The 57,671-nt window shown below is 52.1% G+C and carries 46 protein-coding genes, 1 tRNA gene and 7 pseudogenes (2 of these 54 only partly in view); 22 read left to right on the forward strand and 32 right to left on the reverse strand.

The annotated features are described in order from the left end of the window. From JG725_RS15105 to JG725_RS15130, 6 genes are all read right to left on the reverse strand, one after another. Positions 1-696 carry the 5' portion of a PFL_4669 family integrating conjugative element protein gene (locus JG725_RS15105; RefSeq protein ID WP_150437325.1) on the reverse strand. Its footprint begins 126 nt before the window's first position, so the window shows 696 of its 822 coding nt (coding positions 1-696); it begins with the start codon at positions 694-696; its stop codon lies beyond the left edge, outside the window. Positions 697-984: 288 nt separating this feature from the next. Then, entirely contained in the window at positions 985-1,194 is a 210-nt protein-coding gene (locus JG725_RS15110; RefSeq protein WP_150437326.1) for a TraR/DksA family transcriptional regulator, read from the reverse strand. Further along, on the reverse strand, positions 1,184-1,768 hold the full coding sequence (locus tag JG725_RS15115) for a DUF2857 domain-containing protein (RefSeq protein WP_150437327.1): 585 nt from the start codon (positions 1,766-1,768) through the stop codon (positions 1,184-1,186). Before JG725_RS15115 ends, JG725_RS15110 begins: the two co-directional genes overlap by 11 nt. Then, on the reverse strand, positions 1,765-3,210 hold the full coding sequence (locus tag JG725_RS15120; RefSeq protein ID WP_172290881.1) for a ParB family protein: 1,446 nt from the start codon (positions 3,208-3,210) through the stop codon (positions 1,765-1,767). Before JG725_RS15120 ends, JG725_RS15115 begins: the two co-directional genes overlap by 4 nt. Before the next feature lie 24 nt (positions 3,211-3,234). After that, positions 3,235-3,420, reverse strand: coding sequence for an AlpA family transcriptional regulator (locus JG725_RS15125; protein WP_150437329.1), 186 nt, complete (start codon positions 3,418-3,420; stop codon positions 3,235-3,237). Between the two features lie 131 nt (positions 3,421-3,551). Further along, the gene (locus JG725_RS15130) at positions 3,552-4,487 is read right to left on the reverse strand and encodes a hypothetical protein (RefSeq protein WP_150437330.1); all 936 of its coding nucleotides are present in this window, start codon (positions 4,485-4,487) and stop codon (positions 3,552-3,554) included. 688 nt (positions 4,488-5,175) lie between these two features. Here JG725_RS15130 and JG725_RS15135 point away from each other — a divergent pair. After that, positions 5,176-5,976, forward strand: a complete 801-nt coding sequence (locus JG725_RS15135) for a MipA/OmpV family protein (RefSeq protein WP_150437331.1) — start codon at positions 5,176-5,178, stop codon at positions 5,974-5,976. A 129-nt stretch (positions 5,977-6,105) separates the two neighbouring features. On the opposite strand, the gene lepA is transcribed toward JG725_RS15135, so the two are convergent. The 3 genes from lepA to JG725_RS15150 form a co-directional block, all read right to left on the reverse strand. Next, positions 6,106-7,905 (reverse strand): translation elongation factor 4, encoded by a 1,800-nt coding sequence (gene lepA, locus JG725_RS15140; protein WP_150437332.1) that lies wholly within the window; start codon positions 7,903-7,905, stop codon positions 6,106-6,108. 188 nt (positions 7,906-8,093) lie between these two features. Then, a complete protein-coding gene (locus JG725_RS15145; protein ID WP_150437333.1) occupies positions 8,094-9,191 on the reverse strand; it encodes a metal-dependent hydrolase in 1,098 nt (365 codons plus the stop codon). A 130-nt stretch (positions 9,192-9,321) separates the two neighbouring features. Continuing rightward, positions 9,322-10,272 (reverse strand): Gfo/Idh/MocA family protein, encoded by a 951-nt coding sequence (locus tag JG725_RS15150; protein ID WP_223881674.1) that lies wholly within the window; start codon positions 10,270-10,272, stop codon positions 9,322-9,324. Positions 10,273-10,612: 340 nt separating this feature from the next. On the opposite strand from JG725_RS15150, the gene JG725_RS15155 reads away from it, so the two are divergent. The 5 genes from JG725_RS15155 (at position 10,613) to JG725_RS15175 (ending at position 16,533) form a co-directional block, all read left to right on the forward strand. Beyond that, positions 10,613-11,614 carry an alpha/beta fold hydrolase gene (locus tag JG725_RS15155; protein WP_150437335.1) on the forward strand — a complete coding sequence of 334 codons (1,002 nt, stop codon included), beginning with the start codon at positions 10,613-10,615 and terminating at the stop codon, positions 11,612-11,614. Positions 11,615-11,968: 354 nt separating this feature from the next. Beyond that, positions 11,969-13,210, forward strand: coding sequence for an MFS transporter (locus tag JG725_RS15160; protein WP_150437336.1), 1,242 nt, complete (start codon positions 11,969-11,971; stop codon positions 13,208-13,210). A 15-nt stretch (positions 13,211-13,225) separates the two neighbouring features. After that, positions 13,226-14,302, forward strand: coding sequence for a sugar phosphate isomerase/epimerase (locus JG725_RS15165; RefSeq protein ID WP_150437337.1), 1,077 nt, complete (start codon positions 13,226-13,228; stop codon positions 14,300-14,302). After that, on the forward strand, positions 14,295-15,446 hold the full coding sequence (locus JG725_RS15170) for a Gfo/Idh/MocA family protein (RefSeq protein ID WP_172290885.1): 1,152 nt from the start codon (positions 14,295-14,297) through the stop codon (positions 15,444-15,446). The genes JG725_RS15165 and JG725_RS15170 overlap by 8 nt, the downstream gene beginning before the upstream one ends. A 106-nt stretch (positions 15,447-15,552) precedes the next feature. Further along, entirely contained in the window at positions 15,553-16,533 is a 981-nt protein-coding gene (locus tag JG725_RS15175; protein ID WP_150437339.1) for a LacI family DNA-binding transcriptional regulator, read from the forward strand. A 526-nt stretch (positions 16,534-17,059) separates the two neighbouring features. On the opposite strand, the pseudogene JG725_RS15180 reads toward JG725_RS15175, so the two are convergent. Both JG725_RS15180 and JG725_RS15185 read right to left on the reverse strand, forming a co-directional pair. After that, positions 17,060-18,074 (reverse strand): annotated as a pseudogene (locus JG725_RS15180) (IS110 family transposase). A 571-nt stretch (positions 18,075-18,645) separates the two neighbouring features. Further along, positions 18,646-18,948: pseudogene (locus JG725_RS15185) on the reverse strand (winged helix-turn-helix transcriptional regulator); the annotation flags it as partial. Between the two features lie 102 nt (positions 18,949-19,050). Between JG725_RS15185 and JG725_RS15190 the strand changes: the two are divergent. The 6 genes and pseudogenes from JG725_RS15190 (at position 19,051) to JG725_RS15215 (ending at position 26,075) form a co-directional block, all read left to right on the forward strand. Further along, entirely contained in the window at positions 19,051-20,172 is a 1,122-nt protein-coding gene (locus JG725_RS15190; RefSeq protein ID WP_150437341.1) for an NADH:flavin oxidoreductase, read from the forward strand. Positions 20,173-20,198: 26 nt separating this feature from the next. Continuing rightward, positions 20,199-22,088 (forward strand): annotated as a pseudogene (locus tag JG725_RS15195) (primase-like DNA-binding domain-containing protein); the annotation flags it as partial. Positions 22,089-22,299: 211 nt separating this feature from the next. Beyond that, entirely contained in the window at positions 22,300-22,617 is a 318-nt protein-coding gene (locus JG725_RS15200; RefSeq protein WP_150437342.1) for a helix-turn-helix transcriptional regulator, read from the forward strand. Next, positions 22,614-23,138: a rhodanese family protein gene (locus tag JG725_RS15205; protein WP_150437343.1), complete on the forward strand. Its 525-nt coding sequence runs from the start codon at positions 22,614-22,616 to the stop codon at positions 23,136-23,138. Before JG725_RS15200 ends, JG725_RS15205 begins: the two co-directional genes overlap by 4 nt. 765 nt (positions 23,139-23,903) lie before the next feature. Next, a complete protein-coding gene (locus tag JG725_RS15210; protein WP_150437344.1) occupies positions 23,904-25,073 on the forward strand; it encodes a reverse transcriptase domain-containing protein in 1,170 nt (389 codons plus the stop codon). A gap of 68 nt (positions 25,074-25,141) precedes the next feature. Next, positions 25,142-26,075, forward strand: a pseudogene (locus JG725_RS15215) (IS3 family transposase). A 282-nt stretch (positions 26,076-26,357) separates the two neighbouring features. On the opposite strand, the gene JG725_RS15220 reads toward JG725_RS15215, so the two are convergent. Further along, on the reverse strand, positions 26,358-27,137 hold the full coding sequence (locus JG725_RS15220) for a DeoR/GlpR family DNA-binding transcription regulator (protein WP_150437345.1): 780 nt from the start codon (positions 27,135-27,137) through the stop codon (positions 26,358-26,360). 456 nt (positions 27,138-27,593) lie between these two features. Here JG725_RS15220 and JG725_RS15225 point away from each other — a divergent pair, with 456 nt between their 5' ends. The 8 genes and pseudogenes from JG725_RS15225 to JG725_RS15260 form a co-directional block, all read left to right on the forward strand. Further along, positions 27,594-27,923, forward strand: coding sequence for a PTS sugar transporter subunit IIB (locus JG725_RS15225; protein WP_150437346.1), 330 nt, complete (start codon positions 27,594-27,596; stop codon positions 27,921-27,923). Positions 27,924-27,940: 17 nt separating this feature from the next. Then, entirely contained in the window at positions 27,941-29,233 is a 1,293-nt protein-coding gene (locus JG725_RS15230) for a PTS sugar transporter subunit IIC (RefSeq protein WP_150437347.1), read from the forward strand. 40 nt (positions 29,234-29,273) lie between these two features. Next, positions 29,274-29,582 (forward strand): PTS lactose/cellobiose transporter subunit IIA, encoded by a 309-nt coding sequence (locus tag JG725_RS15235; RefSeq protein WP_150437348.1) that lies wholly within the window; start codon positions 29,274-29,276, stop codon positions 29,580-29,582. Positions 29,583-29,607: 25 nt separating this feature from the next. Next, positions 29,608-31,008 (forward strand): glycoside hydrolase family 1 protein, encoded by a 1,401-nt coding sequence (locus tag JG725_RS15240; protein ID WP_150437349.1) that lies wholly within the window; start codon positions 29,608-29,610, stop codon positions 31,006-31,008. A 62-nt stretch (positions 31,009-31,070) separates the two neighbouring features. After that, positions 31,071-32,036: a Gfo/Idh/MocA family protein gene (locus JG725_RS15245; protein ID WP_150437350.1), complete on the forward strand. Its 966-nt coding sequence runs from the start codon at positions 31,071-31,073 to the stop codon at positions 32,034-32,036. 4 nt (positions 32,037-32,040) lie between these two features. Next, complete coding sequence (locus JG725_RS15250; protein ID WP_150437351.1) at positions 32,041-33,069, forward strand: Gfo/Idh/MocA family oxidoreductase; 1,029 nt, start codon at positions 32,041-32,043, stop codon at positions 33,067-33,069. Positions 33,070-33,216: 147 nt separating this feature from the next. Continuing rightward, the gene (locus tag JG725_RS15255) at positions 33,217-34,752 is read left to right on the forward strand and encodes a carbohydrate porin (protein WP_199378705.1); all 1,536 of its coding nucleotides are present in this window, start codon (positions 33,217-33,219) and stop codon (positions 34,750-34,752) included. Between the two features lie 341 nt (positions 34,753-35,093). Then, positions 35,094-35,351, forward strand: a pseudogene (locus tag JG725_RS15260) (integrase core domain-containing protein); the annotation flags it as partial. 40 nt (positions 35,352-35,391) lie between these two features. Here the strand turns inward: JG725_RS15260 and JG725_RS20710 are convergent. The 7 genes and pseudogenes from JG725_RS20710 to JG725_RS15290 form a co-directional block, all read right to left on the reverse strand. Further along, a pseudogene (locus JG725_RS20710) lies at positions 35,392-35,616 on the reverse strand (group II intron reverse transcriptase/maturase); the annotation flags it as partial. Positions 35,617-35,668: 52 nt separating this feature from the next. After that, the gene (locus JG725_RS15265; RefSeq protein ID WP_150437353.1) at positions 35,669-36,352 is read right to left on the reverse strand and encodes a TetR/AcrR family transcriptional regulator; all 684 of its coding nucleotides are present in this window, start codon (positions 36,350-36,352) and stop codon (positions 35,669-35,671) included. Between the two features lie 198 nt (positions 36,353-36,550). Beyond that, the gene (locus JG725_RS15270; protein WP_199378707.1) at positions 36,551-37,249 is read right to left on the reverse strand and encodes a hypothetical protein; all 699 of its coding nucleotides are present in this window, start codon (positions 37,247-37,249) and stop codon (positions 36,551-36,553) included. A gap of 218 nt (positions 37,250-37,467) precedes the next feature. Then, on the reverse strand, positions 37,468-38,364 hold the full coding sequence (locus tag JG725_RS15275) for an NAD-dependent epimerase/dehydratase family protein (protein ID WP_150437354.1): 897 nt from the start codon (positions 38,362-38,364) through the stop codon (positions 37,468-37,470). A gap of 113 nt (positions 38,365-38,477) precedes the next feature. Then, entirely contained in the window at positions 38,478-38,675 is a 198-nt protein-coding gene (locus tag JG725_RS15280) for a 4-oxalocrotonate tautomerase family protein (RefSeq protein WP_150437355.1), read from the reverse strand. Positions 38,676-38,807: 132 nt separating this feature from the next. After that, positions 38,808-39,728: a LysR family transcriptional regulator gene (locus tag JG725_RS15285; RefSeq protein ID WP_150437356.1), complete on the reverse strand. Its 921-nt coding sequence runs from the start codon at positions 39,726-39,728 to the stop codon at positions 38,808-38,810. A 147-nt stretch (positions 39,729-39,875) separates the two neighbouring features. Continuing rightward, positions 39,876-40,775, reverse strand: coding sequence for a LysR family transcriptional regulator (locus JG725_RS15290; protein ID WP_150437357.1), 900 nt, complete (start codon positions 40,773-40,775; stop codon positions 39,876-39,878). Positions 40,776-41,496: 721 nt separating this feature from the next. Here JG725_RS15290 and JG725_RS15295 point away from each other — a divergent pair. Then, positions 41,497-42,966 carry a DHA2 family efflux MFS transporter permease subunit gene (locus JG725_RS15295; RefSeq protein ID WP_150437358.1) on the forward strand — a complete coding sequence of 490 codons (1,470 nt, stop codon included), beginning with the start codon at positions 41,497-41,499 and terminating at the stop codon, positions 42,964-42,966. Positions 42,967-44,059: 1,093 nt separating this feature from the next. Here the strand turns inward: JG725_RS15295 and JG725_RS15300 are convergent. Then, complete coding sequence (locus JG725_RS15300) at positions 44,060-44,374, reverse strand: DUF1493 family protein (protein WP_172290888.1); 315 nt, start codon at positions 44,372-44,374, stop codon at positions 44,060-44,062. 480 nt (positions 44,375-44,854) lie between these two features. On the opposite strand from JG725_RS15300, the gene JG725_RS15305 reads away from it, so the two are divergent. Continuing rightward, positions 44,855-44,935 (forward strand) — tRNA-His (locus tag JG725_RS15305). Positions 44,936-45,938: 1,003 nt separating this feature from the next. On the opposite strand, the gene JG725_RS15310 is transcribed toward JG725_RS15305, so the two are convergent. The 12 genes and pseudogenes from JG725_RS15310 to JG725_RS20715 form a co-directional block, all read right to left on the reverse strand. Then, positions 45,939-46,328, reverse strand: a complete 390-nt coding sequence (locus tag JG725_RS15310) for a nitrile hydratase accessory protein (RefSeq protein ID WP_150437360.1) — start codon at positions 46,326-46,328, stop codon at positions 45,939-45,941. 18 nt (positions 46,329-46,346) lie between these two features. Continuing rightward, the gene (gene nthA / locus JG725_RS15315) at positions 46,347-46,958 is read right to left on the reverse strand and encodes a nitrile hydratase subunit alpha (protein WP_150437361.1); all 612 of its coding nucleotides are present in this window, start codon (positions 46,956-46,958) and stop codon (positions 46,347-46,349) included. Between the two features lie 12 nt (positions 46,959-46,970). After that, entirely contained in the window at positions 46,971-47,654 is a 684-nt protein-coding gene (nthB, locus tag JG725_RS15320) for a nitrile hydratase subunit beta (RefSeq protein ID WP_085689560.1), read from the reverse strand. A gap of 291 nt (positions 47,655-47,945) precedes the next feature. Next, a complete protein-coding gene (locus JG725_RS15325; protein WP_150437362.1) occupies positions 47,946-48,743 on the reverse strand; it encodes an ABC transporter ATP-binding protein in 798 nt (265 codons plus the stop codon). Then, on the reverse strand, positions 48,740-49,756 hold the full coding sequence (locus JG725_RS15330; protein ID WP_172290889.1) for an iron ABC transporter permease: 1,017 nt from the start codon (positions 49,754-49,756) through the stop codon (positions 48,740-48,742). The genes JG725_RS15325 and JG725_RS15330 overlap by 4 nt, the downstream gene beginning before the upstream one ends. Further along, positions 49,753-50,847 carry an ABC transporter substrate-binding protein gene (locus tag JG725_RS15335; RefSeq protein WP_199378709.1) on the reverse strand — a complete coding sequence of 365 codons (1,095 nt, stop codon included), beginning with the start codon at positions 50,845-50,847 and terminating at the stop codon, positions 49,753-49,755. The genes JG725_RS15330 and JG725_RS15335 overlap by 4 nt, the downstream gene beginning before the upstream one ends. A gap of 167 nt (positions 50,848-51,014) precedes the next feature. Then, positions 51,015-52,529 carry an amidase gene (locus JG725_RS15340; RefSeq protein WP_172290890.1) on the reverse strand — a complete coding sequence of 505 codons (1,515 nt, stop codon included), beginning with the start codon at positions 52,527-52,529 and terminating at the stop codon, positions 51,015-51,017. A gap of 77 nt (positions 52,530-52,606) precedes the next feature. Continuing rightward, positions 52,607-53,659 carry a phenylacetaldoxime dehydratase family protein gene (locus JG725_RS15345; RefSeq protein ID WP_150437365.1) on the reverse strand — a complete coding sequence of 351 codons (1,053 nt, stop codon included), beginning with the start codon at positions 53,657-53,659 and terminating at the stop codon, positions 52,607-52,609. Positions 53,660-53,926: 267 nt separating this feature from the next. Then, positions 53,927-54,826 carry a transporter gene (locus tag JG725_RS15350; RefSeq protein ID WP_150437377.1) on the reverse strand — a complete coding sequence of 300 codons (900 nt, stop codon included), beginning with the start codon at positions 54,824-54,826 and terminating at the stop codon, positions 53,927-53,929. A 424-nt stretch (positions 54,827-55,250) separates the two neighbouring features. Further along, the gene (locus JG725_RS15355; RefSeq protein ID WP_150437366.1) at positions 55,251-56,195 is read right to left on the reverse strand and encodes a helix-turn-helix domain-containing protein; all 945 of its coding nucleotides are present in this window, start codon (positions 56,193-56,195) and stop codon (positions 55,251-55,253) included. A gap of 741 nt (positions 56,196-56,936) precedes the next feature. Further along, a complete protein-coding gene (locus JG725_RS15360; RefSeq protein WP_199378710.1) occupies positions 56,937-57,131 on the reverse strand; it encodes a hypothetical protein in 195 nt (64 codons plus the stop codon). A 76-nt stretch (positions 57,132-57,207) separates the two neighbouring features. Further along, positions 57,208-57,671, reverse strand: a pseudogene (locus tag JG725_RS20715) (tannase/feruloyl esterase family alpha/beta hydrolase); it runs 622 nt beyond the window's last position.

Below are 57,671 nucleotides of genomic sequence, written 5' to 3' on the forward strand. Positions count from 1 at the left end.
GGCAAACCGGAGCGGTGGCGCATAGGCCGAGCGTCGGGAGCCCTTAAAGATATCGTCCGGCACGGGACCGGCTAATTCTTCCGCCGCCTGTGCGCGGGCATTGCCGTCACGGATATCCTGCCGGGTAACGGGAATACGCCGGTATTTCTGGGCCAGCACAAAAATACTGCGGATCAGGTTGCCGCCGCGCTGACGAATGTCGTTGAGCTCCACGCGGTTAATCAGCGCCATGTGATTCGCCAGCATCAGGTTGCGCATCAGCTTGTCGAAATCGGTCAGCAGATAGACGGCAATAAACCCTAACTGGGAAGCGGCAAACACCGGGAACCGCGCAGGCTGGATACTGAGGCAGCTTTCAACGGTCATCATTTCCGGGATCTGGGCGAATACGGCGTCCATACTGCCGATTAATGCGTTCATTTCCTCCCGAGCGGACAGTAACCGTTCTTCCAGCCTCAGCATCCAGATATCGGCATAGGGGTTGTCGGTGATGGCATCCAGGCGGAGGATATTCATGATATTAAGGAAACGCGGCATCCCGATGATGCCGTGGACATCTTCTTCCGGGTTTGCCTGGCGCCCCTGCCACAGCTGGGTCGCCAAATGGGTGTGCAGTTCAATGGTGATGGCGCTGCGTAACGGGCCGCTGGTGAGACGGTAATTATCCCGGCTGCTTTGCTGTTCGTTTTCGTTCATGAGAGGCTCCTGCAAATGAAGGAGCGGACAGGGTGTTACAGTTTATTCTAGGGTGATATTGCAAAACCAATTATAAAAATGAAGGAAATGGGCTGGCTGGTTTGATAGGCTATAATTTTGACTTTCTTATTATTGATAGGAAACGGTCTAAAAATATTCTGCCAGAATATTTTTAGACCGTTTCCGTTTGAAAGTGAGATATTAATCGGTAAAAACTATGTCTATCGATTGCACTGATAAGAAAAACACGCAGAGAAAGAAACTCCCCGCCTTTGGGTCGTCTTATTCTTAGCGCAGCTGGCGCTCAAGCTTTGCCTGGCAATCAATACACGTTGTTACGCCGGGCAATGTCCCACGCCGTTTGTCTGGAATGCGTTCACCGCATAGCCGGCAGTAAGACAATGATGGCGTTGCAGCAGGTCTGAAACGGTTTTTTTCGATAAGCTTTTCCAACTGCTGCTCATTGAGTTCCTGATCGCGATCGATTTCATCTGGCATGTGATTTCCTCCTGTCCGATGCTTCTTTTTCGCAAAGCGTGATGCGGTTCCAGACCACGGTGAGCGACGGGCCCTCATCTTGTGATGAGAGTTCTTCGGTAACTTGCATCATGATGTCCAGCGCGTTGAGCGAGTCGATGTTTTCCGGGCGTCGTTTTTGCCAACGAACCCAGATTTCAGCATCGGTATCTTCATCCGGGATTTGCGTCCGGCCCTGAGAAATAGATATACCTAGCAACCGGCGTCGGGCGCTGATTTCATTAGACGACAGGCCAAAATACTGGTTCAGAAGCTCAATTGAACCGCCCAGACAGATGGCCCGGTTAATCTGTTGTTGCAGGAGTACCTCCTGACGGGACTGAGCCAGGATCTGGCGTAGAACTTCGTGTTGGATCGTGACATTCATAAACTGCGCGGACGCCCGGCTGACAATGAACAGCTCGTCTAGGGATAACTGATTGATGGCGTTCATTTCGTCGTAAGTGAAACCCAGCGCTTCGCAGTAGCGAATGTTGCCTTCTTTCAGCGCATGCAGTACGTCAGTCAATACCGCGTAGTTCAGTGACGGGATCATGATGATGCCTCCTCCCGTTGTTTCTCATGCAGGCGGCGCAGCAGACGGATCAACTGGAAAATATTTATGACCACATCGTCGCCAAATCCGGCTGACGTCATCGCGGAGCCCAGTAATAAATGCTGCCACAGTGACGCGGCTCCCCCCATTTTTTGCGCCAGAAAAGACAGAAGTTGCCAGTAGGTACGAGCCTCATTCGACAACGGGCTGTCTGGCTCTGCCAAATCAAAGCCGTTTTCCTGCGAGGGTTGTATCAGATGTTCCAGACCGGCTTTTGCCGCCAGCCCCCATGCCGTTTGTTCGGCAAGCGATGGCAGATTTTCGGTAGTGTCAAAGACAGGCTCGATATCCCATCCAGCCTCCGGGCGTTCCAGGGGCGATATCTCCGCCGGATCAGTATCGGTGATATTCCCGCTTTCGCTTTCCTGTTCCTCTTTCCCTGCAGCATGGGGCTTGACAGAAGGGGCGGATCCGGGTTTTGCGTGAGAATCATAAAAAGGTTCGTCATTTTGTTCCGGTACTTCGTCCGCCGTATTTCGGGGTGTTGAGAGGACCGTTCTGACCTCTGGTTGATAACGGCGTTGCTCGTTGATCTCAGGGAGTGTTGGGGTTGGTGATCCCAATAGCGCTTGGCGTTTCTGAGCCCCGGCATCGGTGATCAATGCCACGGCATTGTAATCGATCTCCAGCGCCTGGCTGATAAGTCCCGTTAGTTCGTCCCGAATACCGTCATACGAGAAACCCGCCAGCGGGCCATTAAAGGGGATAAGAGCCATAGCGAAGACATCATTAAAGTCAGGTTTGCCAGCGACAGATTGATACTGGGTATCCCAGAATTTTGATGTGCAGGCGCGCAGCATTAACAACCTTTCAATGGTGGTTTTAGGCAGGCCGCTGTACAGCAAATCCGGAATATGAGGCAGGAGATAGTTAATCGTCGCTGTCATTCTGCTGTATACCGACTGGTGGATTGCATAGCCGGCCTGATCAAGTTTCTGGAGTAATTCTGTTTGGGACATCGCGCCATAGAGCGACAGGCAAATATCAGCCGCTTTTTGTACGGCCAGGGATTTTTCAATAAATGTCAGCGAACCGCGCAGATCATTCTCGACCAGATGACCGAGCAGACAGTGTAAATTACCGCGCTCTACAGGACCGGACAGCCATTTGTGGAACAGGCAGGTGATATCCCAGAATACTTTATCCTGCGTCTCCAGCCAGAGTTCATTCAGAATAGACAGTCGGGTATTCCCGCCATTGAATACAATATAATGGCTTTCGCCTGGTCGTTGGGTGATTTTCGGAGGATGGTCGAGCCCGCGGTTTTTAATTGATGTCTTGATTTCCTCATAATAGGGATTCCGGATAATTCTGGGATCGAGTTCAAAGGCCCTGAGTTGGTCCAGTTTCACGGATAAAAGGGTACCTTGATTATCTTTCATCATCCTTTTCCTCTGAAAAAATGATTAACGGTTGGCTAATTTAATATTGATCCATTCATCAATTTCAGATTCGAGCCAGGCTACGCTGGCCGGACCTATTTTGACCGAATGAGGAAAGTTGCCGCTTTTCATATACAGATATATTTGCGAGCGTTTTAAACCGGTTTTTTCTTCAACCTGCTTTAGTCGTAATAGCTGATGTGATGTCATAGTATCCTCCTGTGGCAGAAATGGGTTATGTCCGGAAATGACACGACAACACAAACAGGAGCAGGGATAAAGTTAATGAACCCGTATTAAGGATTGGAAAACCCTTAATACGGGGTTCAGTCAAATAATGCTTATCTTGATGATGTTGATACCCCAAGGAAAGATGGTGAGCCACGCTCAAGAGCAGTTTTTAGTGTCTCGCCGCTTAGACGATCCGTTATACCGTCGGCTAATGCCCATTGTTCAAAGATGGACAGCAGCTTGTAAGGCTGGTTAACCAATGGACTGATGGCCTCATTATGCTTGCAGGAGAGCCAGAACAAGCGCGATAGCGGGGTGGATATCCGTGTTGTAGAAGTTGATATAGTTTTATTTTTCGCCAGTATCTGGATTAATTTTTCAAGCTCAGTATGGCGGAGAACGAAACAGGCATCTAGAGGTAGGGCGTGGAGCGGAAAGTGTTCTTTTCGACAATATTTATTTATGTTGTGAAAGATAATGCGATCGTGAATTTGGGGGGCGATGTTTTTAGGTAGTAGTTTTATTTGTTTTTTCATCCTTTCTTGCCATGTGGTTTCTTCAAATACCTGAAATATTTCTCCTGAAATGATAGTGGAAAAACCGTAGTTTATTGTGTTTTTCTCTGTCATCGGCGATGGAATACTCAACGATTGAGCTAGTAAATGTTGTATTAAAATATATTCGTATCCTATTAATGGTGTGTCAAGGATTTTGTTTTTAGAAAGAAAGTACTCTCCCTCAGTGTCGATAATTAAATCTCTTTTATTAATGAAGCAATCTTTTTCAAGCAAGCAAAGTCTATGGGTAAGTTTGTTTTCTGCTTTTTTTAATTTTACTTTGTTATTTAAGGTTTTTACTTTTCTTAACCTAACAGGAGACTGAAAATAAATGGAGAGGTGTATTTTCCCACATAAGGCATCTCGATAAATATCTCTTTTTTTTATTTTTATATTCGTCGATAGAGTAGCTATTTTGACTGCTTCTCTTATTGTAACCCAGTCAGGTATTCTACTGATTGAATAAAATGGTTTGTCGTGTTTTTTCATAATGCTTCTCCTTCTATATTACGAGGCTAACTGTTTTGATAGTCATCAATTCCCTGTTGTTTAATGATGTTAGAATGTATTTTTTTCTAGAAAAATAATTAAACTGAGTGAAAAATTGTCTTGTTGACGGTAGTTTTCTTTAATTGGATAACAGCTGATTCGTTGGAATATCAACATGGTAATGTATTATACGTTCACGTTATCAGTGAGTATTTTCTAACGAGGATTTAGGAGTTTAATTTCATATATAATAATTGGTTATGTTGATTTTTTGCATTTTTTCCTGTTAGAGCTTCCCTCTCGATTGCTGCGTATTGACAACAATGAAACGAAACAGTATCGTTTCGTTATTGTTGATCTATCTCATACTGTATGTAAATAACAATGTGACGATCTGTACGAAGGTGCGTTACCGGTGAATTGATTTCATCCTGTCTGAGGCGCTTTGGCTAGGCGGAATATGCCCTCCCGTAACGGAGCGATTTGATGTATTTTTTGTGCTAAATATCATGATGTTAGGTTGATCTTAAGTGCGTGGTGCAGCCTGTTGAGTGTTCGCTCGAACGGGTTCACAAAGAGGGGGCGGGTCACTACAGCACGAATGATGGATGTGTTTTTCTGGCTCTAGGGACGATTCAAGATTGACGGCCCTTGAGCTTCCTCACTTACGTTAAAAAAGGACTATGCAATGAAGCACCCCACCGATTCTTTCAGATTGACCAGCTGTTCCGTATCGGCGGCATTGGCGATGTTTACCGTTTCGCTGTCCTGGGCGCCGATGGCGGCTGCGCAAACTGCCAAGCCCGACGGAGATGGATCTTCAACATGGGCATTAGGCGCGGGCGTTGCCGTTGTTCAGAAGCCTTATCGCGATATTGATACTGATGTTGTTCCCTTACCGCTATTTTCGTACGAAAACAGATGGATTAGCGCTTCTGTTCCAAAGCTGGACTTAAAACTCCTTTCCAATGAATCCGTTACCCTGAGCCTGAGGGCCAGATACGCCGGGGACGGCTATGATGCGGACGACTCCCCGTTCCTTGCCGGCATGGATGATCGCAAGGGCAGTATATGGGCAGGGGGGGCAATGATGTGGAAGACGGGCATCGTCGATCTTTCGGCGGAAGTTCTCGGCGACGTTTCCGGCAATAGCAAGGGCTCTCGTGCAAAATTGCAGGCGGAGCGGCGTTTTTCCTCCGGCGCTTTTGGCATAACGCCGAGGTTGGGCGTTGCGTGGGTGGATAGCAAATTCGTTGATTACTATTATGGCGTGAGGCGTTCAGAAGCGCGTCCAAACCGCGGTTTTTATGAGGGGGAGTCTGCCACCAATGTTGAGGCGGGGGTGCGCATGGATTACACTCTGGCGCGGCGTCACACCTTGTTTCTTGATGCGAGCGCCACCCGGTTCGGCAGCGCCATCAAAGATAGCCCGTTAGTCGACAGTTCAAGCCAAACGATGGTGAGCGTCGGTTATCTCTATCGTTTTTAATCAAACTTGATTTATCGCTCATGGCGGGCCGTCGCCGTGAGTCTCTTCCTGAGAGCGGTTGACAAATACGCCCTGTCTATACAGGGCGATCTGTGTGCTTCGGCCGCCGTATCCGGCGGCGATGGATAATCAGCCGTCAATCGCCAAAATCGCCATAAACGCCTCGCGTGGGATTTCCCGTTTTGAAAACCCGATGTTGTGTTTCTTATTTTCGCGTTGCTTGCGAATGAGCCGTTTTTTCTGCGAGAGGCTGCCCTGAAATCCTTGTGCCAGCGCGCTTTTGCGCAACGGTGGGATATCTTCCCGCGCGATGAAGCGGTTTTCCACTTTTGCTTGCACCGGCACCGGATACAGCTTGCGCGGGATGACGTACTTCAGCGTTTTCACGATTTCGGACGCCCGCGCCCAGGCTTTTTGTCGGGCGATGATAAAAGAAAAGGCGTCCACCAGTTGGTTATCGAGATAAATATCGCAACGCACCAGATCGGCGCGGCGATAGCCTGAGAGTTCGTAATCCAGCGTGGCGTAGCCCTGGGTGAGGGATTTGAGCGTATCAAAAAAGCCGAAAACCATCTCATTAAGCGGGATCGCCCAGGTCAGACGCACGGCGCCGCCGTCCAGATAGCGCATATCCACAAACTCGCCGCGCCGGGAGGCGCAGAATTCCATCATGGCGCCCACATAGGTATCCGGGGTATGAATGGTGCTGACGACATAAGGCTCTTCGACGTAATTCAGCACGTCTTCGCCCGGAAAATGAGCCGGATTATCGACGCTCAGGCATTGGCCGTTATGTAACCAGACGCGATATTCAACGCTTGGCGCGGTGGCAATCACCGAGATGCCGTATTCCCGCTTCAGGCGCTCGCGGACGATATCCATGTGCAGCATCCCCAGAAAACCACAGCGGAAGCCCGCGCCCAGCGAGGCGGAGACTTCCGGTTCAATGTGCAGCGCCGCATCATTAAGAGACAGTTTATCCATGGCGTTGCGCAATCCTTTCAGATCGTCATCCGCATCGGGATAAAGCCCGGAAAACACCATCGGTTTCATCTCCTGATAGCGGGAAACCGCTTCGGTTGCGGGATTCGCCGCCAGCGTCAGGGTATCGCCGACGCGGATCGCGCCCGCATCTTTAATTCCGGCGGCGATATAGCCCACTTCTCCGGTATCCAGTTTTTCACACGGCTGGCGTGCGGGTAGGAAAGCCCCGGTTTCAGTGACCTCAAAGCGAAAACCGGATGACATGAAACAGAGAGCATCGCCGGTGTTGATGCTGCCGTCCACGATACGCACATGCATGATGGCGCCGTGATAAGGATCGTAATGGGAGTCAAACACCAACGCCCGGAGCGAGGTGTGCGATTCGCCGAGCGGGGAGGGGAAATGCCGAGCGACGAACGCAAGCACGGCGGCCACACCTTCCCCGGTTTTTGCCGATACCGGCAACACCGTGCTGATATCCAGGCCGGGAATGTCGGCCAGTTGCTGCATCACGCCGGCGATATCGGCTTGCGGACTATCAATTTTGTTCAGGACCGGCAGTAGGGTCAGGCCATGTCGTCGAGCCAGATTGAGATTGGCGATGGTCTGAGCCTGAACGCCTTGCGCGGCGTCAATCAGCAGTATCGCGCCTTCGCAGGCGGCCAGGCTGCGCGAAACTTCCGCGGAAAAATCGACGTGTCCCGGCGTATCCACTAGATTGAATTGATACTGGCGGCCCTCATCGCTCTGATAGCGCATACGCACCGTTTGCAGTTTGATGGTGATGCCGCGTTCACGCTCAATATCCATGGAGTCGAGCAGCAGTTCCCGCATGTCCCGCCGGGCCACGGTAGAGGTGAGTTCAATAAAACGATCGGCCAGCGTGGATTTACCGTGGTCGATATGGGCGATAATGCAAAAATTGCGAATGGAGGAAAATGACATGGGAATGGCCTTTTACATCACTGTTCCGCTTATCAACCAGCACGGTTAATCAAGCGAACAAAAAAATCCCACTGAAGATTGACTCAGTGAACGCATAATCAAAACGATGTAAAAGTAGATAGCCGGGGCGGATGATAACGCATTTCACTTTTGCCGCGCAAGCGCGCGGCAAAAGTGAACGCCGACGGTTATGACGATGCCGGCTTGCCGACCGGCATGGCGAGATCGCAGGTGTGCGCCGCGGATGTCTCTGCATAGGGCGCCGACCAGGCGGACAGCGGCAAAGGCGGTTGCTGATGAAAAATACGTTTCATCATCAGCTTCAATTCCGTCAGGCTGGGCATGCCGCTTGACCAGGCGGAGGGAACCACGGTGACCCATTTCCCATCGGCGGCGCATTCGGCCATTTTGAAACGAAAGGTGTACTGCCCGGCAATCCCCATTCGTAAGTCGCTGACGACCAACGCGTTACCGATGATGTCGTAACGCAGCCAGTCATTGGTAAACCAGCGCAGCCTGTCGTGCAGCGGTACGCCGTTTACGATGTGCGCGATATCGGGATGAAGCGGAAGACGAATCCATTCTGGTGGTCTATCGTCAAACCAACTGCTTACGGATTCGTAGTAGTGGCCGTCCGGGGTTTTGGCGATGACGCGCCATATCAGAGCATTGAACGGCATGGACACGGCGCGTAATTCCGTCACCGCGATCCCCTGATTGCGCATGGCATGGGAAACCCGCTGTTCAGCCAGCATGCGTCCGCCCATCCCAAAAGCAAGGTAGGCGGTACTGAGCGCCAGCGCGACGGATAATATACGGATACTGCGGGTATTAAGTCCTTTTCGCGCGGCGAAAACCACGGCAGCCAGCAACGGTAGGGTGTAGGCGGGGTCAATGATGAAAACCGCCGACCAGCTTTCAGGCACGGCGGGAAACGGCCAGAAGAGCCGGGTGCCGTAGACGGTAAACGCATCCAGCAGCGGGTGGGTGATAAGGACCAGCCATAAGGTGAAAAACAGACGTCCACGGCGATAGGGCGCATCGGGCCAACGCCGCCGAATCAGCCAGGTCAGCAATCCCGCCAGTCCGGTCAGCACAAAAAGGGAATGCGTAAAACCGCGGTGATAGGTCATCGCCGACACCGGATCGGCATAAGGGATGAGTACATCCAGATCCGGCAGGGTTGCAAGCGCGGCTCCGTAGAACAGGGCGCGCCGTCCCTGCGTCCGCCCCAGCAGACTGCCTTGTATTGCGCCTCCCAACAGAGCCTGTGTGACGGAATCCATGGTGATGATCCTTGCTTTTATCCAGTGGTTATTGTCCGGCGATACGCGCCGAATGAACATGGGCGGCATAGCCTATTGCCCGTCGTTTCGCCGTCGGGCTGACGGCGCCCGCCGCGCGTTCATTCTTTCATCATGGCGTCATTCTGGATGACTCAAGGATACGCACAGCTTGCATACTGATATCAAGCATAGTGTTTGCCGCCGCCGTGTCGTTGTCATCGATGATTTCATTGAATTTTTTAAATTCATAAAAGTGCCGGTGTTTTCCCTGATTAAAGTCCAGCTCTTCTGATGCGCCGTCATTCCGGTTTATTGTGAATTTTGTCATGCTATTGAGCGGCGTTCTAATAACGATATTTCCGGTTGTGCCCTGAATGGTATTGATTATCGGGGCTTTGCAATCCTTTGCGCCAATGCTTGATACTTTGAAACCCGGATAATCAAGAGAAAGTATCCCGCTGGTATCCACGCCCTTCTCTATATTCGCCGAGTAGCTGAATGTCTTCGGCGAACCGAAAAGTCCAATGATGGCGTGGATATTATAGATGTTGAGATCCATCAAGGCGCCGCCATATTTTTCCTTGTCGAACGCAGGGTGGATAATTCCTTTTTTGAAGTCGTCATAACGGGACGAATACTGGCTATAATTAAGTTGAACGATTTTTATATCGCCAATGTCGTTGATTTTATTTTTGAGGTCGGCATAGGCCGGGAGATAGTGAATATTCATGGCCTCAAGAATGATTAAGTTATTGTTCTTCGCCAGTTCATACAAGGAGTAAAGCTCGGCAAGGTGCGGAACAATGGGTTTTTCGATAATAATGTGCTTGCCTTTTTCGAGGGCTTTTTTGGCGAATGTATAATGTAAATGATTGGGCAATGCTATATACACGGCATCGCAGTCGCTTGCCAGCAATAAATCGTAATCGGTAAATACGTTGCGAATACCGTATGTTTGGCTCAATGCCTCGCCCTTGCTCTGGGAGTGTTCTGTGGCAAGAATGGCATCCAGAGTCAGGTCGAGTTCTTTGAGGACGGGTAAAAGCTCCTTGACAATCATACCAGTACCAACAATTGACATTTTCATATGTTCTTCGTGTTACCTCTCGATATGGCCGTTTTGCCGTTGTCTTCTTTTTACCCGAAGTTCGGCGTGGAGTAAATTTCAATGACGCCCGGCTTGCGACCGGACACTTTCGCCTATAGCCAAAAATAACCGGCCCAGCGCCGTCAATGTTCTCGCTTGCGGGCACCGAAGAACCATCGATGGATATGGCCGACATGATTTAAAATATATTGTTTCCAATGTTGATGCTTTTTAGTTGTTTATCAATCCAGCGGATTTAACTAAGCTTTTCTGTCGATCTTCAAACTACTGTCCCCGTGCATCCGGCCGGATAACACCTGCAAGGTAAAACGTTATGCGTCATATCATCAAAATAGTCAGCGTTATGTTATTAATGGCTTCCGCCTGTTCTGTCCATGCCGCCGATGTGGTAACGGCGCTTGGCCGGGATTTTACTTTTCCGAACAAAATTGAAGGATTACCGCAAAAATTGTCGGATTTCAAGGGATTACAGATAAACACATTTACCACCAGTGACGGCGTCAAGCTGAGCTACTGGGAAGCGGGAGCAGGCGATCCCCTGATTTTTATTCCCGGCTGGTCGGGGAACGGGGCGGAGTATGTCAATATTATGTCTCTGCTCAGTAAGCAATATCACGTTTATGTGCTTGACCCACGGAATCAGGGGTTGTCGCAAAATGTGGAGTACGGCAACCGATTGTCGCGTTACGGCGCCGATCTTAAAGAGTTTACCGACCATATCGGCGCAAAATCCGTGAACCTTTGCGGCTGGTCGATGGGGGCGTCGGTCATCTGGTCGTATATCGATCTTTTCGGAACAAAAAATATCAACAAGCTGATTTTTATTGACGAACCGATTTCTATCTACACCCATTCGGACTGGTCGGAAAAAGAGCGTCTGGAAGCCGGCGGAATGACGACCTCGCCGGAACGCATGATTGCGGCATTTACCCAGGGCGCGGCGACCAATAATCAGATTGTGGATATGGCCGCAATGGAACGTTACGCGGCGATGGACTCGAAATATTTTCAAAATTCAGAGGCGCTTGCGCGTGAATTCATAAAAAACGATCCCAAATTTCTCTCGCTGGTGCTTTTTGACCATGCAACAAACGACTGGCGTGACGTGATCCGCCATAAAATTAATGTGCCGACCGCTATTTTCACTGGCGATTACAGCCATAACGTTCCCAGTCAGCAATGGATGCATTCCGTTATTCCGGGATCGGAATTGTTTGTCTACACGAAAGAACAACAAGGGGATCACTTCCTGGCGTTCAAAAATCCGCTGCGTTTTACCCAGGATGTCGTGACTTTCCTTAATAAATCGAAGTGAAACGCGCTTACGATGCCGGCGCAACGGAATTGCGCCGGCCGTAAGCGCCCCGGCGGCCGGTTCCAGGCGCTGGACAGCAGCCGGAGCGCGTTCTATTGGGACCGCCGCCGGCGTTTATCCAAAATCCTGATTTCTCCGGCCGACGCGTTCCTTCCAACCAGACGACGCCTTTATCCCTTATAACCCTTTTCCGTGATGCCCATAGAGGCGACGCGTTGTCGCCTTGCCTACCGCCAGGTTTTATCGTGACTGCTATCCCAAATTTGAACAGGGATGGTGTAACCTTAAAAGTAATCGATTACATTTTAGTTGTGTTTTTTTGTAATCGATTACTTTTACCTGGTGAGGCTGAAAATGATGTCAACAACGGGAAGTAGTGAAAGGGCGGGCGCGCAGCATCGGTTTATTGTGCCGCGGTTATCGCTGATGATGTTTCTGCAATTTTTTATATGGGGAAGCTGGTCGGTAACGTTGGGGCTGGTGATGACGCAGCACAATATGTCATTGCTGATTGGCGACGCGTTTTCCGCCGGACCGATAGCCTCTATCCTGTCGCCGTTTGTGCTGGGAATGCTGGTTGACCGCTTCTTCCCGTCGCAAAAAGTGATGGCGGTCATGCATGTGGCCGGCGCGGCCATTCTGTGGTTCGTGCCGCAGGCGCTGATCAGCGAAAACGGCACGCTGCTGATCGCGTTGTTGTTCGGCTATACGCTTTGTTATATGCCGACGCTGGCATTAACCAACAACATCGCCTTTCACAGCCTGAAGGATATTGATAAAACCTTTCCTGTGGTGCGGGTATTCGGCACTATCGGCTGGATCGTCGCCGGCATTTTTATCGGCGTGACCGGTATTTCCTCAACGGTGCATATTTTCTCATTGGCGGCGATATGTTCTATGGTGCTGGCGGTTTATAGCCTGACGTTGCCGCATACGCCGGCGCCGGCCAAAGGCTTGCCCGTGGCGTTGCGCGATCTGCTCTGTGCCGATGCGTTTGCCTTACTGAAAAACCGGCATTTCTTTATCTTCGCGCTGTGCGCCACGCTGATTTCCATTCCTCTCGGTACATACTACGCCTATACAGCCTCTTATCTTGCCGATGCGGGGGTGCAAGACGTCAGTACCGCCATGTCTTTCGGCCAGATGTCTGAAATTTTCTTCATGCTGGTGATCCCGCTGTTGTTCAGACGGCTGGGGGTGAAATACATGCTGTTTATCGGGATGTTCGCCTGGTTTGTTCGCTACGCGTTCTTTGCGCTGGGAGTGAGTGAAGAAGGCCGCTGGCTGCTGTATATCGGTATTCTGTTGCATGGCGTCTGTTATGACTTCTTCTTCGTCGTCGGTTTTATCTACACCGAGCGTGTGGCCGGGGACAAAGTCAAGGGGCAGGCGCAGAGCATGATCGTCATGTTTACCTACGGGATTGGGATGTTGCTGGGGTCGCAGATTTCCGGCGCGTTGTACAACGCATTGGTGGCCGGTCAGACGGTGCCGCAGGCATGGGTGACGTTCTGGTGGATCCCGGCGGTTGCCGCAGCGGTTATCGCGCTTATTTTCCTCTTTTCGTTCAAATATGACGAGAAAGAGAGGGTTTGAGTATTCGGAGGTGAAATGAAAACCATTAAGGGGCCGGGGATTTTCCTGGCGCAGTTCATCGGGGAGCAATCCCCGTTTAATACCCTCGAGGGGCTGGCGGCATGGGTCTCTTCTCTGGGATATAAGGCGCTCCAGATCCCTTGTAATCATAAAACGATTTTCGATCTGGAACTGGCCGCCGCCAGCCAGACCTACTGCGATGAGGTTAACGGCAAACTGGCGCAGCATGGCCTGGTCATCAGCGAGCTGTCCACGCATCTGGAAGGGCAACTGATGGCGGTGCATCCGGCCTATAACGATGCGTTTGACGGTTTTGCGCCCGACGCGGTGCGGGGGGATAGCGCCGCCCGCCAGGCCTGGGCGGCCGGCATGCTGAAACGGGCCGCCCAGGCCTCGGAACATTTGGGGCTGCGGGCGCATGCCACCTTTTCCGGCTCTCTCGCCTGGCCGTATATTTATCCCTGGCCGCCGCATAATCAGACGTTGCTGAGCGAAGCGTTCCATGAACTGGCGCGCCGCTGGCGGCCGGTACTGGATTGTTTTGACGCGCATGGGATCGACGTTTGTTATGAAATTCATCCTTGCGAGGATTTACATGATGGCGCGACCTTCGAACGTTTTCTGGCACTGGTGGATCATCACCCGCGCTGCAATATTCTGTTCGATCCCAGCCATCTCTATCTGCAACACATGGACTATCTGGCGTTTATCGATCTCTATCACTCGCGCATCAAAGCGTTTCATGTGAAAGATGCCGAATTCACCGTCAATGGGCGAAGCGGCGCCTACGGCGGTTTTCAACGCTGGTCGGACCGCGCCGGACGCTTTCGCTCGCCCGGCGATGGCGCTATCGACTTCAAAGGCATTTTCAGCCGGCTGACGCAACATGACTACGACGGCTGGGCGGTGCTGGAATGGGAGTGCTGCCTGAAAGACGGCGAAACCGGCGCGCGCGAAGGCGGCGAATTTATTCGCCGGCACATTATACCTGTCGCCGATCGCGCGTTTGACGATTTCGCCGCGGCAGTGGAGCGTCGCGCCGACGTGCGCAGAATATTGGGTATCGCGCCGGGGGAAACGTCTCATGATTAATGTCGGCATTATCGGCACCGGTTTTATCGGGCCGGCGCATATCGAAGCGATCCGCCGTCTGGGGTTCGTCCGGGTGGTGGCGCTCTGCGACACACCGTTAGAGGTGGCGCGCGCCAAAGCGGCGCAGCTCAATGTCCCGCATGCGTATGGCGATGTGGACGCGTTACTGGCGCATCCCGGTCTGGATGCGGTGCATAACTGTACGCCGAACCACCTGCACGCGGACATTAACCGTAAGATCCTCCGGGCCGGCAAGCACGTTTTTTCCGAAAAACCGCTTTGTATGACCGCGGATGAAGCGCGAGAATTGGTTCAAATGGCGCAGGAGGCCGGCGTGGTGCACGGCGTCAGTTTCGTTTATCGCCAGTTCGCCATGGTCCGTCAGGCGGCCAGCATGTTGCGTCATGGGCAGGCAGGCCGTCTTTTCTCGGCGCACGGCAGCTACTTGCAGGACTGGATGCTGCTGGAAAGTGATTACAACTGGCGCGTCGAGGCGAATATCGGCGGCGTTTCGCGCGCGGTGGCGGATATCGGCTCTCACTGGTGCGATACGGTACAGTTCGTCACCGGACGGCGCATTACCGACGTCATGGCGGATTTATCCATCGTCTGGCCGACCCGGAAAGCCGGCGTGCGGGGCGGCTCGACTTTTACCGCGCGTCAGGAGGCCGGCGGCGATGAAGACCGCCCGGTCACCACGGAGGATATGGGGTTCGTGCTATTTCGTTTTGATGACGGCAGTAAGGGGGGTTTTCATGTTTCGCAGGTCTGCGCGGGCAGAAAAAATAGCCTGAGCTTCGAGGTGAACGGCAGCGAGGCGTCGGTGGCCTGGGATCAGGAAACGCCGCAGAAACTCTGGGTGGGGCATCGCAGTCAGCCTAACCAATGGCTGTCGGACGATCCCGGTCTGATGGAGCCGGATGCGGCGGGGTGGGCGCACTTTCCCGGCGGTCATATCGAAGGATGGCCTGATGCGTTTAAGAACATGATGTTGCAGTACTATTCCGCTATTCGTAACGGTAAAACGCCGGCGCCGGATAGCCGTGGGTTCGCCACTTTCCATGACGGCGCCAACGTGATGTTCATCATTGAGGCGATCATCAAAAGCCATCGGCAGCAGCGTTGGGTCAGCGTCGCTTCCTGAACGGATTTCCCGATGCGCAAGGATGGCGTCGGGCTTTGATTCAGTCCCCCGTTAAACTGTGATAGCCTTCCCCAATAAGTGGTTAATTCCAGGATATGTCATTGTTATGTCAATTCAGAAAATCGCCAGGCTTGCCGGGGTTTCAGTGGCGACGGTTTCCCGTGTGCTGAACAATATCGATACGGTAAAACCGAAAAACCGCGAACGCGTACTTCAGGCTATCAGCGAGAGTAATTACCAACCCAACTTACTGGCGCGCCAGCTCCGAACCGCCCGGAGCTCCATGATTCTGGTGATGGTGTCGAATATCTCCAATCCCTTCTGCGCCGATGTGGTGAAAGGCATTGAAGAGGAAGCGGAAAAAAACGGCTATCGCATTTTATTGTGTAATTCCGGCACGGATATTCAGCGTTCCATATCCAGCCTGAAGCTACTCTCCGGCAAGATCGTCGACGGGATTATCACCATGGATGCGTTCTCGAAACTACCGGAATTAACCACCATGATCGATCGCATGCCCTGGGTTCAGTGCGCCGAATATGCCGACGACGGCGGCGTCTCCTGTGTCGGGATCGATGATATCGATGCCGCCGGATTTGTCATCCAGCATTTGATCACGCGCGGACGCGGCCGTATCGCATTGATTAACCACGATCTGAGTTATAAATATGCACGATTGAGGGAGCGGGGTTATAAAATGGCGCTGGAACGGCAAGGGCTAACCTACCGCGCCGTCGAATACGCCAGCGATCTCACCTTCTGCGCCGGCAAAACGGCGATGGAGAATCTATTGCGGGGCGAACGTCGTCCCGATGCCGTGTTTGCGGTTTCGGATACGCTGGCGGCGGGCGCGATGCGCGCGATTGAAGAGGCGGGACTGTCCATCCCCGATGATATGGCGATAGTGGGGTTTGACGGCACGGAACTCTCGGAGATGGTATCGCCGCAGTTAAGCACCATCGCCCAGCCATCCGCCGACATCGGCCGCAAAGCCGTGGGGCTGCTGCTGAATAAAATCAATAATCCCGATTCGCCGGCGGAGCGGGTCGTTCTGGACTGGCACTTTATTTCACGGGCCAGCGTCTGACGGCGCACCGCTTATCAGGTTACACGCGTGGCGCAGAGCATTCATATCAACGTTGCAGCAAGGGCCGCTCTGAGGTTTTTATATAATATTGTAATTATGCTCTAGGGATACCGGTGCGCATCGTGTGTAATAATTAACCATGTCACCCCGCTAGTTTTTGCTGCGGCAAGAATGCTGGTCTAGCCGAGCGAACTCCGTAGTATATTGATTACGGGATGCCCTTTTCACAGATTTTGCTTGCGTCATGGTTCACTATATGAACGCATCCCGTTTGCAAGGCTTCAATTGTGTTGACGTTGATGGTCGGTTGTAGCTCTATATCCGACCTTGGCGCAGCCGGTGCTGCGGGCCTCGATGAGATCCGCTGACTCACGCCTTATTCCCTGAATGAGCTTAAAGTTCAAAGGACCATCCAAGTTTAGTTAGTCATGGTCTTACCTGTCGTTGCTATCTCTACGGCTGCCCTCGCAACCTTTCAGTATTCATCCTTATTTTGAAAGAGTTAATGTTTATCAGCCCATACCCTTCAGAACGGCCTGATGCTGATGTGTTTTTTGTCGCAGGTCCAGTTATGTGCCGATAGGGTACATACTGTACGCGCTATCTTGTTAGCCATCCCCAGCACGGTTACGCTGGCTGGCCGTCTTTTCATCAGCTCTGTTACCCATGGATTTGGCTCTTTCGTCAGCAGCGTCGCTGCCCTTGTACCATGGATAAACAGCGTCTTCAGACAGGCATCACCGCGTTTACTGATGCCCGGGAGCCGCACCTTGCCGCCTGTACCAGTTTGATCAGGCACCAGACCGATGCAGGTCGCGTGAACGGAAGGTTCCCGCATCTATCATCATGGCGACAGCGGCGGTAGTGACCAGCGGGCCAATGCCCGGGATATCCATGAGCCGCTGACAGGCTTCATTCTGTTTCGCCCAGGCGGCAGGCAGTTTTTCAATGCTATCTATCTACATATCAAGGTCGCTGAGCCGTCGGTACTGGTCTTCAATCTGGTAAATAAGGAACGGCGGCAGATTTTCCTTCAGATGTTCATGTACCTCAGGCTTCGTCTTGTCCAGTGATAACCGGCTCTTACGCACCGTTTCGCCGAACACCGGCAGTAATCCATGCAGCACGTTGAGCTGTGCGGTGCGGAACTTCACCAACTGACGACGCATTTTCTGCAGCGACAGTGCGGCCTGCGGCTCTTCAGTTTTGACGGCGACAGCTTTAGACGGTTGCTGGATCGCCATCTAGATAGCGCGGCATCCATCACGTCATTTTTGTTGCCCATTATGAAGGGATTGACGAATTTGCCCTGTAACCTGAAGCAATCTGACCTTATGCCCTAGCTTTTCCAGCTCACGGGCCCAGTACTGATAGCCACCGGGGACCTCCATAGCAATCAGATAAGATTCACGATTGCTGACATATTCTAGCAGTGCTTCGCGCTTAATCTGTTTATCGATAACTTCACCGGTATGCTCATCAATGAAGTGGATCTGCATCAGATGTTTTGCAATATCGATGCCAACAGGGGAATATTTCATCTTGCTGCTCCTCCAGTTATCGGGGAGCTTTATGCGTACCGTATTGGGCATCATGATGCCGTAAAGCTGCGAGGATCCATTCCTCATCTGCTGAACCCTTCGCCGCTCTCAAATAGTTGGGATCAGTTCATCTCACTCATTGCTACGATTTTACTGGATTAATAACGTGTCCACTATTCGTTGGCAGGATTACTGGAACGATGTCGACCGGGAGGAAAAACGGCGGATATACCACTAGGGAAATGGCAATTTCAGCATCGATGGAGAACAGATCAAGCTGGGTGAAAGGATGTTTAAATAGCGCTATCTCATGAATTAAGTCACTAGCCAATGGCTGGCGCAGGCTCTTACAGTCAGAGCTGTACATTTCGAAAATTCCGCTTAAGGGAAACCGGAGCGGGCTTTCTGCTAATCGGCGTCATTACCCTCAGCTATCCAATCCCACCAGTTACGCTTCTTCGACACATACTTCTCTTCAAACCTAAACCTTTGACACCATATTCGGCGTCATTTCCTCCATATCGAATGCTTGCCGCGCGGCTTCGACCGCGGGCAGATAGCTTCGGGTTCATGCGCACAGTGCCTCGATGGGGTCTTTAAGCGTTCGGCCCAGCGGGGTGATTTCGTATTCAACGGCAATGGGTGAAGCAGTGATCACCCAGCGAACAACAATACCATTGCGTTGTAGCCGCCTGAGGCTTTGCGCCAATGACTTTTGGGTGATGACTTTCAGCTCGCGTTTGAGCTCATTAAAGCGCAACGGTTTTTCACATAGGGAAGCGAGGATCAGAACGGGCCATTTATCTGCAATTTGCTCGAGTAGCAGACGATGAAGGCATTGAGTGGCGGAACAGTCTTCCGGTTTTTTCAGCATAGAGGTTCCCTCAGGGAAACCAGGTGGCGTTGAGGTACCTGATTGACGAGTAATATGCATAATATACTATGAACGACGCCAACCTAACCGGAGAGTTAACCTATGACCTCATCCAAAGCCGACATCCTGTTTCAGCCTTTCCATTTGAATAATCTGGTGCTGAAGAACCGTATCGTGATGGCGCCCATGACTCGTTCATTTGCAACTGACGGCGTGCCTGATGAAACAATTGCCGCCTACTACCAGCGTCGCGCCGAAGGTGATGTGGGCCTGATTCTCTCTGAAGGTACGGTGATAAACCGGCCTGCTTCACGTAATGACCCCAAAATCCCCTTTTTTTATGGTGAAAAAGCGCTGGCTGGCTGGCAGCGCGTGATCGACCATGTTCACGCCGCCGGCGGCAAGATGGGGCCGCAGCTGTGGCACACGGGGTCAGTCAGCAGTTTTCTGACTGACTGGGTACCGGATACCGAGGTGGAAAGCCCATCAGGGCTGATTGCTCCCGGCCAGCCACACGGTGTGGCAATGAGCGATGAGGCTATCGCCGACACCATAGCTGCCTTCGGTCAGGCTGCGGCCGAGGCCAAACGGCTGGGCTTTGACGTGGTGGAAATCCACGGTGCACACGGCTATCTGATCGATCAGTTTTTCTGGTCGGGAACCAATCAGCGCACCGACGGCTACGGTGGCGCAACCCTGAAACAGCGTGCACGTTTTGCATCTGAGGTAATAAAGGCCATGCGCAAAGCGGTTGGCCCTGATTTCCCGCTTATTTTGCGCGTCAGCCAGTGGAAGCAACAGGACTATGCAGCGCGTCTCGCGTCAACGCCTGAAGCGATGGCAGACTGGCTGGTTCCGTTAGTTGACGCCGGTGTGAATATACTCCACTGCTCTCAGCGCCGGTTCTGGGAACCGGAGTTTCCCGATATCGACGGTGAAGGCGGGTTAAACTTTGCCGGTTGGGCGAAGAAACTGACCGGTGCAACGACCATCAGCGTTGGATCCGTTGGCCTTTCCAGCGACTTTATGGGCGCCTTTGCCGGTGAGGATGCCAAACCCGCCAGCCTCGATAACCTTATCGAGCGCTTGGAACGCAACGAGTTTGATCTGATCGCCGTGGGGCGCGCATTGCTGAGCGATCCGGACTGGGCAATCAAAATCCGTACGGGTAACCACGCAGCGCTGCAGGATTTTACCGTCGACGCGTTAAAGACGCTAATCTAGCAAACTGACAGTGCAGTGGTGAGATCTATGAGGCCCGGGATGGGCGCGGCACCTGGATTTGCAACCAGTGCGGGGCCGGTGACGGCCTGAACTTGGTGGAAAAGGTTTTATCGCTGTCGGCGAAAGCGGCGGCGGAACGGGTGGCCGACCTGCTGTTGCCGCTGGTTAACTGCGCGGGGGATATCGTCAACGTGCAATTGATTAATGCCGCCGGGGACAAGCGGACCCTGGCCGGGGGCCAGGTCAAGGCGGCCTGTCACTGGCTGGCGGGCCAGGATAATGCCGTTATCTGGCTGACCGAAGGCTACGCCACCGGGTTGTCCGTGCACCAACTGACCGGCGAGACGGTCTGCGTGGCCCTCAGCGCCAACAACCTGGCCGCCGTGGCGCAGGCGTTGCGCGAATGTTACCCGGACGCGCGGCTGTTGCTGGCTGCCGAGAACGGCACCGGCCAGACCCGCGCCGTAGATACTGGGCGACTGGAACGACGTGTACCAGCCGCAGGGCGCGATTGCGACGCAGGCGCAGTTGCTGGCGTTCAGCCAACCGGCCGTCACCAGCCCGTTTGATGCGCTCAGCGATGCCGACCTGAAAGCTATGAGCGCCAGCGAAAAGGCCGAGCTGTTGGCCGCGCATTATGGCAATATGCTGGCCGTGCCATCGCTCGGTGAAGAGATTTGCCGCTACGAACACGGGGCATGGCAGGTGTTGCCGCACCGCCAACTGTGCCGGGAAATCGCCGCGCTGTTCCAGACGGTGCGCGCGCCATTCTCGGCGGCGGGCATCAACGGCATTCTGGGCACCCTCAAGCTGATGGTGCCGCATATGGGCGAACTGGCCCGCCGCCTTATCGGCTTTCGTAACGGGGTGTTTGATACCGTCATCGGGCGGTTTTGCTGCCACCGCCAGGAGAACTGGTTGCGCACCGTCAACAGCGTGGACTATATCGCGCCCAAGGCCGGGGATAATCTGGCCGAGCATGCGCCGCACTTCTAGCTCTGGTTGACGCGGGCCGCCGGACAACAGGCCGAAAAGTAGGAGTGTATCCTCGCGGCGTTATTTATGGTGTTGGCCAACCGCTACGACTGGCAACTGTTCCTGGAAGTGACCGACCCCGGCGGCAGCGGCAAGAGCGTGATGGCCGCCGTCGCCAACCTGCTCGCAGGGCAGGACAATACCACCTCGTCCACCATCGATACCCTGGAGTCGGCGCGCTCGAGTGCTCTTCCGTGGTCGGGTTCTCGCTGATTATCCTGCCCGACCAGGAGAAATGGAACGGCGACGGCGCGGGCATCAAGGCCATTACCGGCGGCGACGCGGTGGCCATCGACCCGAAATACCGGGATGCGTATTCCACGCACATTCCGGCGGTCATTTTTGCGGTCAACAACAACCCGATGTGCTTTAGCGACCGCAGCGGCGGCGTGTCCCGTCGCCGGGTGATCACCACCTTCCCGGATGCGATACAGGCCAATAAGCGTGATCCGCAACTGCTGACAAAAATCCGCGGTGAACTGGCGGTGATCGTGCGCCACCTGATGCCGCGCTTTGCCAACCCGAACGCGGCGCGCGCGTTGCTCCAGGCGCAGCAGAACTTGGCGGAGGCATTGACGGTCAAGCGCCATGCCGATCCGCTGGTCGATTTTTGCGGCTACCTCGCGGCGCTCAGCATGCCGGTCGGGTTGTACATGGGGAACGCCAATATTCGCCCGGCCAACCCGCGCCGTTACCTGTATCACGCTTACCTGTCGTTTATGGAGGCTCGCGGGCACCAACACCCGATGAGCCTGACGGTGCCGAATACGCTGTGTGAGTATGAAATCGTGCTGTTGAAACGCAAGACTAAGCAGGGAATGCAAACCAACCTAGCGTTGCGTGACGAGAGCGACGCCGACTGGCTGCCGAAGTGCGACTAACTGGCAGCGGTGCGATGACTTTAAACCGGCGAAAGCCGGTTTTTTTACGCTTATATTGCGGGGCTTACCGATTTATTACCGCTTAAATATCTTGTTAATATATAAAACAGTGTCTTAGTTATCATTGTTCATGACTTGCACAAATATTTTTGTTTTGTACGCATAATTGTGTATTTTATATTTATCTAAGTTTAGTGAATTCTAAAATAAAATGCCTGAAAACAGTTTAGCTCAACTTAAAGAAAGCGCCCAGGCAGCTTCAGGTTTGCTCAGGTCAATGAGTAACCCCAGTCGGTTGCTGATCCTCTGTATGCTCATTGACTCTCCCGGTACGTCTGCGGGGGAACTAAGCAGAGTGGTCGGATTGAGTCCTTCTGCGACGTCACAACATCTTGCGAGGATGAAGGCGGAAAATCTTATTGAATGCAAGCGGCTGGCACAGCGAATGAATTACTTCATCAAAGATGAGTCGGTTCGGAAGCTGGTAACAATCCTGAAAGAAATTTACTGCCCGGAGGTAGGACAATGAGTGATAACACGGCTTCACCAGCCCAGATCCAGCGCCTCAGAGAGCGTGGGGCTGTCATCGTTGATATTCGTGAAACGGATGAGTTTCGCCGAGAACATATTGACGGCGCCATTTCTCTGCCGCTAACAGAAATTCAAGCGGGCAGACAACTAGAAACGGCTTCAACACGCTATCCGGTGATTTTTCATTGCCAGGCCGGTACCCGTACAAAACAAAACGCTGATGTCTTGGCCCGTATGGTGAAGCCGACGGAGTTTATGATCATGGACGGTGGGATCAACGCCTGGAAACAGGCCGGGCTGCCCACGGTACAGGATAAAAAACAAACCCTTCCTCTGATGCGACAGGTGCAGATCACTGCCGGGAGCCTCATTCTGGCCGGTGTAATTGCGGGTTACGGTGTCAATCCCGGTTTCTTTCTCTTGTCCGGTTTTATCGGCTCAGGGCTCATTTTCGCCGGCGTCAGTGGCTGGTGCGGCATGGCAAATCTGTTGGTAAAAATGCCCTGGAACAGGCAATAACAATACCCGATGGGTGATTGCGGCGCATAGCACTAATCCTGGCCTGGCGTGCGTACGAAAATGCAAGACTAAGCCCGGAGGCGATAAACCCATCGGGTTGTTAATTGGCGACGGCGAAGCCGATTTGTTACCGAAGTGCGACAGGGGGTAACTTCCTTTCACTATTGGTGCTGCCGATCAATAAGGTGTTATTGATCTACAGAACCCATTGGAGGCTATTACAGCGGGCGGCCTATAGTCGGATTGAACACTGCGCCGTCGCCCAGCACCTGGGAACCTCAATGGCCGCGTCCACATGCGCATTCTATAATATGTCTTCACCACACCGGCTCCGGCCGGTTTTTTTGTGGTGTGCCGGGCATGCTCAGCAGCTAGGGGGTGAAAGTCCCCTGTCCAGCTTGATGGTGGCGAAGGACTAGCGAAGCGCAAGGGCGTCGTCGTGAGGCGGGGTCTGAAGGAAGCGTGGAGCAAAACCATGACCTGACGAACAGAAACCCGATACAAGACCTACCCGGCTGGCGGAGCAAGCCAATGATTGCAAAGACCATAACCATCAAGAGCCGGGGTGGTAGATTGGGCAGGTGTGTGGCGAAAGCGGCAGAGCTTACCCCGGGAGGCCTGTCCAGCGTTCTGCATTCAGAACTGGGTGCATCGCAAGGTGCGCTGACCTGCGGACAGGAGTCAGCAGAGGGCATAGTAGGACAAGGTTGTCTGAAGGCCCGAACGGTAATGAGTGACGAGTATCAGCAGAGGTTCTGACCGGTCATGCAGCAGAAAACGCATTGCGCCCCTATAGCGGAAGGACGGGGTGAGGCCCCGGAAGGTCGTTGTCAGGGGGCTGAAACCGTGCAGGCACCGACGAATGGAGAAAGTCCGCCGTCAACCGCATGGCTGATGGAAGCCATCTGTGAACCCGTCAATCTCAGGCAAGCCCTGAAAAGAGTAAAGGCCAATAAAGGCGCGGCAGGTGTAGACGGTATGAGCGCAAGCGAACTGCCGGACTATCTGAAGCATCACTGGCTGGAGCTGAAAGCGCAACTGCTGTCCGGCAGTTACCGCCCATCCCCTGTGAGAAGAGTCTCCATCCCGAAACCCGGCGGCGGCGAACGCCTGCTGGGTATTCCGGCGGTGGTGGATCGCTTTGTCCAGCAGGCGACGATGCAGGTGTTGCAGAGGCAGTGGGACAGCATGTTCTCTGAGCACAGTTACGGGTTCCTGAAAGCAGGCGTGATGGAAGCAGGGCTGGTAATGCCGATGACGGAAGGGACGCCGCAGGGTGGACTGCTGTCGCCGTTGTTATCGAATCTGCTGCTGGACGACTTCGACAGGGAACTGGAGAAACGCGGGCTGAAGTTCGCTCGTTACGCAGATGACTGCAACATCTACGTGAAAAGTGAACGGGCAGGTAACCGTGTGATGGCGGGGCTGACGCGCTGGCTGAGCCGGAAGCTGAAGCTGAAGGTCAACGCGAAGAAGAGTGCGGTAGCGCGCCCTGACACGCGTAAGTTCCTGGGCTATAGCTTCAGAACGGGCAGGAAGGTGTGGTGCGTGGTGTCGCCGGAGTCGGTAAAGCGGTTCAAAACGCGGGTAAGGGCGCTGACGGGGCGTAACACGGGAAGGAGTCTGGAGCAGCTAATCCGGCCGTTGAAGCGATACCTGACGGGATGGAAAAGCTACTACGGTCTGAACCAGTGGCCGTCGCTGATGCGCCCGCTAAACATGTGGATAAGGAGCAGGCTACGCTGCGTCCTGTGGAAACAGTGGAAAACAAGCCGCAGGCGCTTCGAAGAGTTACGTGTTCGCGGAATAGGGAAAGAGCTTGCGGTGCAGACGGTGGGAAGCTGCCACAGTCTCTGGCGAATAAGCTGTAGTCCGGGGCTGAATATGGCATTACCAAACAGTCTGTTCCTGAAACTGGGCCTGCCGGAGTTATAGTCAGGTGACGATAAACTGAACTGCCCCGGAAATCCTGGAGACTAAACTTTTTGAGAGAGGTAAACAGGATGACCAAAAATATGCGTTTTTCCCCTGAGGTCCGTCAGCGGGCCGTCCGTATGGTTCTGGAAAGTCAGAGCGAATACCATTAATTATGGGCAGCCTTCAACTCCATTGCCCCAAAGATTGGCTGCTCGCCGGAGATGCTCCGCACCTGGATTCGCCATCATCTGGAGAAACGCAGCCTGCGTCACTAGCGCGATGAGCGACTGAAGGTGGATATACGGCGGGTGTACGATGAAAACCACAGTGTATATGGAGTACGCAAAGTTTGGCGCCAGTTGCGTCAGGAGGGTATCAGCGTGGCCAGATGCACGATCACTAGGCTGATGAAGGTCATAGAGCTTGCTGGTGTGCGCCGGGGTAAAAAAGTGCGCACCATGGTTAGCCGGAAAGACGTTGCCGCAGGTGACCGGGTGAACTGCCAGTTCGTGGTAGAACGGCCGGAGTAGGTGTGGGTGGCTGATTTTACCTACATGTGCACCCGGCAGAGCTTTGCATACGTGGCCTTCATTATCGACGTGTTCGCCGGTAGTATGGGGTTCGTCGTCGATGGAAACGACGTTCGTGCTGGACGCCCTGGCGCAGGTGTTGTGGTTCAGATGCCCCTGCGGTGGCACTATCCATCACAGTGATAAAGGCTCCCAGCATGTGTCGCTGGCGTACACGCATCGGTTTAAGTATGCAGAATTTCTGGTATCGACCAGCAGCACGGGTGACTCATACGACAACGCGATGGCAGAAAGCATCAACGGACTTTATAAAGCGGAGGTGATCTATCGTAAGAGCTGGAAAAACCGCGCCAAAGTGGAGTTAGCCACGCTGGCGTGGGTGGACTGGTATAACAACAGACGATTACTGGAACGACTGGGTCATATCACGCAGGCAGAAGCAGAACAGGCATATTACGCTTCCATCGGAAACGGTGATCTGGCAGCCTGAGTTCAAAGACAAAATACTCTCCCGGAAAACCGGGGTGATTCAGTAACCAATCCTGCATACGATAATTTTAGTGATTTTTTTAAAACATGATATTGAGCTAGACATCATTCATGAATTGTGAAATGCAAGCCCTATGCCACTGGCTTATATTCCTTAAAAAGGAATATAAGCTGAATTAAAAAAGTCACAATCAGAAATGCTCACGTTTATTGTAGAGACATTCAGTGTAACAATTATTATCCGGATTTTTTGAATTGGGTTGCTCAAAAAATTTAGGGAGTTTCAGTTATACTTATCTATGTCAACAGTTTTCTCGTTCACCACAATCAGTTCCACATCATTCGCTTCAATAAGTTTTAGTATGTTTTGTGGGGGGAGTTTATCTGTAATAATATGGTCAATGTCCGACCAGGTGCATGACTGATACATCAGTTGAGTGTTGAATTTGCTAAATGAGGTAATGCAGATAACCTTTTTTGACTGTTTCGCCATGGCTACTTTTTGCAGTGCATCAAGTTCCGTATCTGTTGTTATTCCTGCTTCAGATAATGCGCTGACGCCAATAAAAGCTTTGTCAGCATGGTATCTTTTAATTTGCTCTATGGTTGTATTGCCTAATATAGCATGAGAGTAATCATCAAATCCCCCTCCCAATATGGATATGCTGATCCCTTTTTTTCCAATAATCTCACTTAGTACTTCAATAGAGTTTGTAATAACACATACCGATGAGGGTAATTGGCGAGCAAGGGCCACAGATGTGGTGCCGGCATCAATGAAAATGATATCTTTATCATTAATGTTTTTTGCAGCCCAAGCTGAAAGTAGTGCTTTTTCAGGGCTACACTGTGTACGTTTAACATAAGGGTATTCAACACGTTTTTCTGCCAGAATAGCGCCGCCACGGATGCGCATAATATGCGGGAGTTGAGCAAGTTTAACTAAATCCCGGCGAGCGGAATCAGACGAAATATTATATTGCTGGCAGATGTAATCAAGAGTCACTTTTCCCTGCATTTTGATTAGCTCTTCTAACTCGATTAACCGTTCTTCTTGTGTCATTAACATATTCCATTCTTTTTATATGTAAGGATAGCCGATTGATATTATCTGATAACGTTGTCTGCGTACATGGACGATTGGTAGGCCGGATACTTGTGTTCTCAATGTAGCCTTCCATTCATTCGCTTAAAAACACTTAACAATGCACCTGTGTATAGTTAAAAAACAACTTATTGCGAAATAAATTAAGTGAATACTTAATTTTATGTGATTTTTATCACAAATAAGTAATGAATTGTAAGCGCTCCATCTTTTTTGCGTATCTTATCACGGAATCCCCTTGTCCGTGCTGCCAGTATGCAAATGTCATACAGATGCATGTAACCCGAGAGGACATACACGATTTACCAGATACTCTGGTGTACAGGGGAATCCCACCGGTTCATCTAATGTGTCGTGGTTGAAATAGATCGCCTTTGTCACTTACTTATCTTTCTATAAAAAGAGGGCTGAACGATGAACAAAATTTTCCTGTGTTGTGCGGCTGGTATGTCGACAAGTATCGTCGTAAATAAAATGAAACAAGTTGCCAGTTCTAAAGGTATTGAGGCGGAAATTATTGCCGTGGCGATGGAAGAATTTGAATCGACCATTCCACATTTTGATTGTTGTCTGTTAGGACCACAAATTAAATATAAGTTTGAGGAATTTAAAATCATTGCGCAGCGTGAAGGTAAACCTATCGCCATTATCAGCAATATGGATTACGGCATGCTCAAAGGCGAAAAAATCCTTGATGATGCACTGAAACTGATCCGCGACGCTAAAACCAACCCAGTGCAATAATTTTACAGGGTATTATTATGTCGAACGCATTTTTTAATTTTATTGAAAATAAAATCACGCCCGTTGCCGCTATCGCCGGAACACAACGCCATATAATGGCGGTGCGCGATGGTTTTATTGGCGCTATGCCCTTTATGATCGTTGGCTCTTTTTTACTTATTTTTGCTTTTCCGCCTTTTTCGCCGGATACCTCGTTCTTTATTGGTAAGCTGTGGTTATCCGTTGCCCAAGAGTATTTTAACGAAATCATGACCCCCTACCACATGACGATGGGGATCATGGCCTGCTATATCAGTGCGGGGATAGCTTATAACCTGGCGCAAACCTACAAGCAGGATACTTTTTCCTGCGCAATGCTCTCCCTGATGACCTTTCTCCTGATCTCGTCGCCCTATAAAGAGGGTTCACTCCCCGCGGCCTTCCTCGGCGGATCGGGGATTTTTACCGCGATTCTGGTGGGAGTATTCTGCGTCGAACTGGTCCGCATCCTGAAGGTATATAACATCGGTATTAAGTTGCCAGAACAGGTGCCGGATAAAATTCGCCACTCCTTTAATCTGCTAATCCCGGCGATTGTTATTATTTGCACGATTTATCCGTTGAACGTGGTGCTACAGCATCAGTTTGGCATGCTGTTGCCGGAGATCATCATGACTGCCTTCACCCCGCTGATTTCGGCGGCGGACTCCCTACCGGCGGTTCTGATTGCGGTCTTACTCTGCCAGGTATTGTGGTTCTCAGGCATCAACGGTGGGGCGATTGTCGTCGGCATTCTGCAACCGTTCTATCTGATCAACCTCGGACTGAACCAGACGGCGCTAGCCAACGGTTTGCCTATTCCGCACATTTTCGCTGAAGCATTCTGGGCTTTCTTCATCAATCTCGGTGGCTCAGGTGCCACCCTGGCGCTGGTTCTTCTCTACATGCGCAGTAAAGCGGTGCACCTTCGTGCTATTGGTAAGCTGTCGGTGGTGCCGGTCTGCTTCAACATCAACGAACCGGTCATCTTTGGGAGCCCGGTGGTGATGAACCCCGTGCTCTTTATCCCCTTCATTATCGCCCCGGTGGTGAACGCCGTCATCGCCTGGTTTGCCACCACCAGCGGCCTTATTGCCAAAGTGATCTCGCTAGTTCCCTGGACCACGCCCGCTCCGGTTGGCGCAGCATGGGGGGCTGGTTGGGTCATGAACAACACACTGTTAGTTGTGGCGTTGATTGTTATCGACATATTTATCTACCTGCCTTTCTTCAAAATTTACGAAAAGCAGCTTCTTGAGCAGGAACAAGATCAGGAAGTGGCAACGGCATAAGCCGTTCCTCCCGCCTTCTTATATTGAGTGGAGACAGAACATGGATATGGAATCAACGGTAATGGAATTGATCATCAATGCAGGGGAATCGCGCAGCTATGCGATGGAGGCTCTGCGTGCCGCCAAACGTGGCGAGTGGGAGCAGGTAGCGGCGAAACTTTCTGCCTCAGCGCAAGCCTCAAAACGTGCGCACGATGTTCAGACCATGTTGATTGGTCTGGACGAAGGGTGCGGCAAGGTGCAGGTCAATCTGGTGCTGGTCCATGCGCAGGATCACATCATGACCTCCATGTTGGCACGTGAGCTGATTGAGGAAATCATTGACGTCCAGCGTCAGTTACAGCGTTAACCCTTTCTTCTTACTGGAGTAAAACATGACATTTCCAAGTGGTTTCTTGTGGGGCGGCGCGGTTGCGGCCAACCAATGTGAAGGGGCCTGGAACATTGACGGCAAAGGGCCGAGTATCCAGGATGTCACCCCTCAAGGGGTGATGGGACCGATGACGGCACAGCCGACGGAAGATAACCTGAAGCTTACAGGGATCGATTTTTATCATCGTTATAAAGAAGACATTAAACTCTTTGCCGAAATGGGGTTTAAGATTTTTCGCACCTCAATTGCCTGGTCGCGTATCTTTCCCAATGGTGATGAACCGCACCCCAATGAAGCGGGACTTGCGTTTTATGACGCCCTTTTTGACGAGTGCCATAAATACGGCATTGAGCCATTGGTAACTCTTTCGCATTATGAAACACCGCTGCATCTGACCAGGGAATATAACGGCTGGGCGAACCGGGTGCTGATCAGTTTTTATGCCCGCTATGTCACCACGGTGTTTACCCGCTATCAGCACAAGGTGAAATACTGGCTCACCTTTAATGAAATTAACTCGGTGTTACATCACCCCCTGATGAGTGGAGGCATCGAAACGCCTAAGAATGAGCTGAGTCAGCAAGATTTATATCAGGCGGTGCACCACGAATTAGTGGCAAGCGCACTTGCGACGAAGATTGGCCGGGAAATCATGCCGCAGGCAAAATTTGGATGCATGGTTTTAAGTCTGCCCATTTACCCGCTGACCCCAAATCCCGATGATGTGATGGCCTGTATGCACGCCGACCACCGCAATGATTTCTTTGCCGATGTGCACGTGCGCGGTTATTACCCCGGCTATATGAAGCGCTATTTCCGTGAGCAGGGTATTCATCTTCAGATTGAAGAAGACGATATTCAGATCTTGACTCACACGGTCGATTTTCTGTCTTTCAGTTATTACTTCAGTACCTGCGAAACCGTGCAGACCGGTGTCGATGGAGCTACAGGGAATTTAATTGGCGGTGTTAAAAATCCGCACTTAGCCGCCAGTGAGTGGGGCTGGCAGATTGATCCGCAGGGGCTGCGCTACATCTTAAACAAATACTATGACCGCTATCAGATCCCGCTGTTTATTGTGGAGAACGGCCTGGGGGCGAAGGATGTGTTGATAACTGACAGTGCGGGCGAACCCACGGTCAATGACGACTATCGCATCCAGTATTTGCGTGAACACCTGGAGCAGGTCCATGAGGCCATTCTCGATGGTGTACCGGTCATGGGCTACACCACCTGGGGCTGCATCGATCTGGTCAGTGCCTCTACAGCTCAACTATCCAAGCGCTACGGGTTTATTTACGTCGATCGCGATGACGACGGGAAGGGCTCATTGGCGCGCTACAAGAAAAAATCCTTTTACTGGTACCAGAACGTTATCCATTCCAACGGTGTTGAGCTTTAAGCAAGCAGATTTGATTTTACTAATCCAACTGCACTTCTGCGGGGGACACAACGAGGTGGTAGATGAAATTAGGCATTCTTGGCACGGGCATGATCGTCAAAGATTGGCTCTTGACGGTCCACAAGCTGCCCTTTAGGGCTCTTGCGATTTTAGGTACGCCGCAAACGGAAGATGAAACACGTGAGCTGGCGACACGCTACCAGATTGACGACATTTTTTTTGATTACCAGGCCATGTTGGACAGCGATGTCGACACGATTTATGTGGCGTTGCCGAACCATTTGCATTTCCTGTTTGCCAGCAAGGCGCTGCAAAAAGGTAAACACGTCATTATCGAAAAGCCCATCACCACCAGTATGGATGAGCTTAGTACTCTGAAGGGGCTGGCCACAGAGCACAATGTCATCATGCTGGAAGCGATGAATATCCATTCTCTGCCGGCCTATTTATCACTTCAGTCGCAGCTGGCTAGTATCGGCAACATTAAACTGGTGACGCTGAATTACAGCCAGTACTCCTCGCGTTACGATGATTTTATGGCAGGCATTGTCCACCCGGCCTTTGATGTCAGAAAGGGGGGCGGGGCGTTGATGGACATCAATGTCTATAACCTTCATTTCGTCGCCGGACTGTTTGGTGAGCCGAAGGCGGTCAATTACGTTGCCAACGTGCATAACAACATTGATACCAGCGGCATGATGTTGCTCGATTACGGCGACTTTAAATGTGTCTGCATTGCCGCAAAAGACTGTAAAGCCCCGACCACCTCCCTAATTCAGGGAGATAAAGGTAATGTGCAAATACCCCTGCCGGTTAACCAAATGACAGGTTTTGATATGGTATTGAATAACGGTGATCGCGCGCAGTTTACTTTTAATCGTCGTGAACATCGCCTGCTTTATGAATTCCAGACCTTTATTTGCATTATCGACACACTGGATTATCAAGCTGCTGCACGCCTACTTGATGTAAGCACCATTGCAACGCGGATGATTGAAAGTGGTAAAAAACAACTGATTGTGGAGTGAAACAGTGACAACGAAATTAATTCTTGGCTTTATCGGCAATGGCAAAAGCGCTAACCGTTATCATCTGCCGTTTATTCTTTCGCGTGCGGATAAAATCCTCACCAAAACCATTTATTCTGCCACCGCAAGTCGGGACAGATGGCCCCAATTACCGGGTGTGACGTACACCGATAATCTGGATGTGCTGCTGGGCGACCCGGAAATACAGGTAGTGGTGGTCAGTACGCCGTCTGCACTGCATTATGACTTTGCCTTGAAGGTATTACAGGCCGGAAAGCACTGCGTTGTTGAAAAACCCTTTACTCATACTGAGGAAGAGGCGCAAACCTTATTTAACGTGGCGAAAGAGAAAGGATTAATGGTGCAGTGTTATCAGAATCGCCGTTTTGACAGTGATTTTCTGACCACCCAAAAAGTCATTGAATCCGGCAAGCTAGGGGATTTACTCGAAGTAGAAATGCATTATGACTATTACCGTCCGTCTGTTCCTGAATCGGTTAAAGAGTTTAGTGCGATTAACTCATATCTGTATGGTCACGGCTGTCACACCCTCGACCAGGTGATTTCGTACTTTGGTGTACCGGATCACGTCCGTTACGATGTTCGCCAACTGCTGGGCGACGGGCGTATGAATGACTATTTCGATGTGGATATGTACTACGGCACGTTGAAGGTCTCAGTGAAATCGAGCTACTTCCGTGTCAAAGAGCGCCCGAGCTTTGTGGCATACGGAAAAAAAGGGATGTTTATCAAGTACAGCAAAGATAAGCAGGAGCATCATCTCAAGCTCTTTTATATGCCCGATAACGTCGACTTTGGGCAAGATGCTCCTGAAGATTACGGCGTGCTGACCTGGATGGATAATACTGGTGTCTATCATGAAGAAAAAGTGGTCACAGAGCAGGGCGATTATGCCCGCTATTATGACGCGCTTTATGAAACCCTTATTAACGGCAAAGAAAAATTAGTGAAAGATGATGAAACTTTGCTGCAAATTAAATTACTGGAAACAGGGATTTCAGGTTTGAATTAACCCTTGTTTGTTCCATCTGGTTGTATTGTGAACTTTTAGCGGTACAACCCTTTTTTATAATAAGACTGACCATCATAGGTTATATCACCTGTGCGCCCATTACGCCTGTAAACAATAACTAAATAAGTTTTTCATTATAGGATTAATATGAACATTAAACCCGTGCTCTACCTCTTTACATTAAGTGCCTCTTCTTTATTTGTGGCGAATGCGCTTTATGCCGCACCGCTGACGCTTGAAGAACGTGTGGCTATCCTCGAAAATCAGCTCTCCTCTAATATGAAGGAATTGGATGCGACCAAAGCACAGTTAAAAAAATACGAATCGGCTAACCTGCCCACTACGGCGAGAAATGAAACAAAGTCTGTTTCGGTTATAACCTCTGATGTTGCCTCGATGACTTTAGCAGACATAAGTAAATATGTGAAAGAGGATATCGGTTTTAATTACTCAGGTTATTTCCGCTCTGGCTATGCGGCCGGTAACCGGGGGGCGGCGAAATCCTATGCTATTGGCTCACTGGGGCGCTTCGGTCAGGAAAACAGCTCCTGGTATGACCTTGAACTTTCGCAGCGCGTTTATCATGACGGTATTAAAACGGCTAAAGCGGTGGTGATGCTGGATGGCAACGTCGGCGGACAATACAGTGCTGGCTGGTTTGACCGTACCTCCGATAACCTGCTGCAATTTTCCGATATCTATCTGACCACGCGAGGTTTTCTGCCTTTCGCGCCGGAGGCGGATTTTTGGGTCGGTAAACATACGCTGCCGAAATTTGAAATCCAGATGCTTGACTTCAAATACCACAAGTCAGACTCCGCCGCCGGTATTGGGCTGGAAAACTGGCAACTGGGGCCGGGTAAGGTTAATGTCGCACTGGTGAGAGAAGATCTGGATGCGCATGCCATCGACAGTAGCATGGATCAGACCCAGCAGATCAATACCAATACTGTCGATGCCCGTTACACCGGGATGCCATTATGGAATAAAGCCACTCTGGATCTCTTTGGTCGCTATTCTGCCGCCAACAAGACAGACCAGAATAAGCGCGATGAAAATAATGGGACTTACTACAGCGTGAAAGATGCCTGGCACACTGGGGCAAGGCTAACACAAAACTGGCAAAACGGCGGTTTTACCTATTTGACCGCTCAAATGGCGAACAACTCCATTGCCAGTGGCATGGGGCTGGTAACCGATTCCAGCGCTCTCTATGGCTACAATGGTCAGTATTATGGTGAACACACGAACGGCACGGCCTGGCGCGTGCTCTCGGAAGGGGAAAACTACCTGTTGCCGAATGTTGTCATCGCACATGCCCTCGTGTATGCCGCAGGCAATGACATCTATGACTATTACACAGGTGCTCACACCGACTTCCACTCTACCCGCGCGGTGATGCGTCCAGCCTATATCTGGGACACCTTTAACCAGACAGGAGTTGAGCTGGGGTGGTTCGATCAGCGCAACAAAGCAGACGGGGAGAGCTATCGTGAGTCGGGACTGAAAATGACGCTGTTCCACACCCTGAAGGTGGGCCCCAGCATGTTAACCTCGCGCCCGGAAATTCGTTTCTTTGCTACTTATCTGAAGTCTTTTGATAACGAGATAACTCAATTCACCTTTAACGACGATAAAAAAGATCAGTTTACCGTTGGTGCTCAGGCAGAGGTGTGGTGGTAAATCATCGCTGTTTGCCGATGACTGAGTGCCGTTAATCTCAATTGCTTGTAAAAATAGTGACTGCTCCCCGCCGTATACGGCGGGGAGCAGTCACTTCTCATGTGGTTACGTATGTCATCGGGTATTTACGGGGATGACCAGCCAGATTCATTCCTTTTGATTGCAGAATAGCTGTAAAGTAGTACATCTGGGAGGATAATCAGCCTCAATACGAAATCGGTGGGGACTGATGTATCTGCAGTATGTGGTACTGCATCTTCTGACCTGTTGAGAGAAATATAGCGAATCGTACACTCGTCCATGATGGTGGTGCGAACGATATCCAGGAGTCTGTATATAAAGCAGAACTTCTGGCATCGACCGGAAGCACGGGCGACTCATACGACAACGCGATGGCAGAACGCATCAACGGACTTTATAAAGCGGAGGTGATCTATCGTAAGAGCTGGAAAAACCGCGCCAAAGTGGAGTTAGCCACGCTAGCGTGGGGGGACTGGTATAACAACAGACGATTACTGGAGCGACTGGGTCATATTCCGCCGGCAGAAGCAGAACAGGCATACTACGCTTCCATCGGAAACGGTGATCTGGTCACCTGAGTTCACAGACAAAACACTCTCCCGGAAAACCGGGGCGGTTCAGTAATCGATGATGCACAGTATCGAAGTAATGGGGCAGGTCTCCCTCAATAACCCTGTATCCCCGCGTTTCTCTGCAGAATGTGAGTTGTAATTCTAGCGTGCGGATCGCTGGTGGACACTAAGTTCCGGACGGAAGCCATATGAGCGCGTATTAAAATCGCTCTCCCCGATGGATCGATTGCTACCAGCATTGCCCCTGAACAATACGGTCCCGTAATTTGGGGCTACAGTGGTGATTGTTTTTTGAATAACTTGATGTGGGAGAGCTAAATCTTTTACTCAGGAAATTTGTGCACATAAGCACGCATGAAGACTTCTACCGCGCGTGAAACAATATCCGATATTTGTCTTTCGCTTAGCTGAACAGTCACATTGTATAAGCCTGCTTCATTTATCTCAGATTCCAGTAAGCCAAAATAATGACAGGCGGCAACATGGGGATCCGAACTGTGGAAATAGCCTTTCTCAATCAATGGGTTGAAATATTGTTCAAGATGGTAAACTACCCGCGCGGAACCTTGCTGGTAAAATAACCGGCCCACATCAGGGTTTGTTGAGGCAGCAATCATCATCCGCCGCACGGCAAGTGACTGCGGCGTATGAAAACTGGTAAGGATGTACTGTCCAAATTTGATTAGTGCGTATTGGCAGTCTTCTTCATGATCGGGAAAATTCAGCGAATCTATAGCGTTCCCTGAAGGGGCACTAAATTGAGGATCATGTCCGCTACGGTACAAAAAATTGATTATTTCGCCATCATGTTCTTGCGATGCCTTGGTTATCAATGCAGAAAACAACGACTCTTTCGAGTCAAAATAGCGGTATAGCGTCGATTTTGCGCTACCAGAGCTTGCTGCTATTGCGTCCATTGTCGCGTTTGCAAAACCGACTTCAAGAAAGACATCTCTTGCTGCAGTTAAGAAGGCGTTGCGAATGTTTTCTGTTTTGCTTCTGGGCATTAATGCTCCATCGAATTTCTTATCGCAGATTAATAAAAGTATAACACCGAAACGATGTAGTATCGTTTCGGTGTTGTCAAGCTACATTACTGTCGATCATACGATCAATCAGTTAAGTCGCTGATGTTGTTTATATATTGACTTTAAATCATGTTTTTAATGTAATATCTCTTGTGTCTGTAATGCATTTTATCTGCTTCACTTTGCAGCTGTTACTGTTAAATTGCGGAAAAAAGCAACTGTGCCTGATTCTAGCCAGACACCAACTCCGCCTCGCTGGTTTGCGCCCAGTTTCAAATCGTTGACGATTAATGACGGTGTCGTTTTTCTGTCCAGATAGAGTACTGCCTTCTGTCCGGTTACGACAATTTTCATGTGTATCCAGCGCTCCATGCCCAGCTCGGCATAGCTTTCATACTTTTCCGGCGATTCTTGTCTGAGTCTGTCAAATTTGTAATCAGGGTAAGCGACATACTGAACGCTGTGATTGCGCCGAACCTGATCCTCCGCAATGCTGTTCGTGGGGCGCAGATAAATACTTTCAAAGCGTCCGTCGCTGTCAATGCGGAAAGTCAAACCGATGAACCCTCTGGCGTAGGCCGGAGCCTTTTCCACTAGTTGACTAGCAACATCGACTTCCACCACACCGTCGCCAAAATCAAGCGGCAACCATGCCATAAAATTTCGGTCGGCCAGTTTTTCCTTTTCTGGATCCTGTATCGCCGAAGAAGGCATGGTCATTTTAAACGCCGGCTCGCCTTTGAACGCGCTTTGTTCAAGTGATACACCGGAAAGCGTGAAGCTCCCGACGGCAAGGCTGGCCGCGGCGCCGGCGGAAAAAAATTCAGCGGCGCAGAACAAGCCGAGAGAAAAAGGTAAGGTGCGTATCAGACTCATAAATTCTCCGGTATGCTAATTTAATTGCCTAAGCTAATGGTATGACATCAATTGCTAATTCGATATAAAACAATGGATTCCATGTGATGATAACCAGCGGTGCTCCGGCAGATAAAGCGTCATTTGGATTGGACTCTGCAAACGTTTTGTAGGGGATGAACTAATGGGGTTGAACCGGGGCTCCCTGTCTCTTCGTTCTTTCGCCGGGCAACGGGTTGCTATTCGATAGCCATTTCGGTCAGGATCCATTGGATAACGGAGTTATGTCGCGGTTTCCAGCCTAGTTCCTCGCGGGCGCGCACCGATCTGACCCTGCTGTTGGAACCTAATGAGTAGCGGGCCCGGGTTTGACCCCATACCTGTGCAGCCTGTTCAATCGACCAGCTTTCCGGCCCTTGGACGCCGAGACGTTTCGCCAGCGTCGTCCCTAATTCAGCAAAGGATGATTCTCCATTCTCGACAAAATAGAATGCGCCTGATGACGCATTTTTCAACGCCAGCCGGTAAAGTTCGCAAAGATCATCTATATGGACGTTCGACCAGATATTCACGCCTTTTCCAACGATGCGCATTACGCCGCTCTCCCTAGCCTGATTAATGAGCAGCGGGATCTGTACGCTGCGGGTGCCTGGGAGCTTTCCCTCCCCATAGATGAGGCTGTTGCACAGAACTATGCCGCGTATTCCCTGTGCTGCCAGTATTTTTTCATCAATCGCCCTGCGTGCCTGTTTTTCCGGCGTTATCAGCAGCGCGCTGTTCTCATCAAAGCTGGTGTCGTTGACTTTATTGCCATCACTCATATCGGCGATAACGCTGGTTCCGCTGGTATGGATGAGCGGCTTGCCGCTGCTGCGAAGCGCTGTCAATAAGGTTTCCACGGTATTCCGGTCATCGCTGTTGGCGGCATTGATGACGGCATCGGCCTGCTGTGCCTCGCGGGTGAGCAACTCCCTGTCGTTCAGGTCGCCGAGAATGGGTTCGATCCCTCTGGCCGTCAGCAGTCCGGCCTTATCTGGATTACGGACCAGCCCTCGGATGCGGTGTCCGGCGCTGCGTAAATATACTGACAGCGAGCCGCCAATGTATCCTGTTGAACCGGTGATGAAAATCTTCATTTCGGGCCTCCTTTTCATCGGTAATTATATAACGCCGCATGGGTCAGAACCGTTGTTCACGGTTGAACAACGGCCTGATATAGACACAAGAAGGGATAGGATATAAACAATCCTCAGCCTGATTTTTTCAGCGTCTCGGAAAACAATTCACCGGAAATGGCCCAGTTCTCGGTCTTCACGTCGTTAAAAATAACGTATACATACCGCGGATCGACATTGGCATGTTCGGCAATGGCGTCGGTGACGGCTTTGGCTATCGCAGGTTTGGCCTCATCGCGGCCTTCGAACATCTGGATGTTAACTACGGGCATTATTTGATCCTCTTTCAGCGTTGGAACGATTCTGGTTTGTCAGGTCATCCTGATGGCTCTTTTATCCTAGTGCTAACTTTCAAGTTGATAAAGGTGCGAAAAGAACACGCAGAGTAGATGTAAATTCTACAATCAGCCGAAAGCATTCGCTGCGGAAAGGCTGACCAACTCATCAATGATAAATCTTACGCCAGGTAAAAGGTGGCGCGAACGGGGCCAGATGACGTTCAGTTCCGTGGCCGAAGGCGTTAGCTCCGGCAGCAGCGTAACCAGCTTGCCTGCTTCAATATCAGGCCGTAGTAAGGATTCAGGGAATTGCACGATACCGGCCCCCGCCACGCAGGCTTCAATCATGGCGTCGCCGTCGCTGATCTGGTGAAAAGGCGATGGATTGAACTTTACATCCTGCCCATCGGTGCCTTTAATCAGCCAGCTCAGCGGCTTACCGCCGCGCCAGGCCATAATGCAGCGCTGTTGTTTCAACTCGTCAAGGGAACTCGGTATGCCGTACTGCGCCAGATACGTGGGAGAGGCGCACAGAATCAGGCGTTGCTCATTCAGTCGCCGCGCGATCAGGTCCGTACTGTTTTTCAAAGGGCCGAAGCGGATCGCCAGATCGAAACCCATATCCAACGGATCGATAACCCTGTCATTAAAGGTAAGCGTGAGTTTCAGATGAGGATAACGCCGGCACATATCCAGCAGGACAGGCAGCATGACGGAACGGCCAAATGCGGCGGGCATATCAATCCGCACCAGACCCGACGGTTCCGTGAGCTTTGAACGCAAGGCTATTTCCGCCGACTGTAGTATATCAAGCGCGCTCTGGCAACTGGCCAGATAAGCCTCTCCTTCCGTAGTCAGGCTGATTTTACGCGTGGTGCGGTGAAAGAGTGGCGTTCCCAGACTGTGCTCAAGGCGGCTGATGCTTTTACCTATGGCTGATTTTGTAATGCCAAGCTGTTCCGCAGCTTCAGTGAAGCTTTGTGCGTTGGCGGCGGCGACGAAATGGACGATGCCACGGAAAGATTCGGTCGAGACAGGGATAGACATTTTACCTATACGCCTTTTTATTTGCAGTTCAGCGGATATTTTATTCTAGCGAAAACGGCATACCGCGGGCAGTGACAAATGAAGTCGTCCCCCTCGCCGACACGGGGCTGCATTGGGATGTCTCGCTGGCGTAAATCCCTAATCAGCTCATGAGTCCACCGTCTCTTGCCCGAAATGTTCTGTTGCGAAGGCCAGAAAACGGCGCAGTTTGGGGGTTAGTCTTCTATCCGGCGCATACATCAAATGAAAAGGGCGGGGGGGGATTGTATAATTGGGCAATACGGCATTGAGTCTGCCCGCCTCAATATGCGGAATAACCAGTTCGGAAGGCTGCATAACCACGCCAAAACCGGCCAGCGCCGCGCTGATTAAGGCTTCGCCGCTGTCCAGCAGCAGGCGGCCGCTCACGGGGATAGATATGCTTCCCTCGCGGCCTTCAAAAGTCCACGTCGTTCGCAATGACGTATGCGTGAAAATCAGACATTCATGGTGCAGCAAATCTTCCGGAACATGCAAGGGGGAGGCCGAAGCAAGATAGGAAGGGGAAGCGCAGATCATAAGGGTATAGGGCGCCAGCTTTCTCGCCATTAATCCGCTGTCCGCCAGTTCCCCTACGCGAAAAACGGCATCGTATCCTTCATCAATCAGATCGACATATCGGTTAGTCAGCGTCAGTTCGATGGTGATTTCGGGGTACTGATTGATAAAAAGTGGCAGTTTTTGTGTTAGAGCATTGATGCCGAACGTTACTGGCGCATTAATTTTAAGACGACCTCGGGGGATTATTCGGGCTTCTTCCGCGAAGGATTCGGCGGCTTCGACTTCAGCAAGAATGATTTTTGCCCGCTCGTAAAAGTGGTGGCCTGCTTCTGTCAGGCTGTGCTGACGAGTGGTTCTGTTCAGTAGACGAACACCTAAATGCTGTTCAAGTACTGAAACATGCTTTCCTACAAGCTGTGGCGACATTGTCAGTGCATTGGCCGCTGCCGTAAAAGAGCCGAGTTCAACTGCCTTAACATAAACAGTCATACTGGTAAGACGGTCCATTGGAAACAACCTGTTTTTACTTGTGAAGAATAACACTACTTTATATTGATAATGAGAGTCGACCCTAAAGAGGCATTTGCAATGCATTACACGCAAACTGTTTAAATCAGGTTCATTGCGCCCTTGTGCTGGTAGCTAACGAGGCAAATGTAATGGTATCCCATCCGGTGGAATGGGCGTCAGCGCGTAGCAGCGGCATAGCCGATGCTATGCATCGGGTTGTAATATGGCTGGGGGGATCTTGAAAACGAGATTATGTCTGCGTGGTTGACCTGCCAGATGTTGTCTCGGTCGCGGAAACGATGGGGGAACGGGTGCAAGACGATAACAGCGAATATTTGTGTAATGTGCATTGACGGAGCTTTTACTCACTGCTCAATGAGCATGAAGCCGTGCGAATGGTTAACTGACTATGTCCGTTTCGTCCAAGCCACTGCCACACTGATTTATCCTTCCTGTCGTCATCGTTGACTTTGTCGCACACTCTGTGCATAGCTGGCGTAGTTCGCTATGGTAGAGTGACTCTCTGGTATAAAGTTATACAGACATGATGATTTCCGCGGGGCAAAATGATAAAAATGAAGTGGTCAACTAAAACTGGACCGTTGTGCGGATTCAGAAACTCCTGGATAGAAATTGCTTCCCCCATCCGCTGGGTGCAGCGTTCTGAGGGCCTGATTTTGTTGTGGAATAATTCTAGAACAGTGGTGGTGTCGAGCAAATGAACCGTGAACGGAATATTCTGACACCACGCGCCTTTGCTGAAGTAGGGAGTACTTCCGGTGATCGTCTCGCACCCGGTACGAAACTTGTTCTGGGGATCTTGGTGGTCTCGACGTTCGTGGTCGTGCTTAACGAGACTATCATGAATGTGGCTTTGGCAACTCTCATTGTCGACCTCGGTATCTCTGCAGCGACAGCACAGTGGCTTACGACTGCATACCTGCTCACTATGGCGATCGTGATCCCTGTCTCAGGCTTCCTTCTCCAGCGTTTCACCGTTCGCCAATTGTTCATCACGGCCATGTCGCTATTCACAATTGGCACCTTAGTTGCGGCCTTGTCCTCAGGTTTCGCCATGCTCCTGAGCGGACGTATCGTGCAGGCGGCGGGCGCTGCTGTTATGATGCCCTTGCTCATGACAGCAGTAATGCACTCCGTGCCAGCACGACGACGGGGTTCTATCATGGGCACTATATCGATCGTAACCGCAGCAGCGCCCGCGCTCGGACCTGCAGTGTCTGGTGCGGTGCTAAGCGTATTGGACTGGCCATTCCTGTTCTGGACAGTATTGCCGATTGCTATGACGACGCTCCTCATTGGCATCTTCCGCTTGCGCAATGTAACCCAGACGCGCCGCGTTCGTATCGATGTGCTCTCGGTTATTCTTTCCGTTTTTGCGTTTGGCGGCATCTTGTTCGGGCTCGTTAGCATCGGTGAGTCCGCGAACGACGTGACGCACATTAATCCGCTGGTCCCCCTTATCGTTGGCGCTGCCTTCCTGCTTGTATTCATCATTCGGCAACGATATCTCGCTCATCATGACCTTGCGCTGTTGGATTTGCGCACGTTCCGGACGCCTCAGTTCTCGTGGGCGATCATTGTCACCGGTCTGGTGGCGATGACTTTGTTCGGCACGCTCACTGTTCTCCCTCTCTATCTGCAGAGCGTGCTGGGGATCGGCCCATTTGCCACCGGCCTGCTGCTGCTGCCTGGTGGGGTGCTTCTCGCGGTACTCTCACCGCTCGTCGGGAGTCTGTACGATCGGGGCGGTATTGGTCCTCTTATCATGTCCGGGGCAGTTCTACTGGCGTTATCACAGTTCGCTTTCGTGCTGGCGCTTGCTCAGTACGATTCCTCACTTTCGGCGATGATTATGTTCACTGTGATGCACATCGCTTTGGCCTTTCTCTTTACTCCTCTGATGACTGTGGCCCTCAGTTCGCTCCCCGCCGTGCTTTACTCGCATGGCAGCGCGACCTTTTCAACCGTGCAACAACTGGCTGGCGCAGCTGGCACGGCGACGCTTGTCACGCTCATGACCGTCGGCTCCACCCGCGCTGGTGGGGAAAGCAACATTGCCGCCGGCGTGCGCGACGCCTATATTGGGGCATCCGTCATCGCTGTCATCGCTGTCATCTCTGCGGCGGTACTTGTATTGCTCGTCCGGCGACGTCGTTCTCGCAACTAGCATGGGACGAAATGCAATCCTCGCAGAGGACTTCACACTCTCGAGTCTTGTCATCATCCCTCAACTGAGTCGCGCCGGCTGGCAGGTATGCGAAGTCACCTCGGCCCATGTCGCCGCCACCTCGCCCGATGTCAAGGATGTATGCCAAACGGACCTTAAGCAGACCAGTTGGCCTCCGCCGGACAAGGAGGGCTATACATGGCAGAAGCTCAGGCCCGTTCCCGTCGTCACTGTCGGCGGCATGGTGGAGAGGAGGTGACGAACTTAGCTTTGTAGTCAATGCTTGCGTTTTTAGGGAGGCTCGGAATTTACCTGCAGATATGCCTGCTGGGTGGTGCTACTGAGGGCATCTTTGTGCGTCGGAGATACCAGCGCTGTCGGGTGGGGGAACGTCTGACTATTAAGCCGTGCCGACTTATCGGCATGGTTTATTTATGGATACTGTCGGCGTGGTCGTTACCTGCAGGGGGACTGTAAAAATCAGCAATCAACAAGTAAGTAGCATCTCTAACACGCTCACCACCTTCATCTGTTTTCAGGTCGCCGGATGTTTTTTCCCTTCTGCTTGCCGCCACCTACGAGCTGGCTACTGGCGCAACAGAGGGTGATCGTTCGCCCCAACAAGCAGGCTAGGGTATGTCCCTTAACCTCCCTGCATACCAAAAAGTGATGTAGTAATCATTCCCGGAATGTGATTTTTGGTTGAATACTGAGCATTTTTAGGGCGATTTTTATCGCTTAAAGGTGTTTTTTGCAAAGTCATAACAATGCTGATCTGTACAAAAAACAGTTACGGGACACACCCTAGTTCCCACGTAGGCGAATACGCCATTCACATGTTGCCCATACCTGCGAGGGGAAAGGCCAAAAACACCATCTTGATGCTTATCGCCATCGCAATAATTTTGCATTAAAACACTGTAAGCAAGGGCCGCTTGGAAAATGGTAAATATCTCACGCTAAGACTGTTTTTCAAACGTTAGCGCGGATATTCCCCCTGCAAGCGGCCCGGAACGCAGGTTAACGCAAGCTCCCCGGCAGGGAGGGATGTTACCCCACGATATCGGGAGGCTTATAGTCTTTTGTCTGGTAATCAATCATAAAGCCAGCGGCCCTCCTTGGCGGATTCGATCAACATACCAACGGTTAGAGGTTTTGGTGGTGCCTTTGGTGTAAATGCCTCAAATAACCCCTTCTCATTCGGAAAATAATCAGTGAAACTTATGTCTTGCGTACTGATACCAAAACTTTCAACGTATTCTGTAAGTAGAGCTATAGCATCCTCACTGGCAAGCTTCACGTTCCGCTTTAGATCAGTATCGGGAGTGATTACAAGGAATCTCTTTGCAAAAAAGATGTGACCATCATACTTTTTAATCAGTTCAATTACACGTCGCTCAATGCTCATAATGATGGCTATCCTCTTCATGCATAATAAGGTTGTGATGGGAGACTGCTTCATTATCTTTTGCACCAAAATGGTCGGAAATCTTATCAACAAGCATCCAGAATAAAACGCCCCTTGACTAGAGCCCACCGATTCCCCGTAAATTTACGTGCCGTTTAGTTCTTTTGTTGTATCCATACATGCTTACTCTAAAGTTAAGGTTATCTAATCATAACTCCGTCATATCAGACCCAGAATATAAATTGTCGGCTACCCTACTTTTTCAAGCGCGCAGTCTACGTTTCTGGGCTTCCCGCTTTACCTGTGGATAAAAAACAATCAAACATGTATCTATTACCAACAATAGGAGTAGGGTAATCAGGCAAGAGTGATTTTCTCTTCTTCACCTGTATGTTTTTTTGCCTACTTTTTCTGTGGGCATTTTTTTCTTTTGAAATCATGATGTGATAATATTTCCATGATATTTAAATGTAAATCCAGCCGCCATTAGCTCAACGTGGCAAGAGCATTGCTTCGTGACAGGAAGTAAGAGCCGGGGTTCGAGACCTCGATGGCGGTCCAAATTGATTATCGTAAAATTGACATTCACTCAGTTTTTTTGGGGGGCTACACCACAGAAATTTTCAAGATTGAGCTCGCTACCAAGATCGTTTTCCACTGGCGAAACATGGGGTGAAAAATTTAAAAAACGATAGATTTCAAATAAATTCCAAACTGAAAAATACCAATTTATAGTAAGGTTGCCTTTCATCGAGCAGAGAGGTTCACCAGTCAATGCTATTTACGACAATATTAATAACCGTGGTGGTAATCATTCTGTTTATCGACACTATACACACATATTCAAATCGAAAGGATGCTGTAAAATCCGCTTTCAAGTTTTGGTTCTTTGCCATTGGTGTGGCTGTTTCTTCAGGGATTTTCGCTGATGCTCTATATGACTGGCTAGCCTGTAGATAAGTCAGCATGGTTCACGGGACCATGTCACACGCAATAATCCCAGTCTTTTGTTACTTGCGTATGGTGAAGAATTGTTTCACCTCAAGAGGTGGTAACGCATAACGCCACAACATTTGAACAATCGATTCTAACGTCTCATCAATGTAACATTGAGAGGTCAATCGCCAAGTCTGTTCTTCTAATCTGTCTGCGATAGCTGATAACTAATCCTCAAAAGATTTCCCATCGGATGAAACGCGATCGACTCGATAAGATTCATCCGGTAACTATAAATCAGGCACGGCCCACGTCGGGAAGGGGAGAGCAGGATATTTCACTCAGACTTAGCCTTCCGTTCGATCGTTTCAATCCCACTCATCGCATTTTCCAAACCCGGTGTACACTGGTGTGCAGTCGGACGTTACGGTACTGCCGTTGCTGGCTCCAGCAATACATATCAATCCGCTGAGAGCGGCCGAACGCTGTCGACGGGGGGATAACGTCGGGCATTTAAACGATCAACGCCTGGCAATGTTATCCATTGCCAGGCGTGGGATTTTGTCAGGTCTGCTTGAGCACAACATAAACAGATACGTTAGACAGGCAAAGAAACCCGCCGTAGGAATTAAATCAGAGCTGGCTCGATCATAATAGGATCGTATTTAGCTACATGGTGTTTGTGAACCGGCGTTTCCAGGATCACCTTCGCCCGATGGTCCAGCCCATTTGACGACAGTTTGTCATGCCGCGCCAGCACCACTTCCAATGCGGTGACGAAATGTTCGTAATAGCGCCAGTCGTCTTGGGTAAAACCGGGATTGGCGGCTTCCCACTGTTTTATCGTTTCCGTCAGGGCTTCCTGAAACTCCGACCACGCGAACTCGCCGGCCTCGCAGGCCGCGACGGCGACGGCGAAGGCGCGCAGCTCCCAGGGTTTATTGAAGGGGGCCTGTCCCTCGCGATGATTCAACGCCGTGGCCAGTTCGCTGTTATCCGTGCTGATGATAGGGGTCATGAGACGCCTCCGATATGGTTAGACGGCGGTGGCCGGACCCGTCCCGATCAGGGAGTCGCGGGTCACCAGAGCCGCCAGTTGCTCTTCGGTCATGCCTTCGGTATTCGCCGGACGCAAGGGCAGAACCCAGTAGCGGATCTCCGAGTTGGAATCCCACACCCGTATTTCCGTCGAAGGAGGAAGTTCGAAGTGGAAATCCTCGCTCAGCACTTTACGCGGCTCCCGCACGATCCTTGAGCGGTAGGGCATGGACTTATACCAGTTCGGCGGCATGCCGAGCACAGGCCAGGGGTAGCAGGAGCAGAGGGTACAGACGATCACATGGTGTACGCTATCGGTGCACTCAAGCGCAATCATGTGCTCGCCCTGCAGTCCGCCAACATCGAGCTCCTGACAGGCTTTGGTCGCATCAGCCAGCAGACGCTGTTTGAAGGCGGGATCGGTCCAGGCTTTCGCCACCACCTTCGCGCCAAGATGAGGGCCGATCTCATTTTCATAAAGATCGGCGAATTTATTCACCCCGTCCTCGGACATCAGGCCTTTTTCAATCAGGATGGATTCAATCGCCTTGACCCGGGCGGCGATCTCTTCCTCCGTTTTCTGGGTGTGGGCCAGACTCACTCGTGTCATAACGTCAACTCCTTATTTAGCCAAAGTGATGTAGGGTTCCCAGGCATCGGTACAGACGACGCCGTTCGGCTCAGCCGCCTCTTCGCCATACAGCTCCGCGTTGGTAAAACGCAGGGTATAGAGGTGTTCTGAAGTTTCAGGCAGTCCGTTACCCGTGGTGTCCGGATAGACGTGCGCCCCGTGATACATGATGATTTCACCGGTTCGCCCACGGACATAGCCCGCCCGGCGAGTATGGTGTTTCGGCACGCTGGCATCGACCGTCACGCGATCGCCTACCTTGAATTTGGGTTGGGAATCCAGCTGGCGCGAGGTTGAAAAACCATTGCGGACGGCCCATTCAGCGAAGTTGACCAGCTCCGGGTCTTTGTTGGGCGGCAGCGGCACCTGAGGGTAATGAAGGTAATATTCGGTACGCTTTTCAAGTTCTTCCTGGGTCCAGTAACCTTTCTTCTCGCCGATCTGCTCGGTCGCTTCTACCCAATGTTCATAATAGAAGGCCGTGAGGTAATGGAGAGGATGCAGTTTTTCAAGATGGCAGCGGAACTCGTCAAGCCCGAACATGCCGGCGCGCGCCGCGAAAGGAAACATCGCATAGGCGGCTTTTTCCCATTCGGCATGGTAAGCCGGTTCCCATTGGGTCGGGCCGACGGGGCCCATCCCGTCCATCCCGCCAACGTCATGTATTCCGTTCATATAACCCCCTTATCGCATCGGGATTCGGATTTGACTGGCGACCACCCCGAAAATGGCCATCCAGCGGCGGGATAATCCCGCCAAAACGTGTCGAAAGTCGTCTACCCTCAGGCAAGCTCAGGCCAGTCGGAAAACGGCCACAAAGGACCATAAAGAACAAGATAGGGCGTTAACCTTCCGCATGCTTTGCTGTGCCGGTCACGGGATGGGCTGACAGAGACAAGTTCGCCGCGCGGCGCAAGCCAACGCCCTGTGTCTCCGTCAGACGCCGTGGTTACGCCCGTCGGTCCGTCATAGCGCAGGCGCCCTGAATCGCAGCAGGGCGGCGCCGTCGAACGGATCGACCAGATAGTGGGCATGAACGCCGAATGTGCTGAGCAGCAGTTGCGGCGTCAGAACTTCGCGCGGTGGCCCCAGCGCGATCAGCCGTCCCCGATCCAGCACCGCCAAACGATCGCACAGCAGGGCATGGTTGAGATCGTGCAGGGCCACCAGCGTGGTGACCGGTAAGTGGCGTACCAGCGCCAGAATGGCCAGTTGATGCTGAATATCCAGATGATTGCCCGGCTCATCCAGCAGCAAAATTTGTGGACGTTGGGCCAGCGCCTTGGCCAGATGCACCCGCTGGCGCTCGCCTCCCGACAGGCTGTGCCAGCGCCGGGCGCTAAGGTGGGCGGCGCCGACATCATGCAGCGCCTGGCGCACGATGGCCTCCTCTTGCGCGGACCAAGGGCTCAGCGCCGACAACCATGGCGTGCGGCCCAGCGCAACGACGTCAAAGACGCTGATGACGTCCTCGGTGTCAGCCTGTTGTTCGACCATGGCAATCTGGCGGGCGCGGCTCCAGCGTGGCCAATCCCGCAGGTCTTTGTCTCCGAGCTGGACGGTTCCGCTGTCAGGTTTTCGCAAACCGCTCAGCAGCTTGAGCAAGGTGGATTTACCCGAACCGTTGGGGCCGACGATGCCGAACGTTTCTTCATGGCGTACCGCCAGCGCGATATCCTGCAACAACACATTGCCACCTTGTTGGTAACTCAGATTGGCGCAGCTGAGCACAACCGGTTGAGGTGGCGAGGGGACGGCGGTCATCGCATTCTCCTTCTATCGAGCAAGATCAGGGCAAATACCGGCGCGCCGACCAGTGCGGTGATCACCCCGACGGGGATCACCTGTCCGACTATCAGCGTGCGGGAAAGGATGTCGGCCGCGATCAGAAACAGTGCGCCGCTTAGTGCGCTTAATGGCAACAGATGGGCATGCCGGGTGCCGGACAGCAGACGAACGGCGTGGGGAATGACGAGCCCGACGAAACCGATGGAGCCGACGATCGACACCATAATGGCGGTCACCAGCGCTGCGCTGCTGATCAACAGCAGCTGTATCCGCCGGACGGGGATGCCTAGCCCCGCGGCCGAATCAACGCCGAAGGTGAATGCATCCAACGCCCTGCGATGCCACAAACAAACGATTAGCCCCAGCAAGGATATCGGGACCGCCAGCCAGACCGAAGACCAGCGAACGCCGCTGAGGCTGCCCAGCATCCAGAACATAATGCCGCGCGCCTGTTCAGAGTTGGCCGACTTGGTGATTAAAAATGCGGTCAGCGCATTGAACAGTTGCGAGCCGGCGATACCCGCCAGAATGATTTGCGTCGCCGGGGCCGAGGCGCCGCCGGCCCGGGCCAGCAGAGTGACGAGCGCAAAGGCGGTGATGGCGCCCACAAAGGCCCCGCCGGAGAGGGTGAGCACGCCGGCGCCCAATCCGAATAATGCGACCAGCACCGCGCCGGTCGACGCGCCGGCGGAGATGCCGAGCAGATAGGGGTCGGCCAGCGGATTGCGCAGGAGCGATTGCAGTATCACGCCGCAGGTCGCCAGGCCCGCGCCGCAGGCCCCGGCGACCAGGGCGCGGGGCAGGCGGTAATTCCAGATAATCCCTTCGTCGATGGGATCCAGTATGTAGCCCGCCGACCCCAGTTTATTGACTATCGCCTGTACGACGACGGTGAGCTTTATCGATGTTTCGCCGATGGCGACGCCCAGTAATATCGCGGCGATAAGCGCCAGGCAGGCGATAAGACTGACCAGCCATTTTCTGGTCATTTGGGCAAATCCGCGTTTTTGGCGATGGCGGAAGCGATCGTTTCCAGGCCGCCGAACATTCTCAGGCTGGCATGCATCGCTTCGGCGTCCAGGATAATGATGCGGTTATTCTTGACCGCCGCCATGTTGCGAGTGACCGGATCGTGTTGCAGAAACGCCAGTTTTTTCTGGTGGTCATCGGCCGGGAAACGACGGCGATCCATCCGGGCAATGATGATAAACGTCGGGTTGGCCTTGGCGATGGTTTCCCAGCCGACAGCCGGCCACTCTTCGTCAGACTCGACGATGTTGTGTACGCCCAGCGTGTTGAGCATGAAGTCAGGCACGCCTTTGCGGCCCGCGACAAACGGATCGCTCTTGAGATCGCTGCTGGAAAACCAGAAAAGCGCGCTGGTGTGGGAGAGATCCTGCCGCTGCGTCATGGCTCTGGCTTTGGCCAGTCTGGCCTGCAGCTCGTCATTCAGTTGTTGACCGCGCGGCTGCACATCGAAAATCGCCGCCAATTGGCTGATGCTTTTATACAGACTCTCAATGCGGAAGGTTTCCTGGCGCGTGCCGTCGGCGCCTATCAAATTATTTTTACCTTCGCAATCGGCGGGCATCACGTAGGTGGGAATATTTAACTCGTCAAATTGCTGACGGCTGCCCACCACGCCTTGCGGGCCAACCATCATTTCAAACTGTGAGACCACCAACTGCGGCCGTTTGCTTATGACGGTCTCAAATCCCGGCGCGTTATCGGCCAGCCGCTCAACCTTGGCGTTCTGCGCCTGGTATTGCGGCAGCACGTTGTTAAACCACAGCGACGTTCCCACTAATTTGTCGCCCAGTCCCAGGGCATACAACATCTCGCTTCCCGTCTGGCCAATGGTCACCACTTTTGTGGGCGCGCGCTGAAAGGTCAGCGTGCTGCCGCAGTTCTGCAACGTCAGCGGAAACTGGGTGGCTGTGGCCTGTGCGCCGCACGACGCCATCGCGCAGGCCAGCAGCAGCGACCGCCGGTAGCGGCCCCGCACGGGATGCCGGCGGCGGGTGAAATGGGGGAAGGAGAAGGGCAATGCATGGAAAAGCGAAGAAAATTTATGCGGCATGATATCTCCATAGCGTCAGTGCTTGTGTGTAACCCGCGGCAGGTGCAGTAGGGATCCGGGCATACGCATTTGCTACCCGGCCGTGCGAAAGGCGCCGCGCGGTCGGGTCGCTGAATTCGGCGTGGCATGGATGGCAGAATCAACCCCGTCGTCCATGCTACCGCGTTTTAGAACTTGCGCCAGTCTCCCGCCGCTTCAAACGCCGACGCTGCCTGGTAAAGCGTACCTTCGCCATAGTGACGACCAATCAGCATGAGCCCCACCGGCAAACCATCGACCAGCCCACAGGGAACAGAGAAGGCCGGATGACCGGTAATGTCCTGTGCCGCGGTATTGCCGAGCATTTCAAATGCCCGCGATATGTATTGAGTAACGGAACAGTCTTTCTCAGGCAGAGGTTGCGCGGTGATAGGAACGGTCGGCATCACCAACACATCATAGTTTGCCAGCTCGCGGTCATAACCCGCACGGGCTCTGCGTGCGATGTTCTGTGCCTTGGCATAGTAGCGGCCGTTGTAGCGCTCCAGTCCGTACTGTCCGACGAACATACAGATTTTGAGCGAAGCGGACAGCGCTTCGGCCTGGGAACGCCATTGCGCCTGTTTATCCAGCAGCGCCACGTCATACTGACCTTTCCAGTTAAACCCCATGCCGTTCCCGTGCATCATCTGCATGGTCAGCCCTTCGCAGCCGATCGGCGTCCAGAGCGCGCCCGCCAGTGTATGTTCAGGGAGCGATATTTCGTCGACCGTGGCACCCAGACGTTCAAAACGAGCAATGGCTTCTCGGACTTTGTCCGCGACGCGCGGATCCTGATTGGCGAGCTGGAACCCTTCGGTCACAATACCGATCTTCAGGCCGTCCACGCCGCGGTTCAGAAACTCGGTATAGGATTGCACCGCGGGCGCATACTGACGCGGATCCAACCCGTCGGCGCCGGCGATCGCTTCCAGCATCAATGCGTTATCGCGGACATTGGCGGTAATCGGGCCGGCATGATCCACTGTGGCCTCGATCGGCATAATACCGGTATAAGGCACCAAACCATGGGTGGGTTTCATGCCATAAGTGCCGCAGAATGCCGACGGGATGCGAATGGAACCGCCCTGATCGCACCCTATGGCCATGTCGACCTCACCCGAGGCCACCAGCGCGGCGCTGCCGGAGGAGGAGCCGCCGGCGGCGTAGCCGTGACGGTTGGGGTTGTGCACCGGCGCCGGATGGGAAGTATGGCTGCCGCCGGAAAGACAAAAGTGCTCGCAGGTGGCTTTACCGCTGATCGTGGCGCCGGCATCCAGAAGACGGGTGACGACGGTGGCGTCATAAGAAGGCACGAACCCCTCAAGCGTGGTGGAGCCATTCATCATCGGTACGCCGGCCAGGGAAACGTTATCCTTGAGCGCGACGGTGCGGCCAGCCAGCTTGCCGGCGCCGGCGCCTTTCACTTCGGTTTTGTAGTACCAGGCATTCAGCGGGTTTTCCGCACCCTCGGGGCGATAACCGGCCTCGCGCGGGTAACGCGTCTCGGGGATATCATCAGGCAATTCGTCAACCAGGTCATAGGCGTCGAAATTGGCTTGCATCAGCGCCAGGTATTCACTCGCCAGTTCCGGCGTCAGTTGGATGTGCAGGCGGTCGGCGATCTCTTGCAGTTGTTCGGGCGTGGGGCGTTCAATAGCCATGTTATTTCCTTCATGAATGCGGCGCTTCATCAATAGTTCGACGAATCCGCCCTAGGGGTAGATTGAAAAAGGGGTGATCAGTTCTCAGATTGCGCATCGCGCATCATCCCGGTTTGTGCATGACAGTTGATGTATTCGAACATTTGGTGGCGCGCATCGGAGACGGAAACTTCGTGATAGAGCCGTAGTTTTTGCAGTCCGGTGACGACGCGGAAAAATGTGGTGAATATGCGCAGGTGGGTAGGGTGGGATTCCGCCCATCGCTCCAGCTTGTCGAGCGAGCGCCAGTAGCCGATATCGTAGGCGATATCCAGCAGATTGCCGTCCAGATCGATGTTGCGCACGAAACGGTTGCTGTAGCAGCCCAGCGCCTGACCCTCGTCGCGAAGAAAATCCATGCCGTCCTGCAGGGGGGGCAGCATCTGCTTAAAGTACAGCTCGCGTTCTTCTTCTCCGGCGTCGACCCAGTCCTGTCCGGAACGGATCAGCGCGATATTGTCATGGCCCTGCACCACAACGCGGCCGCCTTTGGCGGGATCGCCGGACAGGAGGCGCAACTCGCTCGAAGGTTGCAGCCAGTCGGTTTGCGAGAGCGGGATACGATCGCGCACCGAGCCCCAATAGCCGTGCTCCTGCACTTCGTCGCTGATGTTATCCATGATGGCGCCGACGCCTGGCAGATCTTCTTTGAATGCATACAGGGTTTCGAACTGGTCGGCGCGCGGGGCGATGATCTCGCGGAAATAGCCCAGCCCTTCGTTCAGCCGTGCGTCATCGGCCCACCAGTCGGCGATCGACGGCGAACGCAGCCAGCGGCAGTATGCCGCCGGATCGCGCCAGTAGCCGACGACGATGAAATTGCCATAGCCCTGAGCGTCGACATGGTAGGTCATATCGTGATTCCCCGGGCCGTCGTCGACGCTAAAACTTGAGACGATGTGGCGCATGGCCTTCAGGGCCGCATCACGCTGCTCTTCAAGGAACTGCACGCCGAGATAGGCCATGACCACCTGTGTGAGGCTTTCATCGGCACGGCCCGCGAACATGGGAAACGGCGGCTGATAGTCATCATGAACACGGCGGGACAGTGTCCGGGGGCATTTCAAATGTTTGTCGATTGCGGATTCCATAAGGGCTCCTGATTGATGTTCAATAGTCAGCTTACCGAAGAGAGCGGACAGGTATGACCGGTCGCCGCCGGCGCACGCGGCCGCTCCCCGACCTGGTTAATACTATGTAGGCAGACGATTCGGGATGCTTGTTTCACCGGGACATCTGTTTTGCTAAAAAGGACAACCGTACCCCGATTCGTTGTTCGGGAGGGCATTACCCTGGTGTAACGCGACTGTGTACGGTACTTGGAATTGAACGTTCCGGGTCCGTCGACCCGGTAGAGATTAAAACAGTTTCATAATACGCAGCGTGGTGCTGAAATCGGTCTGGAACCCGCCGTCTACGCTGATGTCGCGCTGAACCAGCCACTGCACCTGCAAATCGGGCCGCACAAATTTCGCCGTTTGCAAACGCACCTGCTGTGAGCGTGTGGCGGCGCCGTTCGCTGAACCGTCCAGATATTGGGTACCGCCCCAGTTTTTGGCGTAACCGACGGCGAAGGTCCAGGTTTTGTCCTGAGGAGGAATATAGGACAGCCATAATTGCGCCTGATAGCTGTTGTCCTGTGAAAGCGTGCCGTCACCCCGGCTGACGGCGTCGTCATTGTCGCCATACCAGGTGGTATCGAATGATGCCTGTGCGATAAAGTTATCGCCAAGCCGCTGGGTTCCGCCCACCTGAAAATCAAACTTCCAGCGGTTTTCGCCTATGTTCAGCGTCTCCCCGGCATCGTAATTGCCCATAGGGAGATAGAGATAAGGCACAATGGCGAAAGTGGTTCCGGAAGTTGAATTATTGATCAGCCAAAGGGGCGCGGTGAGGATCGGATCGCCCAGCCCTGATGTTGAACTCAGTTCCGTGCCGGCCAGCTTGCCATCATAGAGTCGTCCATAGGGTAATAATACTTGGGGCGCCAGGGTAAATCCGCCGACGTCCATATAATGGACATAACGGAAAATACCAATCATTGAATTCAGCCGAGTATCATCTTTAATATAATTGCCGCCGACGGGTTTATAAGTGTCGCGATGGGCATAGGTGAAATAGGAAAGAAAAGCGTCGGTGCCCACTGGTGCAGGAACTAAATCCAGCGAATCCAAATCCACCGCCTGGGCGGATTGAAAAAATAAGATTGCAGCCAAAGGAATAACATACCGTCGGCGCCAGCGAGTAGATCGCATCATCGCGCTGAGACCTCCTCTTTTCATCGTCTCAGGATCGCGGTTAGGATATTGCAAACGATTACCTTTGACTGATTTCATGATTAACCCCCACGTTTAAAACGAAATAATGACTGCGGCCTGTTAGTGATTTCAGACCATAAGATGTGGTTATTTCTTTCGTCTTGCCTGCCTGTAGATGAAGGCACCGACGCCATCAATGGCGGAGTAGAAAATTGATTCCGCTCCTGATTGACACTTTTAACCCGAGAGTGCTATTACCGCCATGGCTCAAATGGACAAGGGATGTACTCAAAAGGACAGTTTGCCCAGGGGGAAGAAATCCGGTGAAAAAGATCGTATATCTCGTTGAGTTTCGCGTAGGCGGAATAAAAAAAACGACAGCGCCTGTACAGGTCGCTGTCGCTCAGAGGCGGGGCGATAAGACTCAGGACTGGACGATTTCCTGTTTCAACAATGAACTTGGCGCATAACCGAATGCTTGGCGGAACGCCCGGCTGAAGTGGGAGAGATCCTTGAAACCGTACTCCATGGCTATCTGAGATACGCTGCGCGCGCGTTTATCCTGCAGCGCATGGCGACAGGCCAATAGCCGTTCTTGCCATACCATGGCCATGGGCGTTTTTTGCCGGGCGGAGAACGCCCGCACCACGGTGCGGGGGGATACGTAGTGCGCTTTCGCGATCATATCCAACGACAGAGCGTCATCCTGTAAATGGTCGCGGATATATTGCACGATTTTTTCATACAGGTTGTAATAGCGGTCGCTCGCGTTATCGTTATCCGCGACTTGCAGACTAAAGACCAACATGTCCAACATCATGTCGAAATACCTGATAGCCATGTCGTCATGGGTCATCAGAAGGGAATTTGAACTGGCTTGCAACAGCATCTCCCGCAGCGGCGTCATGCCTGGCCGGCTGGCATCCAGCGAGATGGCGGTGAATTTCTCTACGTTAGGGATGCGCCGCATTAACAACGGGCGGGGAATACGCAAGATATGCAGCGCTTGCGAGTCGATGTTGAAAGTGAATTCTTTGGCTGAATCATACAGTACCATACTGCCCGCTGGCAGTACGGCCTGCCGGCCACTTTGTTCGAACCAAGCCTGCCCCCGCTGCACCAGTCCAAGCCAAAGATCGTCATTGGGGCCGCTACGTAGCTCTTGTGCCCCCCGTTTCCAGTGATGTGCCGGTGCATTGAGCGTAGCAAGCGAAAGGGACTTGATTGCCCGGAATTGCATGTATGCCAGAAAGCCGCTCTTGGATACCGGCCGATTCGTTGCCTTGAGGCAATGACGACAAACGACCTCTGTCCAGTATTCAAAACGCTGCTTGTCAGCCATGTTCTCAGTTGAATACACGATGGACATATTCTGTCCTCCACAACACTTTTTGAGAAATGGTGTGTACACCGCTATCAGCGTACGCTTTCATATAGCATGGTATAAGCAAAAACTACGCCAATTATTCTGTTTCTGATGGGTAGATGTAATGTGTTAAAAAAACAATTAATTATGTAAGTTTGGTGTGTATGAATTCGGATTATGTGCGGATTGCCACAAATTTTATAATGTTTATTGTAGTGCAACTGCACTAAATTGCTGTGCAACGTTGGTAGCTATCGGCGGGAATTGACTAACATCCCGATAACTATTTCATAGTAACGGGTAGTGCAATAATAACGGTAGGTAAAAAATATTAATTTTGTATTTTATGTATGATTATATTTTGTTTTTTTGTATTTGTTGGGGGATTGTGCTGGTTTTTGACTGTCCGATAGTTTGGTATCCGACCGGTAGATAAGCAGATGAGAAGCTATCCTTGCTTGCAGAACATTTTCAAAATGACCTACAATATGGCCTACAGCGATTATGAATGGTAATGAGTTTTGTTACTTATCATATATATAGATGATAAGGTCGATTTCCGTCCGTTCCGCCACTTATTTATCTTTGGATGTTTTTATACATCCTATGAGTTAAGAAACCGCAAAGTCATCAGTGAGTTGCGGTTTTTTTTCGTCCCTATGTTTCCACCGGCATGCCGGGCAAGACAAAGATAATGAGTAGATCGCCCGAAGAGGGTATTCCGGTATACTCATATTGAATTGTTTATGACGGAAAGCGGTTTAACTCCAGAACAAAGCCCCAGACCCGATACCGCATTCGCCGTGTTTGAGTTGTTCGTAGCGTGTCCATTCTTCCTGTGCCAATCCCCAGCATTGTGCGCAGTTGAGCACGACGCGCGGCAACTTTCTCAATGCTATTGATGTTGATAAGGGTATCGCTGTCAGATGATTTTTTCATCGCTGTTCCTCCGTTGTTGATGTTGTCGAGGTAATACTAAAGGCGCCAGCATCGGGCTGGCGACAGAGGAGTGCGGCTACTGTAGGACACCGGCCTGGATGCCGCTCTGGCCGAGGGTGACCGCGCCACTGCCGCCGTTGCCGAAAGCGACGACCGAACTGGAGCGGAAGTCCGGATCGTTACGGTGGGTAAAAATGCGCAGTACCGCGTCCCCCAGCAATGCCATGCCGCCGCTATTGCCAGTGGCGGGGTTGCCCGCATCCGGCCAGGGGTTGGGCTGGCCGGGGTTTTCCGGTGGCAGAAGCAGGGTGCCCTGGACATCGCTGAGCGAGAAACCGGGTTGAACGACATGGCCCTTCTCATCGGTGACCGCGGTGAGAAGCGTACTGACGGTCTCGATCTGGACGTCGGTGAAGCAGGTGTCGCTAGGCGTTCCTTCCTTGCAGCGCGGCAGATCCACGGCGGTACGGAAATCGCACGCCATCGGATTCTGGATGAGGCCGTCCTTGACGCCGTCTATCGCATCGCATTTCTGATTGA

Source organism: Brenneria sp. L3-3C-1 (assembly GCF_016456245.1).
In the GTDB taxonomy this organism is placed as follows: domain Bacteria; phylum Pseudomonadota; class Gammaproteobacteria; order Enterobacterales; family Enterobacteriaceae; genus Brenneria.

Coding starts and splice junctions, on each gene's coding strand:
- JG725_RS15345 (WP_150437365.1), bottom strand. CDS start 53,659: ATGGAATCCGCAATCGACAAACATTTGAAATGCCCCCGGACACTGTCC.
- JG725_RS15135 (WP_150437331.1), top strand. CDS start 5,176: ATGAAGCACCCCACCGATTCTTTCAGATTGACCAGCTGTTCCGTATCG.
- JG725_RS15295 (WP_150437358.1), top strand. CDS start 41,497: ATGAACCGTGAACGGAATATTCTGACACCACGCGCCTTTGCTGAAGTA.
- JG725_RS15300 (WP_172290888.1), bottom strand. CDS start 44,374: ATGAGCATTGAGCGACGTGTAATTGAACTGATTAAAAAGTATGATGGT.
- JG725_RS15110 (WP_150437326.1), bottom strand. CDS start 1,194: ATGCCAGATGAAATCGATCGCGATCAGGAACTCAATGAGCAGCAGTTG.
- JG725_RS15165 (WP_150437337.1), top strand. CDS start 13,226: ATGAAAACCATTAAGGGGCCGGGGATTTTCCTGGCGCAGTTCATCGGG.
- JG725_RS15360 (WP_199378710.1), bottom strand. CDS start 57,131: ATGAAAAAATCATCTGACAGCGATACCCTTATCAACATCAATAGCATT.
- JG725_RS15190 (WP_150437341.1), top strand. CDS start 19,051: ATGACCTCATCCAAAGCCGACATCCTGTTTCAGCCTTTCCATTTGAAT.
- JG725_RS15255 (WP_199378705.1), top strand. CDS start 33,217: ATGAACATTAAACCCGTGCTCTACCTCTTTACATTAAGTGCCTCTTCT.
- JG725_RS15150 (WP_223881674.1), bottom strand. CDS start 10,272: ATGTCAATTGTTGGTACTGGTATGATTGTCAAGGAGCTTTTACCCGTC.
- nthA (WP_150437361.1), bottom strand. CDS start 46,958: ATGACACGAGTGAGTCTGGCCCACACCCAGAAAACGGAGGAAGAGATC.
- JG725_RS15310 (WP_150437360.1), bottom strand. CDS start 46,328: ATGACCCCTATCATCAGCACGGATAACAGCGAACTGGCCACGGCGTTG.
- JG725_RS15270 (WP_199378707.1), bottom strand. CDS start 37,249: ATGAGTCTGATACGCACCTTACCTTTTTCTCTCGGCTTGTTCTGCGCC.
- JG725_RS15355 (WP_150437366.1), bottom strand. CDS start 56,195: ATGTCCATCGTGTATTCAACTGAGAACATGGCTGACAAGCAGCGTTTT.
- JG725_RS15120 (WP_172290881.1), bottom strand. CDS start 3,210: ATGAAAGATAATCAAGGTACCCTTTTATCCGTGAAACTGGACCAACTC.
- JG725_RS15265 (WP_150437353.1), bottom strand. CDS start 36,352: ATGCCCAGAAGCAAAACAGAAAACATTCGCAACGCCTTCTTAACTGCA.
- JG725_RS15235 (WP_150437348.1), top strand. CDS start 29,274: ATGGATATGGAATCAACGGTAATGGAATTGATCATCAATGCAGGGGAA.
- JG725_RS15340 (WP_172290890.1), bottom strand. CDS start 52,529: ATGGCTATTGAACGCCCCACGCCCGAACAACTGCAAGAGATCGCCGAC.
- JG725_RS15200 (WP_150437342.1), top strand. CDS start 22,300: ATGCCTGAAAACAGTTTAGCTCAACTTAAAGAAAGCGCCCAGGCAGCT.
- JG725_RS15145 (WP_150437333.1), bottom strand. CDS start 9,191: ATGGATTCCGTCACACAGGCTCTGTTGGGAGGCGCAATACAAGGCAGT.
- JG725_RS15280 (WP_150437355.1), bottom strand. CDS start 38,675: ATGCCCGTAGTTAACATCCAGATGTTCGAAGGCCGCGATGAGGCCAAA.
- JG725_RS15130 (WP_150437330.1), bottom strand. CDS start 4,487: ATGAAAAAACACGACAAACCATTTTATTCAATCAGTAGAATACCTGAC.
- nthB (WP_085689560.1), bottom strand. CDS start 47,654: ATGAACGGAATACATGACGTTGGCGGGATGGACGGGATGGGCCCCGTC.
- JG725_RS15155 (WP_150437335.1), top strand. CDS start 10,613: ATGCGTCATATCATCAAAATAGTCAGCGTTATGTTATTAATGGCTTCC.
- JG725_RS15275 (WP_150437354.1), bottom strand. CDS start 38,364: ATGAAGATTTTCATCACCGGTTCAACAGGATACATTGGCGGCTCGCTG.
- JG725_RS15205 (WP_150437343.1), top strand. CDS start 22,614: ATGAGTGATAACACGGCTTCACCAGCCCAGATCCAGCGCCTCAGAGAG.
- JG725_RS15160 (WP_150437336.1), top strand. CDS start 11,969: ATGATGTCAACAACGGGAAGTAGTGAAAGGGCGGGCGCGCAGCATCGG.
- JG725_RS15175 (WP_150437339.1), top strand. CDS start 15,553: ATGTCAATTCAGAAAATCGCCAGGCTTGCCGGGGTTTCAGTGGCGACG.
- JG725_RS15335 (WP_199378709.1), bottom strand. CDS start 50,847: ATGCCGCATAAATTTTCTTCGCTTTTCCATGCATTGCCCTTCTCCTTC.
- JG725_RS15330 (WP_172290889.1), bottom strand. CDS start 49,756: ATGACCAGAAAATGGCTGGTCAGTCTTATCGCCTGCCTGGCGCTTATC.
- JG725_RS15225 (WP_150437346.1), top strand. CDS start 27,594: ATGAACAAAATTTTCCTGTGTTGTGCGGCTGGTATGTCGACAAGTATC.
- JG725_RS15350 (WP_150437377.1), bottom strand. CDS start 54,826: ATGATGCGATCTACTCGCTGGCGCCGACGGTATGTTATTCCTTTGGCT.
- JG725_RS15220 (WP_150437345.1), bottom strand. CDS start 27,137: ATGACACAAGAAGAACGGTTAATCGAGTTAGAAGAGCTAATCAAAATG.
- JG725_RS15230 (WP_150437347.1), top strand. CDS start 27,941: ATGTCGAACGCATTTTTTAATTTTATTGAAAATAAAATCACGCCCGTT.
- JG725_RS15115 (WP_150437327.1), bottom strand. CDS start 1,768: ATGATCCCGTCACTGAACTACGCGGTATTGACTGACGTACTGCATGCG.
- lepA (WP_150437332.1), bottom strand. CDS start 7,905: ATGTCATTTTCCTCCATTCGCAATTTTTGCATTATCGCCCATATCGAC.
- JG725_RS15210 (WP_150437344.1), top strand. CDS start 23,904: ATGCAGCAGAAAACGCATTGCGCCCCTATAGCGGAAGGACGGGGTGAG.
- JG725_RS15290 (WP_150437357.1), bottom strand. CDS start 40,775: ATGGACCGTCTTACCAGTATGACTGTTTATGTTAAGGCAGTTGAACTC.
- JG725_RS15285 (WP_150437356.1), bottom strand. CDS start 39,728: ATGTCTATCCCTGTCTCGACCGAATCTTTCCGTGGCATCGTCCATTTC.
- JG725_RS15125 (WP_150437329.1), bottom strand. CDS start 3,420: ATGACATCACATCAGCTATTACGACTAAAGCAGGTTGAAGAAAAAACC.
- JG725_RS15240 (WP_150437349.1), top strand. CDS start 29,608: ATGACATTTCCAAGTGGTTTCTTGTGGGGCGGCGCGGTTGCGGCCAAC.
- JG725_RS15245 (WP_150437350.1), top strand. CDS start 31,071: ATGAAATTAGGCATTCTTGGCACGGGCATGATCGTCAAAGATTGGCTC.
- JG725_RS15325 (WP_150437362.1), bottom strand. CDS start 48,743: ATGACCGCCGTCCCCTCGCCACCTCAACCGGTTGTGCTCAGCTGCGCC.
- JG725_RS15170 (WP_172290885.1), top strand. CDS start 14,295: ATGATTAATGTCGGCATTATCGGCACCGGTTTTATCGGGCCGGCGCAT.